The 55,811-nt window shown below is 73.0% G+C and carries 52 protein-coding genes; 20 read left to right on the forward strand and 32 right to left on the reverse strand.

Annotated features, from left to right (window positions below; all coding sequences use genetic code 11):
* Positions 1–239 precede the first annotated feature (239 nt).
* The 3 genes from proC to ACIQUQ_RS08860 all read right to left on the reverse strand — a co-directional run bounded on the left by proC (position 240) and on the right by ACIQUQ_RS08860 (position 2,701).
* The gene (gene proC / locus ACIQUQ_RS08850; protein WP_403972943.1) at positions 240–1,049 is read right to left on the reverse strand and encodes a pyrroline-5-carboxylate reductase; all 810 of its coding nucleotides are present in this window, start codon (positions 1,047–1,049) and stop codon (positions 240–242) included.
* 138 nt (positions 1,050–1,187) lie between these two features.
* Positions 1,188–1,925 (reverse strand): ABC transporter permease, encoded by a 738-nt coding sequence (locus ACIQUQ_RS08855; RefSeq protein ID WP_403972945.1) that lies wholly within the window; start codon positions 1,923–1,925, stop codon positions 1,188–1,190.
* Entirely contained in the window at positions 1,922–2,701 is a 780-nt protein-coding gene (locus tag ACIQUQ_RS08860; RefSeq protein WP_403973814.1) for an ABC transporter ATP-binding protein, read from the reverse strand. Before ACIQUQ_RS08860 ends, ACIQUQ_RS08855 begins: the two co-directional genes overlap by 4 nt.
* A gap of 345 nt (positions 2,702–3,046) precedes the next feature.
* Here ACIQUQ_RS08860 and ACIQUQ_RS08865 point away from each other — a divergent pair, with 345 nt between their 5' ends.
* Complete coding sequence (locus ACIQUQ_RS08865) at positions 3,047–3,442, forward strand: hypothetical protein (protein ID WP_403972947.1); 396 nt, start codon at positions 3,047–3,049, stop codon at positions 3,440–3,442.
* Between the two features lie 30 nt (positions 3,443–3,472).
* On the opposite strand, the gene ACIQUQ_RS08870 is transcribed toward ACIQUQ_RS08865, so the two are convergent.
* The 3 genes from ACIQUQ_RS08870 to ACIQUQ_RS08880 form a co-directional block, all read right to left on the reverse strand.
* Complete coding sequence (locus ACIQUQ_RS08870; protein ID WP_403972950.1) at positions 3,473–4,306, reverse strand: nucleotidyltransferase domain-containing protein; 834 nt, start codon at positions 4,304–4,306, stop codon at positions 3,473–3,475.
* Between the two features lie 234 nt (positions 4,307–4,540).
* On the reverse strand, positions 4,541–5,053 hold the full coding sequence (locus ACIQUQ_RS08875; protein ID WP_403972952.1) for a hypothetical protein: 513 nt from the start codon (positions 5,051–5,053) through the stop codon (positions 4,541–4,543).
* Between the two features lie 54 nt (positions 5,054–5,107).
* Positions 5,108–5,389, reverse strand: coding sequence for an SH3 domain-containing protein (locus tag ACIQUQ_RS08880; protein WP_403972955.1), 282 nt, complete (start codon positions 5,387–5,389; stop codon positions 5,108–5,110).
* Between the two features lie 86 nt (positions 5,390–5,475).
* On the opposite strand from ACIQUQ_RS08880, the gene ACIQUQ_RS08885 reads away from it, so the two are divergent.
* Positions 5,476–7,737, forward strand: coding sequence for a PQQ-binding-like beta-propeller repeat protein (locus tag ACIQUQ_RS08885; RefSeq protein ID WP_403972958.1), 2,262 nt, complete (start codon positions 5,476–5,478; stop codon positions 7,735–7,737).
* A 128-nt stretch (positions 7,738–7,865) separates the two neighbouring features.
* On the opposite strand, the gene ilvD is transcribed toward ACIQUQ_RS08885, so the two are convergent.
* The 4 genes from ilvD to ACIQUQ_RS08905 all read right to left on the reverse strand — a co-directional run bounded on the left by ilvD (position 7,866) and on the right by ACIQUQ_RS08905 (position 12,328).
* A complete protein-coding gene (gene ilvD / locus ACIQUQ_RS08890) occupies positions 7,866–9,716 on the reverse strand; it encodes a dihydroxy-acid dehydratase (RefSeq protein ID WP_403972960.1) in 1,851 nt (616 codons plus the stop codon).
* 133 nt (positions 9,717–9,849) lie between these two features.
* Positions 9,850–10,467, reverse strand: a complete 618-nt coding sequence (locus tag ACIQUQ_RS08895) for a TetR family transcriptional regulator (protein ID WP_403972962.1) — start codon at positions 10,465–10,467, stop codon at positions 9,850–9,852.
* Entirely contained in the window at positions 10,464–11,288 is an 825-nt protein-coding gene (locus tag ACIQUQ_RS08900; RefSeq protein ID WP_399946594.1) for a sugar phosphate isomerase/epimerase family protein, read from the reverse strand. Before ACIQUQ_RS08900 ends, ACIQUQ_RS08895 begins: the two co-directional genes overlap by 4 nt.
* A gap of 77 nt (positions 11,289–11,365) precedes the next feature.
* The gene (locus ACIQUQ_RS08905) at positions 11,366–12,328 is read right to left on the reverse strand and encodes a Ppx/GppA family phosphatase (RefSeq protein WP_403972964.1); all 963 of its coding nucleotides are present in this window, start codon (positions 12,326–12,328) and stop codon (positions 11,366–11,368) included.
* A gap of 58 nt (positions 12,329–12,386) precedes the next feature.
* Between ACIQUQ_RS08905 and ACIQUQ_RS08910 the strand changes: the two genes are divergently transcribed.
* Positions 12,387–13,199 (forward strand): hypothetical protein, encoded by an 813-nt coding sequence (locus ACIQUQ_RS08910; protein ID WP_403972967.1) that lies wholly within the window; start codon positions 12,387–12,389, stop codon positions 13,197–13,199.
* 52 nt (positions 13,200–13,251) lie between these two features.
* Here ACIQUQ_RS08910 and ACIQUQ_RS08915 read toward each other — a convergent pair whose 3' ends face one another.
* Complete coding sequence (locus ACIQUQ_RS08915; RefSeq protein ID WP_403972970.1) at positions 13,252–14,979, reverse strand: hypothetical protein; 1,728 nt, start codon at positions 14,977–14,979, stop codon at positions 13,252–13,254.
* Positions 14,980–15,149: 170 nt separating this feature from the next.
* Here ACIQUQ_RS08915 and radA point away from each other — a divergent pair, with 170 nt between their 5' ends.
* Together radA and disA are read left to right on the forward strand one after the other, a co-directional pair.
* The gene (gene radA, locus ACIQUQ_RS08920; RefSeq protein WP_403972973.1) at positions 15,150–16,556 is read left to right on the forward strand and encodes a DNA repair protein RadA; all 1,407 of its coding nucleotides are present in this window, start codon (positions 15,150–15,152) and stop codon (positions 16,554–16,556) included.
* A gap of 123 nt (positions 16,557–16,679) precedes the next feature.
* The gene (disA, locus tag ACIQUQ_RS08925; protein WP_399946608.1) at positions 16,680–17,804 is read left to right on the forward strand and encodes a DNA integrity scanning diadenylate cyclase DisA; all 1,125 of its coding nucleotides are present in this window, start codon (positions 16,680–16,682) and stop codon (positions 17,802–17,804) included.
* 121 nt (positions 17,805–17,925) lie between these two features.
* Here the strand turns inward: disA and ACIQUQ_RS08930 are convergent, their stop codons facing one another.
* Positions 17,926–18,735: a hypothetical protein gene (locus ACIQUQ_RS08930; protein ID WP_403972976.1), complete on the reverse strand. Its 810-nt coding sequence runs from the start codon at positions 18,733–18,735 to the stop codon at positions 17,926–17,928.
* 160 nt (positions 18,736–18,895) lie between these two features.
* Here ACIQUQ_RS08930 and ACIQUQ_RS08935 point away from each other — a divergent pair, with 160 nt between their 5' ends.
* From ACIQUQ_RS08935 to cseC, 6 genes are all read left to right on the forward strand, one after another.
* Positions 18,896–19,507, forward strand: coding sequence for a phosphatase PAP2 family protein (locus ACIQUQ_RS08935; RefSeq protein ID WP_403972979.1), 612 nt, complete (start codon positions 18,896–18,898; stop codon positions 19,505–19,507).
* A gap of 23 nt (positions 19,508–19,530) precedes the next feature.
* Entirely contained in the window at positions 19,531–20,493 is a 963-nt protein-coding gene (locus ACIQUQ_RS08940) for an A/G-specific adenine glycosylase (protein WP_403972981.1), read from the forward strand.
* Between the two features lie 192 nt (positions 20,494–20,685).
* Positions 20,686–21,246 (forward strand): SigE family RNA polymerase sigma factor, encoded by a 561-nt coding sequence (locus ACIQUQ_RS08945; RefSeq protein ID WP_403664008.1) that lies wholly within the window; start codon positions 20,686–20,688, stop codon positions 21,244–21,246.
* 38 nt (positions 21,247–21,284) lie between these two features.
* Positions 21,285–21,899, forward strand: coding sequence for a hypothetical protein (locus ACIQUQ_RS08950; RefSeq protein ID WP_403972983.1), 615 nt, complete (start codon positions 21,285–21,287; stop codon positions 21,897–21,899).
* A 9-nt stretch (positions 21,900–21,908) separates the two neighbouring features.
* Complete coding sequence (cseB, locus tag ACIQUQ_RS08955; protein ID WP_403972985.1) at positions 21,909–22,610, forward strand: two-component system response regulator CseB; 702 nt, start codon at positions 21,909–21,911, stop codon at positions 22,608–22,610.
* Positions 22,611–22,674: 64 nt separating this feature from the next.
* A complete protein-coding gene (gene cseC, locus ACIQUQ_RS08960; protein WP_403972987.1) occupies positions 22,675–23,991 on the forward strand; it encodes a two-component system sensor histidine kinase CseC in 1,317 nt (438 codons plus the stop codon).
* A 193-nt stretch (positions 23,992–24,184) separates the two neighbouring features.
* Here cseC and ACIQUQ_RS08965 read toward each other — a convergent pair whose 3' ends face one another.
* The gene (locus tag ACIQUQ_RS08965; protein WP_403972989.1) at positions 24,185–25,783 is read right to left on the reverse strand and encodes an MDR family MFS transporter; all 1,599 of its coding nucleotides are present in this window, start codon (positions 25,781–25,783) and stop codon (positions 24,185–24,187) included.
* Between the two features lie 99 nt (positions 25,784–25,882).
* Between ACIQUQ_RS08965 and ACIQUQ_RS08970 the strand changes: the two genes are divergently transcribed.
* Complete coding sequence (locus ACIQUQ_RS08970; protein ID WP_399946634.1) at positions 25,883–26,461, forward strand: TetR/AcrR family transcriptional regulator; 579 nt, start codon at positions 25,883–25,885, stop codon at positions 26,459–26,461.
* A gap of 13 nt (positions 26,462–26,474) precedes the next feature.
* On the opposite strand, the gene ACIQUQ_RS08975 is transcribed toward ACIQUQ_RS08970, so the two are convergent.
* Complete coding sequence (locus tag ACIQUQ_RS08975) at positions 26,475–27,164, reverse strand: M23 family metallopeptidase (protein WP_403972991.1); 690 nt, start codon at positions 27,162–27,164, stop codon at positions 26,475–26,477.
* 343 nt (positions 27,165–27,507) lie between these two features.
* Between ACIQUQ_RS08975 and ACIQUQ_RS08980 the strand changes: the two genes are divergently transcribed.
* Entirely contained in the window at positions 27,508–30,597 is a 3,090-nt protein-coding gene (locus tag ACIQUQ_RS08980) for an NACHT domain-containing protein (protein WP_403972993.1), read from the forward strand.
* A 65-nt stretch (positions 30,598–30,662) separates the two neighbouring features.
* On the opposite strand, the gene ACIQUQ_RS08985 is transcribed toward ACIQUQ_RS08980, so the two are convergent.
* Positions 30,663–33,188 carry an ATP-dependent Clp protease ATP-binding subunit gene (locus ACIQUQ_RS08985; protein WP_403664032.1) on the reverse strand — a complete coding sequence of 842 codons (2,526 nt, stop codon included), beginning with the start codon at positions 33,186–33,188 and terminating at the stop codon, positions 30,663–30,665.
* Between the two features lie 450 nt (positions 33,189–33,638).
* On the opposite strand from ACIQUQ_RS08985, the gene ACIQUQ_RS08990 reads away from it, so the two are divergent.
* Positions 33,639–34,238 (forward strand): SCO3374 family protein, encoded by a 600-nt coding sequence (locus ACIQUQ_RS08990; protein ID WP_403972995.1) that lies wholly within the window; start codon positions 33,639–33,641, stop codon positions 34,236–34,238.
* Here the strand turns inward: ACIQUQ_RS08990 and ACIQUQ_RS08995 are convergent.
* The 10 genes from ACIQUQ_RS08995 to ACIQUQ_RS09040 form a co-directional block, all read right to left on the reverse strand.
* Positions 34,214–34,555: an Lsr2 family protein gene (locus tag ACIQUQ_RS08995; protein ID WP_403664038.1), complete on the reverse strand. Its 342-nt coding sequence runs from the start codon at positions 34,553–34,555 to the stop codon at positions 34,214–34,216. The genes ACIQUQ_RS08990 and ACIQUQ_RS08995 overlap by 25 nt on opposite strands.
* 176 nt (positions 34,556–34,731) lie before the next feature.
* Positions 34,732–35,289 carry an amino-acid N-acetyltransferase gene (locus ACIQUQ_RS09000; RefSeq protein WP_399946648.1) on the reverse strand — a complete coding sequence of 186 codons (558 nt, stop codon included), beginning with the start codon at positions 35,287–35,289 and terminating at the stop codon, positions 34,732–34,734.
* Positions 35,290–35,298: 9 nt separating this feature from the next.
* Positions 35,299–35,736, reverse strand: coding sequence for a BlaI/MecI/CopY family transcriptional regulator (locus tag ACIQUQ_RS09005; protein WP_403972997.1), 438 nt, complete (start codon positions 35,734–35,736; stop codon positions 35,299–35,301).
* A gap of 131 nt (positions 35,737–35,867) precedes the next feature.
* On the reverse strand, positions 35,868–36,035 hold the full coding sequence (locus ACIQUQ_RS09010; protein ID WP_399946654.1) for a hypothetical protein: 168 nt from the start codon (positions 36,033–36,035) through the stop codon (positions 35,868–35,870).
* Between the two features lie 13 nt (positions 36,036–36,048).
* Positions 36,049–36,645: a hypothetical protein gene (locus ACIQUQ_RS09015; RefSeq protein ID WP_403972999.1), complete on the reverse strand. Its 597-nt coding sequence runs from the start codon at positions 36,643–36,645 to the stop codon at positions 36,049–36,051.
* A gap of 147 nt (positions 36,646–36,792) precedes the next feature.
* A complete protein-coding gene (locus ACIQUQ_RS09020; protein WP_403664051.1) occupies positions 36,793–37,602 on the reverse strand; it encodes a type III pantothenate kinase in 810 nt (269 codons plus the stop codon).
* Positions 37,602–38,576 carry a carboxylating nicotinate-nucleotide diphosphorylase gene (gene nadC / locus ACIQUQ_RS09025; RefSeq protein ID WP_403664856.1) on the reverse strand — a complete coding sequence of 325 codons (975 nt, stop codon included), beginning with the start codon at positions 38,574–38,576 and terminating at the stop codon, positions 37,602–37,604. The genes ACIQUQ_RS09020 and nadC overlap by 1 nt, the downstream gene beginning before the upstream one ends.
* Positions 38,577–38,602: 26 nt before the next feature.
* Positions 38,603–40,303, reverse strand: coding sequence for an L-aspartate oxidase (locus tag ACIQUQ_RS09030; protein WP_403973003.1), 1,701 nt, complete (start codon positions 40,301–40,303; stop codon positions 38,603–38,605).
* Positions 40,300–41,301: a pantoate--beta-alanine ligase gene (gene panC, locus ACIQUQ_RS09035; protein WP_403973006.1), complete on the reverse strand. Its 1,002-nt coding sequence runs from the start codon at positions 41,299–41,301 to the stop codon at positions 40,300–40,302. The genes ACIQUQ_RS09030 and panC overlap by 4 nt, the downstream gene beginning before the upstream one ends.
* Positions 41,298–42,272 carry a Rossmann-like and DUF2520 domain-containing protein gene (locus ACIQUQ_RS09040; protein ID WP_403973008.1) on the reverse strand — a complete coding sequence of 325 codons (975 nt, stop codon included), beginning with the start codon at positions 42,270–42,272 and terminating at the stop codon, positions 41,298–41,300. The genes panC and ACIQUQ_RS09040 overlap by 4 nt, the downstream gene beginning before the upstream one ends.
* A 123-nt stretch (positions 42,273–42,395) precedes the next feature.
* Between ACIQUQ_RS09040 and ACIQUQ_RS09045 the strand changes: the two genes are divergently transcribed.
* Positions 42,396–43,589, forward strand: coding sequence for a threonine aldolase family protein (locus ACIQUQ_RS09045; protein ID WP_403973011.1), 1,194 nt, complete (start codon positions 42,396–42,398; stop codon positions 43,587–43,589).
* Between the two features lie 194 nt (positions 43,590–43,783).
* The gene (locus ACIQUQ_RS09050) at positions 43,784–45,346 is read left to right on the forward strand and encodes a M28 family peptidase (protein ID WP_403973013.1); all 1,563 of its coding nucleotides are present in this window, start codon (positions 43,784–43,786) and stop codon (positions 45,344–45,346) included.
* A gap of 46 nt (positions 45,347–45,392) precedes the next feature.
* On the opposite strand, the gene ACIQUQ_RS09055 is transcribed toward ACIQUQ_RS09050, so the two are convergent.
* Positions 45,393–46,340: an SAM-dependent methyltransferase gene (locus ACIQUQ_RS09055; protein ID WP_403973817.1), complete on the reverse strand. Its 948-nt coding sequence runs from the start codon at positions 46,338–46,340 to the stop codon at positions 45,393–45,395.
* Between the two features lie 155 nt (positions 46,341–46,495).
* Here ACIQUQ_RS09055 and ACIQUQ_RS09060 point away from each other — a divergent pair, with 155 nt between their 5' ends.
* Complete coding sequence (locus ACIQUQ_RS09060; protein WP_403973016.1) at positions 46,496–47,701, forward strand: sensor histidine kinase; 1,206 nt, start codon at positions 46,496–46,498, stop codon at positions 47,699–47,701.
* 3 nt (positions 47,702–47,704) lie between these two features.
* Positions 47,705–48,385, forward strand: a complete 681-nt coding sequence (locus ACIQUQ_RS09065; RefSeq protein WP_403973018.1) for a response regulator — start codon at positions 47,705–47,707, stop codon at positions 48,383–48,385.
* Positions 48,386–48,442: 57 nt separating this feature from the next.
* On the opposite strand, the gene ACIQUQ_RS09070 is transcribed toward ACIQUQ_RS09065, so the two are convergent.
* The 3 genes from ACIQUQ_RS09070 to ACIQUQ_RS09080 form a co-directional block, all read right to left on the reverse strand.
* Positions 48,443–49,054 carry a hypothetical protein gene (locus ACIQUQ_RS09070; protein WP_403973020.1) on the reverse strand — a complete coding sequence of 204 codons (612 nt, stop codon included), beginning with the start codon at positions 49,052–49,054 and terminating at the stop codon, positions 48,443–48,445.
* 172 nt (positions 49,055–49,226) lie between these two features.
* On the reverse strand, positions 49,227–50,633 hold the full coding sequence (locus ACIQUQ_RS09075) for a PH domain-containing protein (RefSeq protein ID WP_403973022.1): 1,407 nt from the start codon (positions 50,631–50,633) through the stop codon (positions 49,227–49,229).
* The gene (locus ACIQUQ_RS09080; RefSeq protein ID WP_403973024.1) at positions 50,630–51,142 is read right to left on the reverse strand and encodes a PH domain-containing protein; all 513 of its coding nucleotides are present in this window, start codon (positions 51,140–51,142) and stop codon (positions 50,630–50,632) included. Before ACIQUQ_RS09080 ends, ACIQUQ_RS09075 begins: the two co-directional genes overlap by 4 nt.
* A 55-nt stretch (positions 51,143–51,197) precedes the next feature.
* On the opposite strand from ACIQUQ_RS09080, the gene ACIQUQ_RS09085 reads away from it, so the two are divergent.
* Positions 51,198–52,340 carry an NADH-quinone oxidoreductase subunit D gene (locus ACIQUQ_RS09085; protein ID WP_403973027.1) on the forward strand — a complete coding sequence of 381 codons (1,143 nt, stop codon included), beginning with the start codon at positions 51,198–51,200 and terminating at the stop codon, positions 52,338–52,340.
* 101 nt (positions 52,341–52,441) lie between these two features.
* Here the strand turns inward: ACIQUQ_RS09085 and ACIQUQ_RS09090 are convergent, their stop codons facing one another.
* A complete protein-coding gene (locus tag ACIQUQ_RS09090; RefSeq protein WP_403973029.1) occupies positions 52,442–53,311 on the reverse strand; it encodes an NAD(P)-dependent oxidoreductase in 870 nt (289 codons plus the stop codon).
* A 124-nt stretch (positions 53,312–53,435) separates the two neighbouring features.
* On the opposite strand from ACIQUQ_RS09090, the gene ACIQUQ_RS09095 reads away from it, so the two are divergent.
* Complete coding sequence (locus ACIQUQ_RS09095; protein WP_403973032.1) at positions 53,436–54,008, forward strand: TetR/AcrR family transcriptional regulator; 573 nt, start codon at positions 53,436–53,438, stop codon at positions 54,006–54,008.
* On the opposite strand, the gene ACIQUQ_RS09100 is transcribed toward ACIQUQ_RS09095, so the two are convergent.
* Together ACIQUQ_RS09100 and ACIQUQ_RS09105 are read right to left on the reverse strand one after the other, a co-directional pair.
* Positions 53,996–54,748, reverse strand: coding sequence for a TetR/AcrR family transcriptional regulator (locus tag ACIQUQ_RS09100; protein WP_403973034.1), 753 nt, complete (start codon positions 54,746–54,748; stop codon positions 53,996–53,998). The two genes, ACIQUQ_RS09095 and ACIQUQ_RS09100, sit on opposite strands and share 13 nt — an antisense overlap.
* A gap of 13 nt (positions 54,749–54,761) precedes the next feature.
* Complete coding sequence (locus ACIQUQ_RS09105) at positions 54,762–55,790, reverse strand: hypothetical protein (RefSeq protein ID WP_403973036.1); 1,029 nt, start codon at positions 55,788–55,790, stop codon at positions 54,762–54,764.
* Positions 55,791–55,811: the final 21 nt, after the last annotated feature.

Here is a 55,811-nt window from a genome sequence, read left to right on the forward strand (position 1 = left end):
CGACCTAATCGGCGGCCGCGCCCTTCGGACACGGATTCCTCATTCGCAAATACGCATGAAAACGAGACGACAAAGTGCGTCGTTCGTTCGAATGGATGCTTGCGGAATGGCTGTCCGGGGACCGACCGGAGTCGGCGCTCACGTCGGACAACTCGGAGAACACTACGGATCGGGGAGGGTCGTGTCAACCTTCGACAGCCCTTCACCCGATCCGCGTACGGCGTGGTGAGGCCGGCCCGTCAGCCGTTGCCCGAGGCCAGCTCGCGGCTGCGGTCGCGGGCCGCTTCGAGGGCGGCGATCAGGGCCGCGCGGACGCCGTGGTTCTCCAGCTCCCGGATCGCGTTGATGGTCGTACCGGCCGGGGAGGTCACCGCCTCGCGCAGCTTGACCGGGTGCTCGCCGCTGTCGCGCAGCATCACCGCGGCGCCGATCGCGGCCTGCACGATCAGATCGTGCGCCTGCGCGCGCGGGAGGCCGAGGAGGATGCCGGCGTCGGTCATGGCCTCGACGAGGAAGTAGAAGTACGCCGGGCCGGACCCGGAGAGGGCGGTGGCCGCGTCCTGCTGGGACTCGGGGACGCGGAGGGTCTTGCCGACCCCGCCGAAGATCTCCTCCGTGTGCGCGAGGTGCTCGGCGGTGGCGTGGCTGCCCGCGGAGATGACGGACATGGCCTCGTCGACCAGGGCGGGCGTGTTGGTCATGACGCGGACGACCGGGGTGCCGGGCGCCAGGCGCTCCTCGAAGAAGGAGGTCGGGATACCGGCGGCGCCGCTGATGACCAGACGGTCGGCGGGGATGTGCGGGGCCAGCTCGGTCAGGAGCGTGCCCATGTCCTGCGGCTTGACGGTGAGGATGAGGGTGTCGGCCCGCTTGGCGGCCTCGGCGTTGGAGACCGCCTCCACTCCGTAGCGGGTGCGCAGCTCTTCCGCGCGCTCGGCCCGGCGTGCCGTGACCAGGAGGTGCGAGGCGGGCCAGCCGCCCCGGATCATGCCGCTGAGCAGGGCCTCGCCGATCTTGCCGGTGCCGAGGACTGCGACTGTCTGGGTCATGCGGGCTCACCTCGCCGAACAGGTACTGCACGTGCGCCGTCTGTGCGCTGTGGATGTTGCTCATCCTTGCACCCGGACGCGGGGGTGCGGGGTGGTGTCCGGTGGGTGGGCAGGGCGCGCGGGTCGGTGCCGGGGGCGTCAGGGCGTACGTCGGCGCAGGGTCGCGGCGCCCAGGGCGAGGACGAGGAGTGCGCAGCCGGCGACGACGAGGGCGTCCCGTACGAAGTCGGTGGTGACGTCGGTGTGGTGGAGCACCTGGTTCATGCCGTCGACGGCGTACGACATCGGCAGGACGTCGGAGACGGCTTCCAGTACGGGGTGCATGGTGTCGCGGGCGGCGAAGAGTCCGCAGAGCAGCAGCTGGGGGAAGATCACCGCCGGCATGAACTGCACCGCCTGGAACTCGGAGGAGGCGAAGGCGGAGACGAACAGTCCGAGGGCGGTGCCGAGGAGCGCGTCGAGCAGGGCGACGAGGAGCAGCAGCCAGGGGGAGCCGATGACGTCGAGGCCGAGGGCCCACAGGGCGGTGCCGGTGGCGAGGAGGGACTGGGCGATCGCGACGGCGCCGAAGGCGAGGGCGTAGCCGGCGATGAGGTCGCCCTTGGCCAGGGGCATGGCGAGGAGGCGTTCGAGGGTGCCGGAGGTGCGCTCGCGGAGGGTGGCGATCGAGGTCACGAGGAACATCGTGATCAGCGGGAAGATGCCGAGGAGCGAGGCGCCGATGCCGTTGAAGGTGCCGGTGTTGCCGTCGAAGACGTAGCGCAGCAGGACCAGCATCAGGACGGGCACGAGCAGCATCAGCGCGATGGAGCGCGGGTCGTGGCGCAGCTGGCGCAGGACGCGGGCGGCGGTGGCGGTCGTACGGGCGAGGTTCATCGGTTTTCTCCTGCGGCGGCCGCGGCGGCGTCGACGAGGGTGAGGAAGCCTTCTTCGACGGTGTCGGTCTGGGTGCGGGCGCGGAGGGCGTCCGGGGTGTCCTGGGCGAGGATCCGGCCCTCGCGCATGAGGAGCAGGCTGTGGCAGCGCTCGGCCTCGTCCATGACGTGGGAGGAGACGAGGAGGGTGGCGCCGCGTTCGGCGGCGATGCGGTGGAAGAGGTTCCACAGGTCGCGGCGGAGTACGGGGTCCAGGCCGACGGTGGGCTCGTCGAGGACCAGCAGCTCCGGGGTGCCGAGGAGGGCGACGGCGAGCGAGACGCGGCTGCGCTGGCCGCCGGAGAGGTTGCCGGCGAGGGCGTGGGCGTGGCCGGCGAGATCGACGTCGTGGACGGCGCGGTCGACGGTGGCGGCGCGGCGGGCGGCTGCTGCGCGGCCGGGGTCGAGGACGGCGGCGAAGTAGTCGAGGTTCTGGCGGACGGTGAGGTCGTCGTAGACGGAGGGCGCCTGGGTGACGTAGCCGATGCGGGAGCGGAGCGCGGGGGCGCCGGCATCCTCGCCGAGGACCTTGAGGGAGCCGGTGACCTTGTCCTGGGTGCCGACGATCGCCCGCATGAGGGTGGTCTTGCCGCAGCCGGAGGGGCCGAGGAGTCCGGTGATGCGGGCGCGGGGCACGTCGAAGTCGATGCCGTGGAGGACCTCGCGGGTGCCGCGCGTGCAGCGGAGCTGCCGGGCCTGGATGGCGGGGGCCGGGCCACCCTCGGGAGGATTATTCATCATGCGATGAATAATCCTCCCGAGGGTGGGCGGCGTCAAGGAGTGGAGCAGGGCGGGCCCGTGGGCGGGGAGGAGCGCGGGCGGCCGCGGGCCGTTGCGGCAGGCCGCGAGTGGCCGCGAGCCCGGGGGCGTTGCCGGCGGCGAACTGCGCAGGGCGTAGAGGGAGGTACGCAGCCCGGGTCGCGGGCGCAGCCCCGGTCGCCGGCGCAGCCGTGGGCGGCCCGTCGCGCAGCCCGGGCGGGGCGGCTGCCGGGATCCCCGGCACGGGCGCAGGCGGGGCGCGTGGGAGACCGCGTCGTCGGGGTCGGCTGCGGTCGAGACGGGCGGTGGTGGCAGGGTGGGCCGATGCTTCTGGAACCCGAGAACACCCTGTTCGTCAGGGGTGACACCCCCCTGCTCCTGCTGTCCGGCGCGCCCGTGCACGATGCGCTGCCGCTGCTGACCGCCTCCGGCGGAGCGGTGCCGCGTTGTGAAGGGTGGAGTGTCGTCGCCAAGGTCACGATGTGTGTCGTGGACGGGCCCGGCGAGGCCGGGGTGATCGTGCCCGCCTTCGTGGCGCCGGTGGTCGACACGGCCGGAGGAGGCGCCGCCCCCGGCGGGATGGGTGACTGGTGCGCGGACGTCGAGCGGGCCGGCGGGGCGGTCGTCCTGTCACTCGACGAGCTCCCCGAGGTGCTCGACCAGGCCCGTCTGCTGGGCTCGGGGGCCGCGCGCGGCGGGTTCATGACCGCGCCGGCCTGATGCCCGTCCCCCGCCCCGCCCGGGGTTCGGTCAGCGGCGCGGGGCGGTGGTGGGGGTCGGGGACTCGACGACGCCGTGCCAGGTGCGGGCGTAACCCTCGCGGAGGGGACCGCCGGTCAGGGCGAGGATCCGGTACGCGGCTTCGAGGAGGGCCTCCGGGTCGCCGTGCTCGCAGAGCAGGCGGTGACCGTCCAGGAGGGCTGCGCCCCGCTCCGGGTCCGCCTCCAGCAGCCGTCGGGGCAGCCACTTGCCGCCGCCCGTCCAGGCGCGGTGGTGGTCGGAAAGGAGGTCGGCCGCGGTACCGAGGGCGGTGCCGGCCACGGCCAGGCGCTCCACCGGGTCGGTGGCGTCGGCGAGGTCGTCCAGGGCGTCGGTGAGCACGTACCGCCTGGTCTCGACGGTCGCGGCGTCGAGGGCGGCGGGGCCCTCGTGGAGTTCGGCCTGCGCGAAGGCCTTGGCGCGGGCGGCCGCACCCGTGCGGTCGGAGAGGATCAGACCCTCGGCGTACATGCGCTGCATGACGGCGCGCCGGGAGGCGAGGTCGGCGGCGAAGAGCTCCACGAGGCCGCCGCAGGTGTGGACGAACAGCTCGACGAGCCGTCCCTCGAAGCGGAGGGTCTCCCGGCGGGTCTCGCCGCCGTCCTCGACGAGGACGGCGAGGTCGAGATCGCTGGTGGCGGTGGCGCGGCCGGCCGCGGTGGACCCGGCGAGGACCGCGCCCAGGGCGTCGGGGAACCGCTCGGCGACGAGGCGGCGGGCCTGGTCGACGGCATGGTCGACGGGCTGGTCGACGGCGTGGCCGACGGGCTGGTCGACGGCGTGGTCGACGGGCTGGCCGGTGCTGTCGTCGGCGTGCGGGCTCATGATCGCCAAGCTGCCACGGGTGCCCGTCGCGCCGCGAGTCATTTCCCGCCCGGGCCGGGGCCGCCGGGGAGAGCGGAGGCCCGGAAGTCCGTGCGGGGCGGCCTGCAGGTGTGTGCGCCCCGGGGCGCGGGGAGGGGCGCGGCCGGGCTCGGCGGCGGACGGCGGAGGTCGCCGCGGCCTGGTCCGGCAGGGGCCGGCCGCGCAGGCCGCGGTCCCGGCCCGCGGCAGGGGCCGTTACTTCTTGCGCTTCGGCTTGCGGGCGGCCGGGTTGCCCGTGCGGGTGGCCCGGCGGCGGGTGTATTCCGTCTGGGCGCGGTCGTACTCGGCGCGGGCCAGCTTCTCGCCGGGGGCTTCCGCCAGCGAGCGGAGGAAGTACGCGATCAGCGAGCCGATGAAGCCGATCGCCATGAGGCCCTTGAGGGAGCCGTCCTGCGAGCCCGGGACGAGGCGGCGGGTGAAGGACTCCCAGGTCTTGCCGAAGGCGATCGCGCTGCACACCGCGAACATCACCACGACGGTCCACGACACGAAGGAGCCGACGTTGCCCAGCTCCAGGCCCTCGTAGGCGAAGCGCAGCAGGAACGCGCCCGCGAAGGCGGCCGTCAGCGAGCCGACGGCGGCACCGACGCGGCGCAGCGCGTAACCGCCGTCGTGGTTCACCCAGGTGGTGCCGAAGAAGCGGATCTGCTCCGGCTGCGGGCCGGCGGGGGTCGGCTTCTGGGAGGTGTCGTCTCGTTCGTCGCTCACGCCTGCGATTATCCCCCGGCCCCCGTCGGCCCCGCCTGAGCCGAAGGTCACGAGTCAGCCGCAGCGCGGCGCGACGAAGCCGTCGCTGCCGGTCTTCACGTACGCGTCGGAGATGAACTCGCCGTTGGCGATGTTGTCCCAGATGTTGGTGGTGCCGTACGGGCCGGACACGGTGGTGCCGGTGCACTGGCAGTAGATCGACACGGACGCGCCGTACGCGAGGACGCGGACGATGCTGTAGTTCGTGCCGGGTCCGCTCCGGACGTTGACGCGGTAGCCCGGCGCCACCGGATAGCGCGCCGCAACAGCCTCACCGGACATTCGTGTCTCCCCCATTGCTTCACGGTGCGTGACTCGCGCAGGTTAGCAAGGCTCGACTAGGCTCCACGGCGCGTCGGCGTACGAGCACACGGGGGGTGGGCATGCCGCGCTCGGCTCAACAACCGCAACCAGCTCATCCGGAACCCGAGTTCGCCGGTCAGTACCGGCTCGAGTCGGTCCTGGGCTCGGGCGGCATGGGCGTCGTGCACCTCGCTTCCTCCGCCTCCGGGCTGCGCCTCGCGGTGAAGGTCGTGCACGCGGAGTTCGCGGCGGACCCGGAGTTCAGGGCGCGTTTCCGCCAGGAGGTCACCGCGGCCCGGCGGGTCAGCGGCGCCTTCACCGCCGCCGTGGTGGACGCCGACCCGGAGGCCGAACGGCCCTGGATGGCCACGCTGTTCGTGGACGGCCCCACCCTCGCGGAGCGGGTGAAGCAGAGCCCGCTGGCGGCCGCCGAGCTGTGCCGGCTGGGCGCCGGCCTCGCGGAGGCGCTGCGCGACATCCACCGGGCGGGTCTCGTGCACCGGGACCTCAAGCCCAGCAACGTGCTGATGGCGCCCGACGGCCCGAAGGTGATCGACTTCGGGATCTCGCGCCCCTACGACTACGCGAGCGACCTGCGCACCGAGACCGGGAAGCTGATCGGCACGCCGCCCTTCATGGCTCCGGAGCAGTTCCAGCGGCCGCGCGAGGTGGGACCGGCGGCGGACGTGTTCGCCATGGGGGCGGTTCTGGTCCACGCGGCGACCGGGCGGGGGCCGTTCGACTCCGACAGCCCGTACCTCGTGGCGTACCAGGTGGTGCACCACGAGCCGGACCTCGCGGGGGTGCCGGAGGAGCTGGTCCCGCTGGTCTCCGCCTGCCTGGAGAAGGACCCGGCGGACCGGCCCGCGCTGGACGCGCTGATCGCGCAGCTGCGGTCGGCCGCGTACCCGACCTCCGAGGTGACCCGGGCGTTCATACCGGAGCCGCGGCGGCCGGGTGGTGCGGGGGGCGGGGCGCGCGCCGTGGTGGGTCCCGGTCCTGGTTCCGGTTCGCGAGCCGGCCGGGCGCCGGACTCCGGTTCCGGTTCCGGTTCCGGTGACGACCCCACGCACCGGCGGGAGCAGGCGGCCGGGCCGCGGCGCGGCCGGCTCGGGCTGCCGCGCGGCCGGCGGCGGCGTACCGCGCTCGCCGCGGGGGCGGTGCTGACCGCGGCCGCCGTCGGCCTGGGCGGGTACGCCGGCCTGAACGCCCTGTCCGGGCCCGCGCCCGGCTCCGGCTCGCCCGAGCGGACCGCCGCCGTGGCCGCCGTCCGCGCCTGGACCGTGCCGCCGGCCGGCGGCTCCTCCACCGACACCGGCACGCCGGTCTGCGCGTACGCCGCCCCGCTCGGCGCCCTGCTCTGCAAGGGACCCGGCACGACCGCCACCCGGCTGGACCCCGCGGACGGCCGGACGCGCTGGTCGGTCCCGGCGGCCGGCGGGTTCCTGCGGGCCGAACTCGACCGGGCGCCGGTCCTCGCGGGCGGCATGGTGCACACGGTCGCCCCCGGCGGCGGCCGGCTGCAGGCGCTGGACCCGGCCACGGGCACCGAGCGCTGGTCCGTGCCGCTGGACGGCCGGACGGTGGTGCACACCGGGGCCTCGCCCGGCACCGTGCTGCTGGCCTCCCCCGAAGGCCGGGTGACCGCGCTGGACCCGGCGACCGGGAAGCGGCGCTGGTCGAAGCGGCTGGGCGGGGTGGGCTCGGCCTGGGCCGCGGGCGAGGACGGCGGCCCGGCCTTCGTGGTCACGCCGTCGGGCGACGGTACGTCGACCCAGGTACGGGCGGTGGACCCGGCGACCGGCGCGGTGCTGTGGCAGCAGCGCGCGCAGGGCCAGCTGCGGATCGCCGGCAGCGCGGCCGGGGCGCTGTTCCTGCTCGCCAACGACCTGGCCGACGTCACCGAGGCGGTCGTCCGGATCGACGCGCGCACCCGCGAGGTGCGGCGCGTGGCGCTTGCGGCGCGGGTCGACCAGGGCCAGGCGTCGGTGGGCGCGGACGGCACCGTGTACGTGGTGGGCCTGTCGGGCGCGCTGACCGCCGTACGCGTGGAGGCCGGCCGGCGGGGCGAGCTGTGGCGGTACGAGTCGCTGGCCAGCCGGGTCTCGCGGGCGACCGCGGCCGGGGACCGGGTCTACCTCTCGGCGGCGGACGGCCGGCTGATCGCGCTGGACGCGCGGCGCGGCACGCTGGTGGGCCAGACCGGGCCCCGGCTGGGGAAGGGCGCGAACCCGCTGAAGCCGACGCTGGCCGCGCCGGCCGTCACCGGCGACCGGGTGGTGGGCACGGCCCCGGACGGCTCGGTCTTCGCGGTGCCGGCTGCGGATCCCGCGGGCTGGTAGGACCGGCCCCGCGGGCGGAGGGCCCGGCGGGGCCCGCGTACGGAACGGCGGAGCGGGCGGGACCGGCTGTCCGGTCCCGCCCGCTCACGTCATGCCGTGGTGCCGTGGTGCCGGCCGCGGCAGCCGGCTCAGCCCAGCTTCGACACGTCCCGGACCGCGCCCTTGTCGGCGCTGGTGGCCATGGCGGCGTACGCGCGCAGGGCCGCCGAGACCGTGCGGTCGCGGTTCTTCGGGGCGTACACGCCGCCCAGCGCCTCGCGGCGGGCGGCCAGCGTGGCCTCGTCGACCAGCAGGTCGATGGAGCGGCTGGGGATGTCGATGCGGATCCGGTCCCCGTCCTCGACCAGGGCGATGGTGCCGCCCGAGGCGGCCTCCGGGGAGGCGTGGCCGATGGACAGGCCCGATGTGCCGCCGGAGAACCGGCCGTCCGTCACCAGGGCGCAGACCTTGCCGAGGCCGCGGCCCTTGAGGAAGGAGGTCGGGTAGAGCATCTCCTGCATGCCGGGGCCGCCGCGCGGGCCCTCGTAGCGGATGACGACGACGTCGCCGGCCTTGACCTGCTTGGTGAGGATCTTCTCGACGGCCTCGTCCTGGGACTCGCAGACCACGGCCGGGCCCTCGAACGTCCAGATGGACTCGTCGACGCCGGCGGTCTTCACGACGCAGCCGTCCTCGGCGATGTTGCCCTTGAGGACCGCGAGGCCGCCGTCCTTGGAGTACGCGTGCTCGACGGAGCGGATGCAGCCGCCCTCGGCGTCGAGGTCGAGGGACTCCCACCGCTCGGACTGCGAGAAGGCCGTGGCGGAGCGCTTGCAGCCGGGGGCCGCGTGCCACAGCTCCATCGCCTCGTCGGTCGCGGTGCCGGAGCGGGCGTCCCACTTCGCCAGCCAGTCCTCCAGGCCCTCGGAGTGGACCGTGTTGACGTCCTTGTTGAGCAGGCCGCCGCGGTACAGCTCGCCGAGGATCGCGGGGATGCCGCCGGCGCGGTGCACGTCCTCCATGTAGTACGTGCCGCCGGGGGCGACGTTCGGGGCGACCTTGGCCAGACAGGGGACGCGGCGCGAGACGGCGTCGATGTCCTTGAGGTCGTAGTCCAGGCCCGCCTCCTGGGCGGCGGCCAGCAGGTGGAGGATCGTGTTGGTCGAGCCGCCCATCGCGATGTCGAGCGCCATGGCGTTCTCGAAGGCCTCGCGGGTGGCGATGTTGCGGGGCAGGACCGAGTAGTCGTCCTGCTCGTAGTGGCGCTTGGTGATCTCGACGACCGTGCGGCCGGCCTCCTCGTACAGCGCCCGGCGGGCGGTGTGGGTGGCGAGGACGGAGCCGTTGCCGGGCAGGGCCAGGCCGATGGCCTCGGCCAGGCAGTTCATCGAGTTGGCGGTGAACATGCCCGAACAGGAGCCGCAGGTCGGACAGGCGTTCTCCTCGATGCGGAGGATGTCCTCGTCGGAGACGTTCTCGTTCGAGGCGTCGACCATGGCGTCGATCAGGTCCAGCTTGCGGACGGTGCCGTCGACGAGGGTGGCCTGGCCGGCCTCCATCGGGCCGCCGGAGACGAAGACCACCGGGATGTTGAGGCGCATGGCGGCCATCAGCATGCCGGGGGTGATCTTGTCGCAGTTGGAGATGCAGATCAGGGCGTCGGCGCAGTGGGCCTCGACCATGTACTCGACGCTGTCGGCGATCAGGTCGCGGGACGGCAGCGAGTAGAGCATGCCGGCGTGGCCCATGGCGATGCCGTCGTCGACCGCGATGGTGTTGAACTCGCGGGGGACGGCGCCGGCCGCGCGGATGGCGTCGGAGACGATGCGGCCGACCGGCGCGAGGTGGGTGTGCCCGGGCACGAACTCGGTGAAGGAGTTGGCCACGGCGATGATCGGCTTGCCGATGTCTTCGCTCGCTACGCCCGACGCGCGCATCAGGGCGCGCGCGCCCGCCATGTTGCGGCCGTGGGTGACGGTGCGGGACCTCAGCTCGGGCATCGGGTTCACTCCCCAGTAGCGGCGCAGTCGGAACTGCGGATACGACTGTTACGAGCCTACGCCCCGACTCCAGGATCCGGACAGGGCGTCCGGATGCCGGGATGCCGAGATCACTCCTCGGTCGGCCGCCTCCTCAGGCTTCCGTCAGGTACCGCTGGAGCGTCGGGGCCACCATGGCGACGATCTGCTCCGGGTCGGCGGATGCGAGGGGCTCGACCTGGACCACGTAACGCAGCATCGCGATGCCGATCATGTGGGACGCGGCCAGCTCCGCGCGGAAGGTGGGGTCGGGGACCTTCAGGTCGGCGGCCACCCGCTCCAGCAGCTTGCGCAGCACGAGGTTGCGCAGCACCTTGGCCGCCGCCTCGTGCGTGAGGGCGGAGCGGATCACGGCCAGCATCGGGGCGCGGGTGACGGGGTTCTCCCAGACTCCGAGGAAGTAGCGGGCCAGCCGCTCGCCGACGCCGTCGGGGCCCTGCCCGAGGATGGCGGGGACCAGCAGGGCGGGCTCGATGCTGGTCTCGACGGCCGCCGCGAACAGCTCGTCCTTGGAGCCGAAGTAGTGGTGGACCAGGGCCGGGTCGACGCCCGCGGCCTTGGCGACGCCGCGTACGGAGGTCTTGTCGTACCCGCGCTCGGCGAACTCCTCGCGGGCGGCGAGCCGGATCCGTTCCTGGGTGCCGGGCCCGCTGTCGGCTTCGGCCCGGGAGGGGCGGCCGCGGCGGCGGGGCCTGTCGGGGCCGGTGGTCATGTCCGGGGCACCCGCAGGGCGGAGGCCAGGTGCAGCCGCGTGAAGGCGAGGGCCTCGGCGAGGTCGGCCTCGCGTTCGGCCGCCGACATGGCGCGGCGGGTGTTGACCTCGATGACGACGTGGCCGTCGAAGCCGCCCAGGGCGAGACGTTCCAGCAGCTCGGCGCAGGGCTGGGTGCCGCGGCCGGGGACCAGGTGCTCGTCCTTGGCCGAGCCGTTGCCGTCGGCGAGGTGGACGTGCGCGAGGCGGTCGCCCATCCGGTCGACCATGGCGGTGGCGTCGGAGCGGGCGGTCGCGGTGTGGGAGAGGTCGACCGTGTAGTGGCGGTAGTCGTCCTTGGTGACGTCCCACTCGGGGGCGTACGCGAGCATCTCGCGGTCGCGGTAGCGCCAGGGGTACATGTTCTCGACGGCGAAGCGGACGTCGGTCTCGTCCGCCATCCGCCAGATGCCCTGGACGAAGTCGCGGGCGTACTGCCGCTGCCAGCGGAAGGGCGGGTGGACGACGACCGTCGACGCGCCGAGCTTCTCCGCGGCGGACCGGGCGCGCTGGAGCTTGGTCCACGGGTCGGTGGACCAGACGCGCTGGGTGATGAGGAGGCAGGGCGCGTGGATCGCGAGGACCGGGATCCGGTGGTAGTCGCTCAGCCGGCGCAGGGCCTCGATGTCCTGGCTGACGGGGTCGGTCCACACCATGACCTCGACGCCGTCGTACCCCAGGCGTGCGGCGACCTCGAAGGCGGTCGCCGTCGACTCCGGGTAGACCGAGGCCGTGGACAGCGCGACCTTCGCGTCCGGGATGCGCACGACTGGTTCTGCCACGGGGACAGGGTACGGGGCCCCGCACCGCGCCGTCCGGGCCACCGCCCGCTTCCGGCCGGTCGGTGGCCCGTACGCCGTCACGCCTGCCGGGTCCCGGCGCCCTCCGGCATGCCCTCCGGCATGTGGTCCAGCCGGCGCAGGATGACGCCCTCCCGCAGGGCCCAGGGACAGATCTCCAGCTCGTCCACGCCGAACAGGTCCATGGCGCCCTCGGCGACCAGGGCACCGGCCAGCAGCTGCCCCGCGCGGCCCTCGGAGACGCCCGGGAGCCCGGCGCGCTCGGCGGCGCTCATGGCGGCCAGCCGCGGCACCCACTCCTCCAGGGACTTCCGGGTGAGCTCGCGCTGCACGTAGAGGCCCTCGGCCGAGCGGGCGGCACCGGCGATGCGGGCCAGCTGCTTGAAGGTCTTGGAGGTGGCGACCACGTGGTCCGGGGCGCCGAAGCGGCTGAACTCGCCGACGCTGCGGGCGATCTGCGCCCGTACGTGCCGGCGCAGCGCCCGTACGTCGGCCGGGTCCGGCGGGTCGCCCGGCAGCCAGCCGGCCGTGAGGCGCCCGGCGCCCAGCGGGAGGGAGACGGCGCAGTCGGGCTCCTCGTCGATGCCGTACGCGATCTCCAGCGAGCCGCCGCCGATGTCGAGGACCAGCAGCTTCCCGGCGGACCAGCCGAACCAGCGGCGCACGGCCAGGAAGGTGAGACGGGCCTCGTCGGCGCCGCTGAGCACCTGGAGGTCGATGCCGGTCTCCTCGCGGACCCGGGCCAGCACCTCGTCGGCGTTGGTGGCCTCGCGCACGGCGGAGGTCGCGAAGGGCAGCACGTCCTCGCAGCCCTTGTCCTCGGCGGCCTGGACGGCTCCGGCGATCACGCCGGCCAGCTTGTCGATGCCCTCGGGGCCGATGGCTCCCGCCGGGTCGAGCAGCTCCGCCAGGCGGAGTTCCACCTTGTGCGAGTGCGCGGGCAGCGGGCGCGCGCCGGGGTGTGCGTCCACCACCAGCAGATGGATCGTGTTCGAACCCACATCAAGGACACCGAGTCTCATGGAAGGAACGCTACTGCGATTCGGCCATATGGCCCGCCACCCCGCTTACGCTGGGGTTGTGCCAAATACGAAGAAGGCCAAGAAGCAGACAAAAGCCCCCAAGTCCCAGCAGAAGAAGCAGGACGAGGTCGCTCTGGACTTCCCGCGGGCCTGGGTGGAGTTCCCGGACCCCGCCGACGACGAGCAGGTCTTCCGCTGTGACCTGACCTGGCTGACCTCCCGCTGGACCTGCATCTTCGGCAGCGGCTGCCAGGGCATCCAGGCCGGCCGCGCGGACGACGGCTGCTGCACGCTGGGCGCGCACTTCTCGGACGAGGAGGACGAGCAGCGGGTGGCCGGGCACGTGGCGAGGCTCACTCCCGAACTGTGGCAGTTCCACGAGGAGGGCACCCGTACGGGCTGGACCCAGCTCGACGAGGACGGCGACCGGCAGACCCGCCGCTGGGAGGGCTCCTGCATCTTCCAGAACCGTCCCGGCTTCCCCGGCGGCGCGGGCTGCTCGCTGCACATCCTGGCGCTCAAGGAGGGCCGGGAGCCGCTGGAGACCAAGCCGGACGTGTGCTGGCAGCTGCCGATCCGGCGGACGTACGACTGGATCGACCGGCCCGACGACACCCGCGTGCTCCAGGTGTCCATCGGCGAGTACGACCGCCGCGGCTGGGGGCCGGGCGGCCACGACCTGCACTGGTGGTGCACCTCGGCGACCTCGGCGCACGGCGCGGGGGAGCCGGTGTACGTCACGTACAAGCCCGAGCTGACCGAGCTGATGGGCAAGGAGGGGTACGAGGTGCTGGCCGGGCTGTGCGAGCAGCGGCTGGCCAGCCTCCTGCCGATGGCGCCGCACCCCGCGGACCCCGACCCGGTCGGCTGACGGGGACGGCCCGCACGACGCACCGGCCGGCACCGGCCCGGGCCGGTGCCGCCTAGCTTCCGCTCGGCTCGCCGGTCGGGCCCGGGTCCGAGGGGGAAACCGTTCCTTCTGATGCCGAGGGCGTGGGGGTCGGGGTCGGCGTCGGGGTGTCCGAGGGGGTCGGCGTAGGGCTCGGCGTGGGGGTCTCGGTCGTGGGTGTGGGCGTCGGCGTCGGGGTGGGCGGCTTGGGCGCGCCCCGGCCCTCGATCGTGAGGACCGCGCCCGAGGGGTCGACGCCGAGGCGGGAGATCCACTCCCCGGCCGGCTCCAGCGCGTGGTCCACGGTGATCCGTACGGTGAACGTTTCGCCCGGCTCCAGGACGCCCTGGCTCTGGCTGACGCCGAGCCACGGCGAGTCCCACCAGAGCCGCCAGTGGACGGGCGCCCCGCCCGAGGCGCTGAGGATGACCAGCGTGGTGCCGCCCGAGGAGATCGCGTCGACCGAGAGCCGCCCGGGCCCGCGGGTGCCGGGGGCGGTCGGCGGGGCGGTGTCGCCCGGGGTGATCACTTCGACCGACACGTCCGGGGTGCGTGCCCCGGAGGTGAAGCCGGGTGCGGGCCCGTTCCCGGCGTTCCCCGCGTTCTCGTACGTGGAGTAGGCGCCGCCCGCGGTGCGGGTGTGCCCCTCGGCCTCGGACGCGGAGATGGCGGTGACCCCGGCGGTGCCCTCGCCCGTCAGCGGGGCTCCCCGGTACGCGGCCCAGAGGGCCAGCACCGGCGCGGCGACCACGGTGGCCACCACCGTCGTGGTGACGGCGCGGGCGCGCAGCCGGTCCCGCCGGGCGGCCCGGTCCTTGGGGTCCACCGGATATCCCGCGCGGTCGAACCGCGGGACCGCCGCGCGGCCCCGCGGCACGGTGCGCGCGGCCAGCAGTACGGCCTCCCGGGGCGCGGGCACCAGCGGCAGCGCCGCCGGGGTGAGGGCGGAGCCGGGCCAGGGCCCGCCCGCGCCGACCCGCTCGGCGACGCGGCGGCAGGTGGGGCAGTCGTCGACGTGCCGGACCAGCTCGCTGCGCAGGGCGGTGGAGAGCAGCACCTGGCTGTCGCCGGTGAGCCGGGCGACGCTGGGACAGCTGCCGGTGTCGACCACGGCGAGCGCGGCGCGGGTGCGCTCGACCTCGCAGGCGGCGCCGGCGAGGAGTTCGCGGGCGGCGGCCGGGGCCATGCCGGTCACGGCGGCGACCTCGGAGACGGCGAGGCCGTGGCGGACCGACAGTTCGAGCGCCTCGCGCTGCTCCGGTGTGGTCCCCGCGGCCTCCGGCCAGGCCAGCCGGGCCAGCTCGGCGTGGCGCTCGTCCGCCGCCGGGTCGGGGGCGGGCGGGGGCGTGGGGCCGGGGGCAGGGGGTGCGGAGCCGGGCGCACGGGCGGAGCCTCCGGCGATGCTGTGCGCCTGTGCGTGCTCCGGCGCACGCCGGGCGCTGTGCGCCCCGGGCCGGACCCGCCGCTGCACCGAGAGCCTGCGCAGGCAGGCCCAGCGGGCCAGTGCGTAGAGCCAGGCGCGGCGCGCGGCCTCGCCCTCGGGGCAGCGGTTCGCCTGCCGGGCCGCCACCGCGAGGACGTCGCCCAGCACGCTGGTGGCCGCGTCGTGGTCGCAGAGCACCGAGAGGCAGTAGGTGAACAGGCCGTCGAGGTGAGCCTCGTGGCCGGAGGTGGGCTGCTGCTCCGGCGTGCGGGGCGCGCGCCCGTGCGCCCGGTGTGCGCCGGTGCTCTGGATGGGCTGTGCCTGACTGCTGCTTGTCACCCGGTGACCGTAGAAGCCGCGCCGTGGGCGCTCTGGAAGCCTTCAGCAGTTTTAATCCTTACGGGTGAACAGATCCCTCATAAGGGGACAGCCCCCGTGACGTACGGGCCCCGGGCCCCGTTCGGGGGCTGTGGCCGGGGGTTGTCGGAGGGTGCCGATACCGTTGCCGCATGGCTGCCCGTACATCCCGTTCATCCGCCAAGGACCGGCCGTCCTACCGCTGCACCGAGTGCGGCTGGACCACCGCCAAGTGGCTCGGCCGCTGCCCCGAGTGCCAGGCGTGGGGCACGGTCGAGGAGACCGGCACGCCCGCGGTCCGTACGACGGCGGCGGGCCGGGTGTCGACGGCCGCGGTGCCGATCGGCCAGGTCGACGGCCGGCAGGCGACGGCCCGCACGACGGGCGTGGACGAGCTGGACCGCGTGCTCGGCGGGGGCCTGGTGCCCGGCGCCGTGGTGCTGCTGGCGGGCGAGCCCGGCGTGGGCAAGTCCACGCTGCTGCTGGACGTGGCGGCCAAGGCGGCGAGCGACGCGCACCGGACGCTGTACGTCACGGGTGAGGAGTCGGCGAGCCAGGTGCGGCTGCGGGCCGACCGGATCAACGCCCTGAGCGACCACCTCTACCTGGCGGCGGAGACGGACCTGTCGGCGGTGCTGGGACACCTGGACGCGGTGAAGCCGTCGCTGCTGATCCTGGACTCGGTACAGACGGTGGCGTCCCCCGAGATCGACGGCGCGCCGGGCGGCATGGCCCAGGTCCGGGAAGTGGCCGGGGCGCTCATCAGGGCCTCCAAGGAGCGGGGCATGTCCACGCTGCTGGTGGGCCACGTGACGAAGGACGGCGCGATCGCGGGTCCCCGGCTGCTGGAGCACCTGGTGGACGTGGTGCTGCACTTCGAGGGCGACCGGCACGCCCGCCTCCGGCTCGTGCGGGGCGTGAAGAACCGGTACGGCGCGACGGACGAGGTCGGCTGCTTCGAGCTGCACGACGAGGGGATCACGGGTCTCGCCGACCCGAGCGGCCTGTTCCTGACCCGGCGCGACGAGCCGGTCCCCGGCACCTGTCTGACGGTGACGCTGGAGGGCCGCCGGCCGCTGGTGGCCGAGGTGCAGGCGCTGACCGTCGACTCGCAGATCCCCTCGCCCCGGCGGACCACCTCGGGCCTGGAGACGTCCCGGGTGTCGATGATGCTGGCGGTGCTGGAGCAGCGCGGGCGGATCAGCGCGCTGGGCAAGCGGGACATCTACTCGGCCACGGTGGGCGGCGTGAAGCTGTCGGAGCCGGCCGCCGACCTGGCCATCGCGCTGGCCCTGGCCTCGGCGGCCAGCGACACCCCGCTGCCGAAGAACCTGGTGGCCATCGGCGAGGTGGGCCTGGCCGGCGAGGTGCGGCGGGTGACCGGCGTACAGCGGCGGCTGGCGGAGGCCCACCGGCTGGGCTTCACCCACGCGCTGGTGCCGGGCGATCCGGGCAAGGTCCCGCCCGGCATGCGGGTGACGGAGGTGGCGGACATGGGGGACGCGCTGCGGGTGCTGCCCCACTCGCGGGCGGCCTCCCGGCGGGCGCCCGCCGAGTAGCCGCGGGCTTGAATCGGGCCCCCTCCGGGCAAGGCTCGGGAGGGGCGCGGGACGCGCCGGTAGACTTTGGGCTGGTCCGCCCGGCCATGGCCGGGCGGCGGAACCCGCGACCGGAGGAGTGCAGTGGCAGCCAAGGACGGGGCAGCGGCACCCGGGAAGTCCGGCGCGAGCTCCAAGCACGAAGCGCTCATGCGTGCCTCGCTGAGCGCCGTCGCGCCTGGTCAGCAGCTGCGTGACGGCCTGGAGCGGATCGTCCGCGGCAACACCGGCGGCCTGATCGTCCTCGGTATGGACAAGGCCGTCGAGGCCATGTGCACCGGCGGTTTCGTGCTGGACGTGGAGTTCACGGCGACCCGGCTGCGCGAGCTGTGCAAGCTCGACGGCGCGCTGATCCTCGACAAGGACATCACCAAGATCCTCCGCGCCGGCGTGCAGCTGGTGCCGGACGCGTCGATCCCGACGGAGGAGACCGGCACCCGGCACCGCACCGCCGACCGCGTCTCGAAGCAGTGCGGCTTCCCGGTGGTCTCGGTGTCGCAGTCGATGCGGCTGATCGCCCTGTACGTCGACGGGGAGCGCCGGGTCCTGGAGGAGTCGGGCGCGATCCTGTCCCGGGCGAACCAGGCGCTGGCCACCCTGGAGCGGTACAAGCTCCGGCTCGACGAGGTCGCGGGCACGCTGTCCGCACTGGAGATCGAGGACCTGGTCACGGTCCGCGACGTCACCGCGGTGGCCCAGCGGCTGGAAATGGTCCGCCGGATCGCGACCGAGATCGCCGAGTACGTGGTGGAGCTGGGCACCGACGGCCGCCTCCTCTCGCTCCAGCTGGACGAGCTGACGGTCGGCGTCGAGCCCGAGCGCGAGCTGGTGATCCGCGACTACGTCCCCGAGCCGACGGCGAAGCGTTCCCGCACGGTGGACGAGGCGCTGGCCGAGCTGGACTCGCTCACCCACGCAGAGCTGCTGGAGCTGCCCATCGTGGCCAAGGCCCTCGGGTACAGCGGCTCCCCCGAGACGCTGGACTCCGCCGTCTCGCCGCGCGGTTACCGGCTGCTGGCCAAGGTGCCGCGGCTGCCGGGCGCGATCATCGAGCGGCTGGTCGAGCACTTCGGCGGGCTGCAGAAGCTGCTGGCTGCGTCCGTGGACGACCTCCAGACCGTCGACGGCGTCGGCGAGGCCCGGGCGCGCAGCGTCCGCGAGGGCCTGTCGCGCCTGGCGGAATCCTCGATCCTGGAGCGTTACGTCTAGCTCGCCCCCGGATACGACTGCGCGGCCGGCCCCGGACGGGGCCGGCCGCGCTGCGTTCGCTCCCCCGGCGGTCGCTCCCCCGGCGGTCCGGGGTCCCGCTCGGGTCCGGCTCAGGTCCCGCTCAGTCCTTCTCCAGGACGAACGAGGTCTGGATGACCGGCAGGCCCGGGGCCTTGACCTCGACCAGGTAGGTGCCGGCTTCGGCCGCGCCCTGCGGCGGTGACGCACAGGCGGCGGCGTCGCTGCCCTTGCGGTCCCAGTCCACGGCGTGCGTGATGCCGGTCTTCGCGGGAACCCGGAAGTACGTGTTCCCCGCGCCGCTCGGGCAGTCCGCGGAGGACCAGAGGGCCTTGTCGTCGCCGGCCTTCGTGATGGTGAGGACCGCGTGCTTCGGCCCGAGGTCGACCTTGCAGGTCGTGCCCGAGGTGTTCTCGGCGACCAGCTCGAACCGCGGGCGCTCGGCGGGCTCGTACGCGTTCTTCACGCTGCGCACGCTCCACCGGACCGCGCCGGGCGCGCAGTTGGGGAGCGGGGAGGCGGCCGGAACCTGCACGGCGCCGCCGCCGGAGCCGCCGCCGCCCGGGTCGCCGTTCTTGCCGGCGCCCTCGTCGGTGCCGGTGCCGGTGCCCGTACCCGGGTCCGATCCGGTCTGGTCGCCGCCGGTGTCGCCGGAGCCGCTGCCGCCCGACTCGCCGCGGCCGCCCGGGTACTGACTGATCGCCGAGCCGGACGGGTTGGGTCCGGGGGTGATCGGGTCGTTGGTACGGGTGCCGTTGGGGCCCTTCGCGTCCGTACTCGCCTTGTGGGAACCGGAGGTGACGGCCCATGTGGCGATGATGGCGAGGAGCGCGACGACGGACGCCAGAACGGCCCTCCGTCGCCAGTAGATGGAGGAGGGGAGCGGCCCGACCGGATTGCGCAGTGATCCCACGGAGCGAACTTTACGAGAGATCCGGCCCCGATCCGCGTCCCACCCGCCGCACACACACGGTGTTTTGGCGATCATCATCCTGCGGTCGGAAAGCGGAACGTAAAAAACCGGTCAACAGTCGGATGCGGGCGTACGCCGGTTTTACGTACTGTCGGTGACCATGGACACCTCCGACCTCTATCGCGACGTCACGGACTTCGCGCGTTCAACCCCCGGCTGGGTGCAGTCGGTCGCCGAGCTGTGGACCGAGGCCGGCATCGTCCTCTTCGGGCTGCTCTTCATCGCCCTGTGGTGGCGCGCCCGGCCGCTCGACCACCGTGCACAGGCGCTCGCCGTGCTCGCACCGCTGGCGACGGCCACCGCGTACGTGGTCTCGGAACTGCTCAAGTCGGTGGTCCAGGAGGAACGTCCCTGCCGAGCGGTGGCGGGGGCGGGGAGCCCCCTCATCAGCTGCCCGCCGTACGGCGACTGGTCCTTCCCCAGCAACCACTCCGCGATAGCCGGGGCCGCCGCGATCGCCCTGGCGGTGGTCGTGCCGCGGCTGGCCCTGCTGACCGTTCCGATGGCGCTCCTGATGGCCTTCTCCCGGGTGTTCGTCGGCGTCCACTACCCGCACGACGTGGCGATGGGCCTGCTCTTCGGCGGCTCCGCGGCAGCCCTGCTGATGGCCGTGGCGGCCGTCCCGATGACCCGGGTGGTGGCCTCCGTACGGTCCTCCGGGCGTCCGGCGGCTGTCTGGATCACGGGCGCGGGCCCGGCGGGACGCCCCTGAAACGTGCCAGGATGCGGAATGCCATGACTGCCATCACCGCCTCCTCCCCCGGTTCCGTTCCCGTGCCCCCGGCGGCCGGCGGGTCCGCCGCCCCCGCGGACCTGCCCTTCGCGCCGGACACCCTGCACGTCCCCGTCATCGACTGGTTCGAGGACAACGCCCGCGACCTGCCCTGGCGGCATCCCGAGGCCGGGCCCTGGGGCGTGATGGTCAGCGAGTTCATGCTCCAGCAGACCCCGGTGGTCCGGGTCCTCCCGGTGTACGAGCAGTGGCTGGCCCGCTGGCCCCGCCCGGCCGACCTGGCCGCCGAGGCCCCCGGCGAGGCCGTCCGCGCCTGGGGACGGCTCGGCTACCCGCGCCGGGCGCTGCGCCTGCACGGCGCGGCCGTCGCCATAACGGAGCGGCACGGCGGCGACGTACCGCGCGACCACGCGCAGCTGCTCGCGCTGCCCGGCATCGGCGAGTACACCGCGGCGGCGGTGGCCTCCTTCGCGTACGGACAGCGCCACCCGGTGCTCGACACGAACGTCCGCAGGGTCTTCGCCCGGGCCGTGACCGGCACCGAGTACCCGCCCAACGCCACGACGGCCGCCGAACGCCGGCTCGCGCGGGCCCTGCTGCCCGGGGACGAGCCCACGGCCGCGGCCTGGGCGGCGGCCTCCATGGAGCTGGGCGCGCTGGTGTGCACCGCGAAGAGCCCGGCCTGCGCGCGCTGCCCGATCGCGGCGAGCTGCGCCTGGCGGCTGGCCGGCAAGCCGGAGCACCAGGGGCCGCCGCGGCGCGGCCAGACGTACGCCGGGACCGACCGGCAGGTGCGCGGCAAGCTCCTCGCGGTGCTGCGCGAGGCGGTCGGGCCGGTGCCGCAGGGCGCGCTCGACGCGGTCTGGGACGAACCCGTGCAACGGGCCCGCGCACTCGACGGGCTGGTCGCCGACGGGCTCGTGGAGCCGCTGGACGACGGTACGTACCGGCTGCCGCTGACCTGACCTGCGGGAAGCCGAACCGGAAGGAAATCCTCCGACCATCCGGGGAAAGCCCAGCTCAGAGGGCTGTTACACAACCTATGGCTTTCCGTGCGCCCACCGAGGTCTGGACCGCACAGCCTCGTGACAACCCGTCCGTAACTTCGAATCCGTAAGCACGGGGAGACGGACGGAACGGAACGGAGGCGGTCTGAGATGGCGCACGGCGAGGTACTCGAGTTCGAAGAGTACGTACGTACCCGCCAGGACGCGCTGCTGCGGAGCGCGCGCCGCCTGGTTCCGGACCCGACCGACGCGCAGGACCTGCTGCAGACGGCACTGGTCCGCACGTACGGGCGCTGGGACGGGATCGCGGACAAGTCCCTGGCGGACGCGTACCTGCGCCGCGTCATGATCAACACCCGGACCGAGTGGTGGCGGGCGCGCAAGCTCGAAGAGGTCCCGACCGAGCAGCTGCCCGACGCGAGCGTGGAGGACGGCGCCGAGCAGCGCGCCGACCGCGCCCTGCTGATGGACGTCCTCAAGGTGCTCGCGCCCAAGCAGCGCAGTGTCGTGGTGCTGCGACACTGGGAGCAGATGAGCACCGAGGAGACGGCCGCGGCGCTCGGGATGTCTGCGGGGACCGTGAAGAGCACACTGCACCGGGCGCTGGCGCGGCTCCGCCAGGAGCTGGAGAGCCGCAACCTCGACATGCGCGCCCTGGAACGCGGTGACCACTACGTGCGGAGCGAGGGGCGGGAGCGTTGCGCGGCCTAGGTGGCAGAAGCCTCGAACGACGGGGCTCCTTCGCGCTGATGTCGGCGGGGACCATCGTCCTCGCCGGCTCAGTGCTGTTCGTGGTCGGCTGCACCTCGGGGGGCACCGGGCTGAAGGACGAGGGGCCGGCCAGTACGGAGTCGGTGGCGAAGGCCGCTCCGACGCCGCGCTCCTCCGGCGGGTCGCCGCCCGTGAAGAAGGTGGACGCGGTCGCGCTGCTGAAGGCCGACCCGAAGGTGAGCGCGCAGCTCAAGCAGGACCTGAAGCCGTGCGTGGGCAAGCAGTTCCCGGTGGACGTGACCTACGGCAAGGTCACCGGGAACACCGCGGACGACGTGATCGTCAACGTGCTGTCCTGCGCCGATGCGGTGGGGGTGGGCTCCTTCGTGTACCGCCTGGAGGGCGACAAGTACCAGAACGTCTTCGCGGACGAAGTGCCTCCGGTCTACGCCGAGATCGACCGGGGAGACCTGGTGCTGACCCGTGAGGTCTACGGCAAGGGCGACTCCATCGCCTACCCGTCCGGGCAGGACGTGCTCACGTACCGCTGGATGGGCGACAAGTTCACCGTGCACGACCGGGTGCACACGGATTTCAGCAACACGGCCGACGGCGGCGGACAGCCCGCCCCGGCCGTCACGTCGAAGGGCTGAGTGCAGCGGATGGCCGAGACCCATGTGCTTTTCGTGGAGGACGACGACGTCATCCGCGAGGCCACGACCCTCGCTCTGGAGCGCGACGGCTTCGTCGTGACCGCGCAGCCCGACGGGCTGGCGGGCCTGGAGTCGTTCCGGGAGAAGCGCCCCGACATCGCGCTCCTCGACGTGATGGTCCCCGGCATGGACGGCGTGAGCCTGTGCCGCCGGATCCGCGACGAGTCCACCGTGCCCGTGATCATGCTGTCGGCGCGCGCCGACTCCATCGACGTGGTGCTGGGCCTCGAAGCGGGCGCGGACGACTACGTCACCAAGCCCTTCGACGGCGCGGTGCTGGTCGCGCGCATCCGTGCGGTGCTGCGCCGCTTCGGGCACGCCGGCGGCGTCAACGGCGCGGCCGAGGAGGAGCCGGCCGGCGAGCGCGGCGTCCTGTCCTTCGGCGACCTGGAGGTCGACACCGAGGGCATGGAGGTCCGCCGCGACGGCGCGCCCGTGGCCCTGACCCCCACCGAGATGCGGCTGCTGCTGGAGTTCTCCACCGCGCCCGGCACCGTGCTCTCCCGCGACCGGCTGCTGGAGCGGGTCTGGGACTACGACTGGGGCGGCGACACCCGCGTGGTGGACGTCCACGTCCAGCGGCTGCGCACGAAGATCGGTCAGGACCGGATCGAGACGGTCCGGGGATTCGGATACAAGCTGAAGGCATGAGGGGGCACACAGAGCTCGCGTCCTGCCAGGCGCCCGTTCCCGCGTCCTGCCCGGAGCTCACAGGATGAAGCGGTTCACGCTGCGCACGGGAATCCGCTGGAAGATCAGTTTCGCCATCGCCGCCGTGGGCGCCCTGATCGCGATAGCGCTGAGCCTGGTGGTGCACAACGCCGCCCGCGTCTCGATGCTGCAGAGCGCCCGCGAGGTCCAGATGGAGCGGGTGCAGTTCATCGCGAAGAACGCGGAGGTCGTGAAGAAGCCCCCGCTCGGCGCCAAGATCGACGACCCGGACCTGCCGCGCGAGCTGCGCGACAAGGTGCGCTCGGGGCGGCGCGGCTCGTACGTGCAGGAGCACGGCGCCGGGGCCGCCCCGGAGGTGTGGGCCGCGGTGCCGCTCGGCAACGGGCAGGTGCTGTCGCTGCACAACTCCTTCCAGGAGAACGCCAACCTGCTGCGGGCCCTCGACGAGGCCCTGGTGGTCGGCTCGGTCGCCGTGGTGGTGGCCGGGTCGGCGCTCGGCGTGCTCATCGGCGGGCAGATCTCGCGCCGGCTGCGCAAGGCCGCGGCCGCCGCGGGCAAGGTCGCCCAGGGGCAGCCAGGCGTACGGGTGCGCGACGCGGTGGGCGGTGTCGTACGGGACGAGACCGACGACCTCGCGCGGGCGGTGGACGCCATGGCCGACGCCCTCCAGCAGCGGCTGGAGGCCGAGCGCCGGGTCACCGCCGACATCGCGCACGAGCTGCGCACCCCGGTCACGGGGCTGCTGACGGCGGCCGAGCTGCTGCCGCCCGGCCGTCCGACGGAGCTGGTCCGCGACCGGGCGCAGGCGATGCGGGTGCTGGTCGAGGACGTGCTGGAGGTGGCCCGGCTGGACAGCGCCTCGGAGCGGGCGGAGCTCCAGGACGTGGCGCTGGGCGAGTTCGTGCGGCGCCGGGTCTCGGTGCTCATGCCGGACGCGACGGTGCGGGTCGTGGCCGACGAGATCGTGGCCACCGATCCGCGGCGCCTGGAGCGGATCCTGGGCAACCTGCTGGCCAACGCGACGCGGTACGGCAGGCCTCCGGTGGAGGTCGACGTGGAGGGCCGGGTGATCCGGGTCCGGGACCACGGGCCGGGCTTCCCGGAGGCGCTGCTCAAGGAGGGCCCGAGCCGGTTCCGTACCGGCTCCTCCGACCGTGCGGGCGTGGGGCACGGGCTGGGGCTGACCATCGCCGCGGGGCAGGCGCGGGTGCTGGGCGCCCGGCTGACCTTCCGGAACGTGGCGGCGCCGGGCGGGATCGAGCGGGAGGGCGCGAGCGCCGGCGCGGTGGCGGTGCTGTGGCTCCCGGAGCACGCGCCGACCTCGACGGGCAGCTTCCCTGTCGTCCGGCTGCCGGAGTAGCGGCAGCGGGGCGGTCCCCCTCGCACGTACCGGGGTGGGCCCGGTACGTACGGGGGCGGGCCAGGTGCGCACGGGGGCGGCCGGGTAGGACCGGCCGCCGGCCCGGCGTACGACGTGAACGGCCCCCGGTGCCCGTGTAGGCACCGGGGGCCGTCTCACCAGGGGAGGTGAACCGGGGAGCCGGTCGGTCCGCTCAGTGCGCGACCGGCTGCTTCGCCAGGTCGGCGGCCTCGGCGGGGGCGGCCTTCTCCGGGCCGGCCCCACGGAGCGGGACCTCCTTGACGAACCAGGCGGTGACGAACCCGATCACCGCGATGGCCGCACCGAGCAGGAACGCGGAGTGCGTACCCGCGGCGACCGCGTGCTGGTAGGCCTCGCGGACCGCCTCCGGCAGCTTGGCCAGGCTGGCCGCGTCGAGCTGCGCGGAGCTGCCCGTCGCACCCGCACCGGCGGCGCCCAGGCGCTCGGTCATCGTGTCCTGGACCCGCGTGGTGAAGAGCGAGCCCATCAGCGCGACGCCGAAGGAGCCGCCGAGCGTGCGGAACAGGGTGGCGGACGACGAGGCCACGCCCATGTCCTTCATCTCGACGCTGTTCTGGGCGACGAGCATGGTGATCTGCATCAGGAAGCCGAGGCCGGCGCCGAGCACCGCCATGTAGACGCCCGAGACGAGGCGGGAGGTGCCGGTGTCCATCTGCGCGAGCAGGAACAGGCCCACGACCATCAGCGCGCCGCCGGCGATCGGGAAGACCTTGTACTTGCCGCTGTTGGTGGTGACGCGGCCCGCGATCAGCGAGACCACCATCATCGACAGCAGCATCGGCAGGAGCAGCAGGCCCGAGTTGGTGGCCGAGGCGCCCTGTACGGACTGCTGGAACAGCGGCAGGTAGAGCACGCCGCCGAACATCGCGAAGCCGGTCAGGAAGCCGATCACGGACATCAGCGTGAAGTTGCGGCTGCGGAAGATGTGCAGCGGCATGATCGGCTCCGCCGCGCGGGTCTGCGAGTACAGGAAGGCCGCGGTGGACACGACGCCGGCCGCGATCAGGCCGAGGATCTCGGCGGAGCCCCAGGCGTACTCGGTGCCGCCCCAGGTGGTGACGAGCACGGTCGAGGTGATGGCGACGGTCAGCAGCGCCGCGCCCAGGTAGTCGATCTTGCTCTTGACGGTCTTCTTCGGCAGGTGCAGCACCGCCGTCACCATCGCCAGCGCCACGGCGCCCAGCGGCAGGTTGATGTAGAAGGACCAGCGCCAGCCCATGTGGTCGGTGATGGTGCCGCCGACCAGGGGGCCGCCGATCATCGCGAGCGCCATGACGCCGGCCATCATGCCCTGGTACTTGCCGCGCTCCCGCGGGGGGATGAGGTCGCCGATGATCGCCATGACGCCGACCATCAGACCGCCGGCGCCCAGGCCCTGGATGGCGCGGAAGCCGATGAGCTGGCCCATGTCCTGGGCCATGCCGCTGAGCACCGAGCCCACCAGGAAGATCACGATCGAGGCGAGGAAGGAGCCCTTGCGGCCGTACATGTCGCCGAGCTTGCCCCAGATGGGGGTGGAGGCGGCGGTGGCCAGCGTGTACGCGGTGACGACCCAGGAGAGGTGCTCCAGGCCGCCGAGCTCGCCGACGATGGTCGGCATCGCGGTGCCGATGATCATGTTGTCGAGCATCGCGAGCAGCATCGCGATCATCAGGGCCATCAGGACCACGCGCACGCTGCGTGGCTTGGGAGCGTCTTCCACGGCCGTTGCCGCCGCCCCCGACTCGGTTTTCACTGGAACATCGCTCATGGCCACTCCCCTGGTACTTACTTGCCGACCGGCAAGTTCACTACACTGGGGAACGTAGACCCCTAACTAGCCGGGCGTCAAGTAAGTATCGGGAGAGACATGTCCAGCACTCCGCAGCAGCGCCGCGGCAACACGCGCCAGCGCATCCAGGACGTCGCGCTGGAGCTCTTCGCCGAGCAGGGCTACGAGAAGACGTCGCTCCGGGAGATCGCGGAGCGGCTGGAGGTCACGAAGGCGGCGCTGTACTACCACTTCAAGACCAAGGAAGAGATCCTGATCAGCATCTTCGAGGACTTGACCAGGCCCATCGACGAGCTGATCGCCTGGGCCGGCGAGCAGCCGCGCACCCTGGAGACCAAGCGGGAGCTGCTGCGCCGCTACAGCGACGCGCTCAGCACCGGGTCCCAGCTGTACCGCTTCATGCAGGAGAACCAGGCCTCGCTGCGGGAGCTGAGCATCGGCGAGACCGTGAAGCGCCGGATGTTCGAGATGGTCGAGCTGCTGCGCCAGCCCGACGCCCCGACCGTGGACCAGGTGCGCTGCGTCAGCGCGCTGTTCACGCTGCACGCCGGGATGATGTTCATGCAGCACATCGAAAAGGGCGACCCCGAGGAGACCCGCAGGGCCGCCCTCGAAGTCGCCGTCGATCTGATCACCCAGGCCCACCACCAGGCCTGAGGGAGCAGCTCGGTCAGATCTTCACGCCCGCCTTGGCGAGGAAGGTGACCGGGTTGATCGCGGAACCGTAGTTCGGGGTGGTGCGGATCTCGAAGTGCAGGTGCGGGCCGCTGGAGTTGCCCGTGTTGCCGGAGAGGCCGATCCGCTGGTCGGTGGAGACGGTCTGGCCGACGCGGACCTGGACCTTCGAGAGGTGCGCGTACTGGGAGTACGTGTTGTTCGCGTGCTTGATCACGATCGCGTTGCCGTAGGCGGGGCCGTCACCGGCGCCGTTGGGGCCGGCCTTGACGACGACGCCCTTGTGCACGGCCTTGACCGGGGTGCCGGTCGGGACGGCGAAGTCCTGGCCGGAGTGCTTGCGAGCCCACATCGAGCCGCCCTTGCCGTAGGTGGCGGACACGACGTAGTTCTCGACGGGGTTGGTCCAGCCGGCGGCCTTCTTCGCGGCGGCGGCCTTGGCGGCGGCCTTGGCCTGGGCGGCGGTCTTCGCTGCCTGCTGGGCGGCCTTCGCCTGCGCGGCGGCCTGCTCGGAGACCAGCGTGGCCGGGGCGGAGAGGGCGGTGGAGACGTCCGCGGTACCGGCGGCGAAGGCGGTCTGCCCGGCCCCGAACACCATCAGCGCTCCCAGACCCGAGGCAGCGACGACCGTGCTGCGACGGAAGGCGGACTGACGGACACGGTTGGTGGCGACGCGCTTCGACATACGGGCGGACCTCCGGGGTCTGGACTGCTCGGGCAAGAAGCAACCCGGCGCATCGGCCGGGCTGGCTCATCCTTGGTAACAAGACCCCGACAGTTCACTCAAACCCCCCATTTACTACCGAACCTCGTAGTCGGCCCGCGGGAATTCGGACCCGTTGACGGCCCCTGTCCTGGGCTTAAACCTTTCCGACATGGGCGATTTGATCTACTAGAGCATCTAGTACGCCTTTGATCCCCTGTGCGGCTTGTCACCGTTCAGGGACCATCGGATGTCCGTTTCGGGACCAAAGACCTGCAACGCGCCACTACGCTCTCGCGTCGTGGACCCTCTAGCCCAGGCAGGCATGCGCATCGCATCCGGTGTCATCGGCCCGATCGTCGGCAGGTTCTTCCGCTTCTCCGAGGGACCGGGAGCCGCACTCGCGGACCATCCGGTCCGCGTCTCGGCGTACTTCTCCTTCAAGGAGAAACGCACCCTCACCCGCCAGGACTTCGACAAGATCGCCGACAAGCTGGTCGAGGCGGGCTTACGGGCTCCCGGCGAACGCCCCCTCCCGCCCGGCGACGAGGCCGGCGTGGCCGCGGCCCTCGCCGGCACCCTCTACGGCCTCCCCGGCCTGGACCTCACGGACGCCCAGGCCGTCGAGCTCGGCCACCGCGAACTCGCCCGCCGGCTGCGCGCCCAGGCCCCGCACCTCGGCCTCTCCGAACAGGCCGAGTACTTCTACACCCGGCTGCTGGACCTCACCTGCCTGCACGTCCTGCACTTCTTCACCCAGCGCTCCCACTTCGTCGCCGCCACCCTGGTGCAGCAGAGCCGCCGCCAGAGCGAGCTGATCGCGAAGGTGGACGAGCTGGTGACCCGCATCCCCCGCCAGGACGCGGGCGACGGGGCCTTCGAGCGGCGGTACCTGGAGTACGTCGTCCGCAAGCACAGCACCCTGACGATCTTCGGCATCGACCTCACCCGCACCCCGGGGAAGTGGCCGCTGGACGCGGCGTACATGAGCCTGGAGGCGACGGCGTCCCGTCCGGCGGAGGTGGATCCCGCGGACCAGTGGCGGTTGAACCCCCACACCGGCGAGTACGAGCTGCGCGTCGCACTCTCCGGCCCCCTCCCCGCCGACCAGGCCCTCGCCGCCCGCGAGCGGGTACTGCTGCGCGGCGAGGCCGGCTCCGGAAAGACCACCCTCATCCAGTGGCTGGCCGTCTCCGCCGCCCGGGCCGTGCCGGACGAGCGGATGGCGTACGTGCGGGACCGCATCCCCTTCGTACTCCCCCTGCGCACCCTGGCCCGCCACAGCAGCCTGCCCTCGCCGCGCACGTTCCTGGCGTCGGTCGGCGTACCGCTGGCCGGGGAGCAGCCGGTGGGGTGGGAGGACCGGGTGCTGACGCAGCGGCGCGGGCTGGTCCTGGTCGACGGCATCGACGAGATTCCGGAAGCCGACCGCATCCGGGCCCACGAGTGGCTCGCCGACCTCGTCGGCCAGTACCCGGGCAACCGCTGGCTGGTCACCTCACGGCCGTCGGCCGTCCGGGAGGAGTGGCTCGGCGACCAGTCCTTCAGCGAGCTGACGCTGGCCCCCATGAGCCCGGCCGACGTGGCCGCCTTCGTCCAGCGCTGGCACGCGGCCGCCAAGAGCGACGACCCGGAGGAGGACGCCGAGCTCGCCGGGTACGAGGCGCAGCTGCTGGCCTCCGTACGGGCCAACGCCGACCTCGGCCGGCTGGCCACCAACCCGCTCATGTGCGGGCTGATCTGCGCCCTGCACCGCGACCGGCGGGGCTTCCTGCCCTTCGGGCGCAAGGACCTCTACGCGGCCGCCCTGTCCATGCTGCTCAGCCGCCGGGACCGGGAGCGGCAGCTGAAGGTGCCCGAGATCCGGGAGGAGGCCCAGCTCCAGCTGCTCCAGCGGCTCGCGTACTGGCTGATCCGCAATGGCGCCGCGGAGATGGACCGGGCCCAGGCCGAAAAGCTGATCGAGGACGCCCTGCCCTCCCTGCCGGAGGTGGCGGCTCTCGGTGACGGCCGGAAGGTCTTCCAGCACTTCCTGCTCCGCAGCGGCCTGCTGCGGACCCCGGCCCCGGGCCGGGTGGACTTCATCCACCGCACCTTCCAGGACTTCCTGGGCGCCCGGGCCGCCCTGGACGAAGGCAGCTTCGGCGAACTGGCGCGGCACGCCGACGACGACCAGTGGAACGACGTGATCCGCATGGCCGTGGCGCAGGGCCGCCCGCGCGAGCGCACCGAGATCTTCCAGGCGCTGCTGAAGCACGGCACCCCCACGGCCATCCTGCTCGCCCTGGCGAGCCTCCCTCAGGCGGCGGAACTCGATCCCCGCATCAGGGACACGGTGCAGGAGCGGGCAGCCACCCTCCTGCCCCCTCGGACCGCGGCGATGGCCAAGGAGCTGGGCGCGGTGGGGCCCATCCTGCTGGAGCTGCTGCCCGACCCAGAGGAGGCGGATCCCGAGACCGCACACTTCCTCGTGGACGCGGCGGTCGCCACCGGCCGGGCCGAGGCCGTCGACTACCTGGAACGGTTCACCGGTCACCAGTCGGCCCGGGTCGCCACCCACCTCCTCGAAGCCTGGCCCTGGTTCGATCCCGAGGAGTACGCCCGCCGGGTGATCGCGCGGGTACGGCAGGGCGGGATGACCCTCAAGGTCTCCTCGGACGGGCAGCTCGACGCGCTCGGCCGTTACTCCCCGCAGACCCGGCTCAGCGTGACGGGCCAGGTGTCGTCCGAGGCGCTGACGCGATACGGGGAGCGGGTGCGGCTGGAGATGCTCACCCTGTCGAGCAGCACACTGACCAGCCTCGACTTCTTGGCGGGCCAGCCGGAGCTGCGTCATCTGACCTGTCTCAGCTGCCCCCGCCTGAGCGAACTCGACGCCCTGAAGGCTTCTGCCGTCGAGAGCATCTACGTCAATGCACCCCACGAGTCCTGGAGGCGGGTGCTGGGCGGATTGGCTCAGCTGAAACGCCTGCAGTTCGCCGGGTCCCTCGTGGACTGGAGCCTGGACGACCTGACGCACCCGACGGCGCCCCTCCACGAGCTGTGGCTCTACCTCGGCACGAGGCTGACGCGAGGACTGCGGGGCCTGTCCCGCTACCAGAAGCTCCACAGCCTGAGTCTCTACGAATCGGCGGCGCCCGCCTCTGCGGACGACTGGCGGGAGATCGGCGCCCTGCCCGCCGTCTCCATCCTCAGGATCTCCGTTGCCGCTCTGCAAGCAGCCCCCGTGATGGTCCTCCCCGCTGTCCACAACCTCTCGTTCAACGACAGCGCTTCGATCACCAGGTCTGCGGTCAAGAGGATCCCTGCCCTCTTCCCCAGCCTCACCACCCTGAACCTGTCCACCCCCGTAGCCGCCTTCCCCCACGCCAAGCTGCTGCCCAAGTGGGTCAGGCTCACCCACAACGGCGCCTGACATGAAACGGGGCGGCCCCGGAACCAGTCGGTTCCGGGGCCGCCCCGTTGTCTCACACGCGTGCGTTACGCGCCCTTGCTCAGGTCCGGGCCGCCGCCCGAGCCCGTGGCCTCGATCGGGGGCACGTCCGGCAGGGAGGACTTCTCCTCGCCGCGGAAGGTGAACTTGGCTTCCTCGCCCTCACCCTCGGTGCCGACGACCACGATGTGGCCGGGACGCAGCTCGCCGAAGAGGATCTTCTCCGACAGGATGTCCTCGATCTCGCGCTGGATCGTCCGGCGCAGCGGGCGGGCACCCAGGATCGGGTCGTAGCCGCGCTTGGCCAGGAGGATCTTGGCCTCGCCGCTGAGCTCGATGCCCATGTCGCGGTCCTTGAGGCGCTCGTCCACCTTCGCGATCATCAGGTCGACGATCTGGATGATGTCTTCCTGGCTGAGCTGGTGGAAGACCACCGTGTCGTCGACACGGTTCAGGAACTCGGGGCGGAAGTGCTGCTTCAGCTCCTCGTTGACCTTGGCCTTCATCCGCTCGTATCCCGTCTTGACGTCGCCCTGGGCCGCGAAGCCCAGGTTGAAGCCCTTCGAGATGTCCCGCGTACCCAGGTTCGTCGTCATGATGATGACGGTGTTCTTGAAGTCCACCACCCGGCCCTGGGAGTCGGTCAGACGGCCGTCTTCCAGGATCTGGAGCAGGGAATTGAAGATATCCGGGTGCGCCTTCTCGACCTCGTCGAAGAGGACGACGGAGAACGGCTTCCGGCGCACCTTCTCGGTGAGCTGGCCGCCCTCTTCGTAGCCCACGTAACCGGGGGGCGAACCGAAGAGACGGGAAACCGTGTGCTTCTCGCTGAACTCCGACATGTCGAGGGAGATCAGGGCGTCCTCGTCGCCGAAGAGGAATTCGGCGAGCGTCTTGGAGAGCTCGGTCTTACCCACACCGGACGGGCCGGCGAAGATGAACGAGCCACCCGGGCGCTTGGGGTCCTTCAGACCGGCGCGGGTGCGGCGGATCGCCTGGGAGAGCGCCTTGATGGCGTCCTTCTGGCCGATGACGCGCTTGTGGAGCTCGTCCTCCATGCGGAGCAGACGCGAGGACTCCTCCTCGGTCAGCTTGAAGACCGGAATGCCGGTGGCGGTCGCGAGGACCTCGGCGATCAGCTCGCCGTCGACCTCGGCGACGACGTCCATGTCGCCGGCCTTCCACTCCTTCTCCCGCTTGGCCTTCGCCGCGAGGAGCTGCTTCTCCTTGTCGCGGAGCGAAGCGGCCTTCTCGAAGTCCTGCGAGTCGATCGCGGACTCCTTGTCCCGGCGGACGCCGGCGATCTTCTCGTCGAACTCGCGGAGGTCCGGCGGCGCGGTCATCCGGCGGATGCGCATCCGGGATCCGGCCTCGTCGATCAGGTCGATCGCCTTGTCCGGGAGGAAGCGGTCCGAGATGTACCGGTCGGCCAGCGTCGCCGCCTGGACGAGGGCCTCGTCCGTGATGGAGACGCGGTGGTGGGCCTCGTAGCGGTCCCGAAGGCCCTTGAGGATCTCGATGGTGTGCGGCAGCGACGGCTCCGCGACCTGGATGGGCTGGAAGCGGCGCTCCAGCGCGGCGTCCTTCTCCAGGTGCTTGCGGTACTCGTCGAGCGTGGTCGCACCGATGGTCTGCAGCTCACCGCGGGCCAGCATCGGCTTGAGGATGCTGGCGGCGTCGATCGCGCCCTCGGCGGCACCCGCACCCACGAGGGTGTGGAGCTCGTCGATGAACAGGATGATGTCGCCGCGGGTGCGGATCTCCTTGAGGACCTTCTTCAGGCGCTCCTCGAAGTCACCGCGGTAGCGGGAGCCGGCGACCAGCGCGCCCAGGTCGAGGGTGTAGAGGTGCTTGTCCTTGAGGGTCTCGGGCACCTCGCCCTTGACGATGGCCTGCGCCAGGCCCTCGACGACGGCCGTCTTGCCGACGCCGGGCTCGCCGATGAGCACCGGGTTGTTCTTGGTCCGGCGGGACAGCACCTGCATGACCCGCTCGATCTCCTTCTCGCGCCCGATGACCGGGTCGAGCTTGGACTCGCGGGCCGCCTGGGTGAGGTTGCGGCCGAACTGGTCCAGGACGAGCGAGGTCGAGGGAGTGCCCTCGGCCGGGCCGCCGGCGGTGGCGGTCTCCTTGCCCTGGTAGCCGGAGAGCAGCTGGATGACCTGCTGCCGGACCCGGTTCAGATCGGCGCCCAGCTTCACGAGGACCTGGGCGGCGACGCCCTCGCCCTCGCGGATCAGGCCCAGCAGGATGTGCTCGGTGCCGATGTAGTTGTGGCCGAGCTGGAGGGCCTCGCGGAGCGACAGCTCCAGGACCTTCTTCGCCCGCGGGGTGAAGGGGATGTGACCGGACGGCGCCTGCTGGCCCTGCCCGATGATCTCCTCGACCTGCTGGCGAACAGCCTCGAGCGAAATCCCGAGGCTCTCCAGGGCCTTAGCGGCGACACCCTCACCCTCGTGGATCAGACCCAGGAGGATGTGCTCGGTGCCGATGTAGTTGTGGTTGAGCATCCGGGCTTCTTCCTGAGCCAGGACGACAACCCGCCGCGCGCGGTCGGTGAACCTCTCGAACATCGTTATTCGCTCCTCAGAGCGGTCGGGCAGTTCGGGGTCGGTCCCCGCCCTGTCCTTCCGCATGCTAGTCCCGCGGGGCGGGACAGCTCATTCCAACTGCCGACATCCGTCCACGGCTCACCCCACTCGGTGGGGAAAACCAGCCTCACTCAGCCGACAACTGCTCCAACTCGATGGTGGGAGACGATGTTCCCGCAGGCCAGGCAGATACCCGTCTCTTGAGTACGCCGATGGCGAACGGGAGCCGGGTAAATCAGCGTGTCGCCCCGATCCACTAGGAATGTCTTACCCGCAGGGGCTGACACTCCATGCCCTCCACACCGGTTCCCTCCGCTACGGGCGAACACACTTGCGCACCCTCCCGATGGTTTGCCGCCCGGTGGCGTTTACGGTGTGCACCGGTTCGTGCGCGGTGCGTAACCCGGAGCCGTTTCGGCAGTTGCTCGGTACATGGCCCTCACCGTCCCCTCGCCCAGGGCGCCGCTCGCGCCGGAGTCCGCGGCCGATCCGGTCGTCCACTGGTACGAGCGGGTGCTCGGGTGGCCGGTGGCGGGCGGGAATCCCGCCCAGCTGCTCACCGGGGTGCGGTTCGACGTACTGGAGCTGCCCGCGGACGCGGGGCACGCGCTGCTGGGGCGCGGGGTCCCGACGGGGCCCGTGGCCCTCTTGGGGCGCCGGATGCGGCTGCTGGTGGCCGCGGGGAGCGCCGACGAGCTGGACGGCCTGCTCGACTGGCTGGAGTGGGGCGGGGTCGCCCTGGACCTGACCGCCCTGGGTGAGGGCGGCCGGATCACCGCCCCCCGGCCCCCCGGCCTGGCGGGGGGTGACTCTGCGGGGGCCGCCGTGTGGCTGCGGCCCCCGGAGCCGGGGTGTGAGGCGGCGCTGCCGGTCCTGTCCGCCGTGGGGCGGAGGGCCGGCCGGGGAGCTCCTCAGGGGGCTCCCGACCTCGTACGGCTGGTCGGCGCGGCGGCGACGGAATGCCACCGGGCGCGGCTGGCGCGTACGGGGAACCGGACCCGTTCGGGTCAGGCCTTGGCCTTGTTCTCGTAGGCCTCGCGGATCTCGGCCGGGACGCGGCCGCGGTCGTTCACGTTGTAGCCGTTGGCCTTGGCCCACGCGCGGATCTCGGCGGTGTCGGAGCTGCCGGAGGCGGCGACGGCGCGGCCCTTGGTGCGGCCGGTCGCGGCACGGCCGCCGGTGCGGCGTCCGCTCTTGGTGTAGGGCTCGAGCAGGCTCCGGAGCTTGTCCGCGTTGGCGGTGGTGAGGTCGATCTCGTAGGACTTGCCGTCCAGCGCGAACGTCACGGTCTCGTCCGCCTCGCCACCGTCGAGGTCGTCGACAAGAAGGACCTGAACCTTCTGTGCCACCGGATTTCCTTTCATCGAAAATGCAGTACGCGGAAAGGAAACCGCTTTTGCCTGGAAAACACAAACCCCAGGCAGAGGTTCAGGAGGTCAACACGACGGGAAACGTGCGCGATTCGGACATAGGCCACAGGCGGGCCCTCGGCGGTAATAGGCGGCCTGATCGAGCCCTTGATCGTTCAGAGGTGCAGAAGCATCCGGCTGTTGCCCAAGGTGTTCGGCTTCACTCGTTCGAGACCGAGGAACTCTGCTACACCCTCGTCATAGGAACGGAGGAGCTCACTGTAGACATCGTGGGTGACCGGCGTCTCGCCGATCTCGACGAAGCCGTGCTTCGCGAAGAAGTCGACTTCGAAGGTGAGGCAGAATACCCGGCGGACGCCGAGCCACCGCGCGGTCTGGAGCAACTTGTCGAGCAGCTGATGGCCCACTCCGCCGCCCTTCAGTTCGCGGTCGACGGCGAGTGTGCGGACTTCCGCGAGGTCTTCCCACATCACGTGGAGAGCGCCGCAACCCACCACGAGGCCGTCCTGCTCGCGTTCCGCGACCCAGAACTCCTGGATGTCCTCGTAAAGCGTCACGGGCGCTTTGTCGAGGAGGATGCGCTGGTGCACGTACTGGTCGAGGAGTCGCCGCACGTCGGCGACATCACTGGTACGGGCCCGGCGGATCGTTACGGCTTTTGCATTCGCACCGGGAAAGTCCTGCGGAAGCGAATCGCCTTGCTGAGCGTCCATGGAGGGACGCTATCGCCCCGGCTGCGGGGGGTGTGCGCCGGCTTCCCCTTCCGGGGGACCCCCGGTCTCCTGCGTGTCGGGGTCCGCTCCGGGCTCGACGATGCGCATGGCGTCGCGCAGGGCCTCGCGCTGCTCGGGCGACATCATGCCGAAGAAGGCGACGAGGGCGGCCGCCGGGTTGTCGCTCGTCTGCCACGCCTCGTTCATGAGTGCGGCCGAGTAGGCGGCACGGGTGGAGACCGCGGTATATCGATAGGCGCGCCCTTCGGCCTCCCGGCGCACCCAGCCCTTCTGATGGAGATTGTCCATAACGGTCATCACCGTGGTGTAGGCGATGGACCGTTCCTTCTGGAGATCCTCCAGCACTTCCCGGACGGTGACCGGGCGGTTCCACTGCCACACCCGGGTCATGACAGCGTCTTCGAGTTCTCCCAAGGGGCGAGGCACACCAGCACAATAGTGTGAGATGTCGGAAATCGCCCGGCTATTCGTGCAACGAAATGGGCGTACGCCTCGAAAGGAGTCGTACGCCCTGGTGGACCGGGGTCCGCCGACGGCCGGCGGGCCCGGCCGCCGTTCTACTTGCCGGTCTGCCGGGTGGCCTCGGCGCGGGCGATCACGGCGTCGACCGCCGCGTCCTCCTTGGCCTTGTTGGCGCCACCCTGGCTCTTCACGATCGTCACGATGAGGCCGATGAAGAACGCGGCCATCACGAACGGGGGCACGAGCGCGGAAACGTAGTCCATGCCCTCAGCCTAGCTACCCCGCGGCCCGGCCCTCGGCCGGGGGCGCGGGCTTGCGGCGCGGCGGGAACACCTCGCCCGGGGTCGGGATGGGCCGGTCCGGGCGCGGCGGCTTCGGCGCGGGCGCGGGGCGGGGCTTCTCCTCGCCGCCGCCCGGCAGGGCCATCAGGCGCACCCGGGGGGCCGGGGGCGCGGCGGCCGGCGCGAGGCCGAGCCTGGCCCGTACGGAGCGCTCGGCCAGCACCTGGCAGCGCTCCAGCAGCGCGGCGGCCACCCGGTTGCCGCGCAGCGCCCGCAGCGCCGCGAGGTCGTCCGGCACGGGCCGGTACCCGGCGGCGAGCGCGTCCTGGAGGAGTTCGAGGTACCCGGAGAGGCTGCCGGGCAGGGCGCCTCTGTACCGCCCCAGGTCCGCGAGGAGGAAGGCTCTGAGCCGTTCGGCCTCCGCAAGGGCCTCGTCGACCGAGCGCGCGAGCCGCAGGCAGTCCTGCACCTCGGAGCCGGTCAGGGCCCGGTCGGCACCGGAGTCGAGAGCGTGGGCGAGGGAGCGCCGAAGCACAGCCAGCTCAGCAGCGCTGAAGGCCATGCCGCCGCGGGAACCGTAGGGCGTGGGCATGGGCCGACGATACGCGCTAATCGGACAAAATCCCCTCACCCCAGCCTGCCCGGGCGCGGCGCGGCACCCTCGCGGTCCAGGGCCGAAGAGCCCGTACGGCCTCCCAGCGCGCCGGTACGACTGGGAGCCCGCTTCGGGACGGCCGCGCTACGAGAAGTTCGCGACGTTGCGCTCGTAGACCAGGCGGAGGCCGATCAGGGTGAGCCAGGGCTCGTGGTCGTCGATCACGGTGGCCTCGCCCAGGACCATCGGGGCCAGGCCGCCGGTGGCGATGACGCGGACGTCGGAGGGGTCGCCGTCGGGGCCCACCAGCTCGCGGGTCATGCGGGTGACCACGCCGTCGACCTGGCCCGCGAAGCCGTAGACGATGCCGGACTGCATGCACTCGACGGTGTTCTTGCCGATCACCTTGCGCGGCCGGGCCATCTCGATCTTGCGGAGCTGCGCGCCGCGCACGCCGAGGGCCTCGACCGAGATCTCGATGCCCGGGGCGATCACCCCGCCGATGAACTCGCCCTTCGCGGAGACCGCGTCGAAGGAGGTGGCGGTGCCGAAGTCCACGACGATCGCCGGGCCGCCGTACAGCTCGACGGCGGCCAGCGCGTTGACGATGCGGTCGGCGCCGACCTCCTTCGGCTGGTCGGTCAGGATCGGGACGCCGGTCTTGACGCCCGGCTCGACCAGGACCGCCGGCACGTCGCCGTAGTACCGGCGGGTGACCTCGCGGAGCTCGTGCAGCACGGACGGCACCGTCGAGCAGATCGCGATGCCGTGGATGCCGTCGCCCAGCTCGCTGCCGAGCATCGGGTGCATGCCCATCAGGCCCTGCATGAGCACCGCCAGTTCGTCGGCGGTGCGCCGCGGGTCGGTCGAGACCCGCCAGTGCTCGACGATCTCCTCGCCGTCGAAGAGGCCCATGACCGTCTGGCTGTTGCCGACGTCGATCGTGAGCAGCATCAGCGGGCCTCTCGCAGGTCGAGGCCGATGTCGAGGATCGGGGAGGAGTGGGTCAGGCCGCCCACCGCCAGGTAGTCCACGCCGGTCTCGGCGTACGCGCGGGCGTTGGCCAGCGTGAGGCGGCCGGAGGACTCCAGGACCGCGCGGCCGTGGTTGTGCTCGCGGTTGAGGATCACGGCCTCCTCGGTCTCCATCGGGGTGAAGTTGTCGAGCAGGATCAGGTCCGCGCCGGCGTCCATGACCTCACGGGCCTGGTGCAGCGTGTCGACCTCGACCTCGATCGGCAGCTCGGGGTAGGCCTCGCGGACGGCCTTGAAGGCCTGCGCGACGCCGCCGGCGGCCACCACGTGGTTGTCCTTGACCAGGGCCGCGTCCGAGAGGGACATGCGGTGGTTCACGCCGCCGCCGCAGCGCACCGCGTACTTCTCCAGCGCGCGCAGGCCCGGGGTGGTCTTGCGGGTGTCGCGGACCCGGGCCTTGGTGCCCTCCAGGGTGTCGGCCCAGGCGCGGGTGGCCGTGGCGATGCCCGAGAGGCGGCAGAGGAGGTTCAGCGCGCTGCGCTCGCCCGTGAGCAGGTCGCGGGTACGGGCGGTCACCGACAGCAGGACCTGGCCGGCCTCGACCCGGTCGCCGTCCTCGGCGTGCCGCTCGACCTCGAAGGTCTCCTCACAGACCATCGAGAACACGGCCTCGGCGATCCGCAGGCCCGCGACCGTGCCGGCCTCGCGGGCGGTGAAGTCGGCGGTGGCGACGGCGTCCGCGGGGACGGTCGCGACGGTGGTCACGTCCTCGCCGCCGTCGAGGTCCTCGGCGAGGGCCATGTGGGCGATGTCCTCGACCTCGACGGGGTCCAGGCCGGCCTGGGCCAGCAGCTCCGCCAGCGCCGGGTCGAGGCCGCTCTCGGCGGGACCGCAGGCGCAGTCGTCGCCACAGCCGTCTTCGTTCTGCACGAGGGGGAGTTCGGGGGTGCTCACGGTCACTGCTCCAGGCTCAGAGGGCTTCAGAGGGCTTCGGAAGGCTCGACCGGCGGGAGGTCCGCCGTCTCGGTGGTCGTCACGACGAGCGCGCGGCGCGTCGTCGCGGAAAGGCGTACCACGAGGTGCCGCCGCCAGGCGGCGTCGTCGCGGTCGGGGTGGTCCTCGCGCCAGTGGCAGCCGCGGGTCTCCTCGCGCCGCTGCGCGGCCGCGACCAGCACCCGGGCGACGCACATCAGGTTGGTCGCCTCCCAGGTGTCGGTGCCGGGCTCGGCCGTCTTGCCGTGCGTCTCCAGCTCGTTGAGCGCCCGGCAGTACAGGGACTCCAGCGCGTCCGCGGCGTCCCGCAGGCTCTCGGCGGAGCGCAGCACGCCCGCGCCGTCCGTCATGATCCGCTGGACCTCGAAGCGGGCGTCGCCGGGCAGCAGGGGGCCGGTCGAGGGCACCGGTATGCCGGGGCCGGCCGAGGTGGGGGCGGAGGAGGCGATGTCCTCGGCGATCCGCTCGGCGAACACCAGGCCCTCCAGCAGGGAGTTGGAGGCCAGCCGGTTCGCGCCGTGCACGCCCGTGCAGGCCACCTCGCCGCACGCGTAGAGGCCCGGGACCGTGGTGCGGCCGCGCAGGTCCGTCCGTACGCCGCCGGAGGCGTAGTGCGCCGCGGGGGCCACCGGGATCGGCCGGGTGACCGGGTCGATGCCGTGGGAGCGGCAGGCGGCCAGGATGGTGGGGAAGCGCTGCTCCCACATCTCGGCGCCGAAGTGCCGGGCGTCCAGGTACATGTGCTGGGCGCCCTGCTCCTGCATGCGCCGCATGATGCCCTTGGCGACGATGTCGCGGGGGGCCAGCTCGGCCAGCTCGTGCTGCCCCACCATGAAGCGGACGCCGTCGGCGTCGACCAGGTGGGCGCCCTCGCCGCGGACCGCCTCGGAGACCAGCGGCTGCTGGCCCTCGGCGTCCGGGCCCAGGAACAGCACGGTCGGGTGGAACTGGACGAATTCGAGGTCGGAGACCTCGGCGCCGGCGCGCAGCGCGAGTGCGACGCCGTCCCCGGTGGACACCGAGGGGTTGGTGGTGGCCGAGAAGACCTGGCCCATGCCGCCGGTCGCGAGGATCACGGCGGGGGCGTGGACGGCGCCGACGCCGTCGTGCTGGCCCTCGCCCATCACGTGCAGGGTGACGCCGGCGGTGCGGCCGGCCGCGTCCTGGAGCAGGTCGAGGACGAGGGCGTTCTCGACGGTCTCGATGCCGGAGGCGTGCACGGCCTCCACGAGCGCCCGGGAGATCTCGGCGCCGGTCGCGTCGCCGCCCGCGTGCGCGATGCGCCGGCGGTGGTGGCCGCCCTCGCGGGTCAGCTCGATCTCCCCGGTCTCCTCCGAGGTGTCGAAGACGGCACCGGTGGCGATCAGCCTCCGTACGGCGTCGGGGCCTTCGGTGACCAGGACGCGTACGGCCTCCTCGTCGCACAGCCCGGCGCCGGCGACCAGCGTGTCGTCCAGGTGCTGCTCGGGGGTGTCGCCCTCGCCGAGCGCGGCGGCGATCCCGCCCTGCGCCCAGCGCGTCGAGCCGTCGTCCAGCCGGGCCTTGGTGACCACGACGGTACGGCGGCCGGCGGCCGCGCAGCGCAGCGCGGCCGTCAGGCCCGCCACGCCGGAGCCGACGACCACGACGTCGGCCTCGATCGCCCAGCCGGGGGCGGGGGCGTGCAGTCGTATGCCGGTGGTGGTCACGTGTGTGCTCCGAACTCCACGGGGATGTTGTCGATCAGCCGGGTCGTGCCGACCTTGGCGGCGACGGCCAGCACGGCCGGTCCGCGGTGGTCGTCGCCGACCTCGGTGAAGTCCGCGGGGTCGACCAGGGCGAGGTAGTCGAGGACGAGCGGCGGCTCGGCCGTGGCCGCCTCGTTCAGCACGGCGAGCGCGGCGGACCGCACCGCCGAGGGCAGCCCGGCCGCGGCCACGGACACGGCGTGCGCGTCGGCCGAGGCGCGGGCCTCGCCCATCTTGGCGAGGGCGGCGGCGCGCTCGTCCGTCGCGGGCGCGGAGGAGGCGCGGGCGGCCAGCGCGGCCTGGGCGGCGAGCCGGTCGCGGCCGGCGAACAGGGCGCGGGAGAGCGCGAGCGCGGTCTCGCGCTCGGTGCCGGAGAGGTAGCGGTTGCGGCTGGACAGGGCCAGGCCGTCGGTCTCGCGGACCGTCGGCACGCCGACGACCTCCACGGGGAAGTTCAGGTCCCGGACCATCCGGCGGATCAGCGCGAGCTGCTGGGCGTCCTTCTGCCCGAAGAGCGCGGTGTCCGGCCGGGTGAGGTGGAGGAGCTTGGCGACGACCGTGAGCATGCCGTCGAAGTGGCCGGGGCGGGTGGCGCCTTCGAGGCGCTCGCCCATGGGTCCCGCGGTGATGCGGACCTGGGGCTCGCCGCCGGGGTAGACCTCGTCGACGCCGGGGGCGAAGACCGCGTCGGCGCCGGCCGCAGCGGCGACCTCGACGTCGGCGTCGAGGGTGCGGGGGTAGCGGTCGAGGTCCTCGTTGGCGCCGAACTGGAGCGGGTTGACGAAGACGGTCACCACGACCTGGCCCTCGATGCCGGTGAGTTCGCGCGCGGTGCGGACGAGCGTGGCGTGCCCCTCGTGCAGGGCGCCCATGGTCATGACGACCGTGCGGCGGCCCTTGAGGGGGAGGCCGTGGAGCTCGTCGGCCGTGCGGAGCACCGGCGGGAGCTGGCGGTTCATCGGTCCCCTCCCTGGGATCCGTGGGGGTCTTCCGGGCCCTGGCCGTCGGGGTCCGGTCCGCCGGGTGCGGCCGCGCCGTCGCCGGTCTCCGCGAGCACGCCGAGCAGGTCCTCGGCCAGCTCGGGCTTGAGCAGCCCGTGGGCGAGGGCACGGTCGGCGGTCGTACGGGCCATCGCGAGGTACCCGGCGACCGTGCCCGGCGCGTGCTTGCGCAGCTCGGCGACGTGCGCGGCGACCGTACCGGCGTCGCCACGGGCCACCGGGCCGGTCAGAGCGGCGTCGCCGGAGCGGAGGGCGTTGTCGAGGGCGGCGCCGAGGAGCGGGCCGAGCATCCGGTCGGGGTGCTCGACGCCGGCCTTGCGGAGCAGTTCCATGGCCTGGGCCACCAGGGTGACGAGGTGGTTCGCGCCGAGCGCGAGGGCCGCGTGGTAGAGCGGACGGGCCTCCTCGGCGATCCACTCGGGCTCGCCGCCCATCTCGATGACCAGCGCCTCGGCCGCGAGCCGGAGCTCCTCGGGGGCGGTGACGCCGAAGGAGCAGCCGGCCAGCCGCTGGACGTCCACGGCCGTGCCGGTGAACGTCATGGCGGGGTGCAGGGCGAGCGGCAGGGCGCCGGCGCGCCGCGCGGGGTCGAGCACGGCCGTCCCGTACCGGCCGGAGGTGTGCACGAGCAGCTGTCCCGGGCGTACGGCGCCGGTCGCCGCCAGCCCCTCGACCAGCCCCGGCAGGGCGTCGTCGGGGACGGTGAGCAGCACCAGGTCGGCGAGGGCCAGCACCTGGGCCGGCGGTACGAGGGGCACGTCGGGCAGCAGGGCGGCGGCGCGGCGCCGGGACGCGTCGGAGACGCCGGAGACGGCGACCGGACGGTGGCCGGCGAGCTGGAGCGCGGCGGCGAGTGCGGGGCCGACGCGGCCCGCGCCGACGACTCCGACGGTGAGCCGGGCGGGGCGGGGCTGCTGTGTTGCGTTCACGCGGGGCGGGCCTTCCGTTCCAGTCCGCGGGGGGTACCGGACGATACGTCGCCATGCTATCCGCTGGGCCGGACGCCGGATTTTCCGTGGCCCGGGCCCAACGGCGGGGGGATCATCGCCCCTATGACCGATCGTGTGGACGACGCTTCCGGACCCGTGGCGGCCGAGGACTCCCTTGGGGTCCCCGGGGACGAGGAGTGGTGGCGGCGGCGGATCGCCGCCTGGCGGGCCTCCGAACGGGTGCTGACGCGGGGTGCCGTGCGCCCCAGCGTCGGCGAGGAGCTGGCGGCGCTGGCCGCGCACGCGGGCGAGGTCTACGACCTGGACCTGACCGTCGACACCTACGGCGACGGGGTGGTCGCCGAGCTGGAGCGCCGGGTGGCGGGGCTGCTGGGCAAGGAGGCGGCGGCCTTCTTCCCCTCGGGGACGATGGCGCAGCAGGTGGCGCTGCGCTGCTGGGCGGGCCGTACGGGCAACCCGGTGGTGGCCCTGCACCCGATGGCGCACCCCGAGGTGTGGGAGGGCGAGGCGCTGTCGGTGGTGTCCGGGCTGCGGGTGGCGCACCCGACGACCGAGGCGCGCCAGCCGACCGCGGAGGAGGTGCGCGGCATGGCGGAGCCGTTCGGGACGCTGATGGTGGAGCTGCCGCTGCGCGACCCGGGCTTCCTGCTCCCGTCGTGGGAGGAGCTGACGGAGCTGGTCGGGGCGGCCCGCGAGCGGGAGGCGGTGGTGCACTTCGACGGCGCGCGGCTGTGGGAGTGCACCACGCACTTCGCGCGGCCCCTCGCGGAGATCGCCGACCTGGCGGACAGCGTGTACGTCTCCTTCTACAAGTCGGTGGGCGGTCACTCGGGTGCCGCGCTGGCGGGCCCGGCCGAGCTGGTGGAGGAGGCCCGGGTGTGGCGGCACCGGTACGGCGGCCAGCTCTTCCGGCAGTTCCCGCAGGCCCTGGCGGCGCTGGTGGGCCTGGAGCGGGAGCTGCCGAAGCTGCCGTCGTACGTGGCGCACGCCAAGGTGGTGGCCGAGGCGCTGCGGGAGGGCTTCGCCGAGGCGGGAGTGCCGTGGTTCCGGCTGGTGCCGGAGGTGCCGGCCACGCACCAGTTCCACGTCTGGCTGCCGTACGAAGCGGAGCGGCTGTCGGAGGCCGCGGTGCGGCAGGCGGAGGAGACGCGGACGACCCTGTTCGCCCGGTTCTTCCCGGGTGGTCCGGTGCCGGGGGTTTCGCTCACGGAGGTGACCGTCGCGGAGGAGGCTCTGGCGTGGTCACCGGCCGAGGTGCGGGCCGCCGTGGGGGAGTTCGTACGCCGGATCGGCTGACGTTTGCGCCCGAACTGTCCAGTACCGGGTGCGCTCTTGTCACTCCCGTAACAGTGTCGACGTACCGCTATCTGGAATTCATAAACCGGAATCAGTGAAAACTCTGGCCAGAGTGGCGGGTTGATGTCTAACGTGCGTCCACCACTCCCCCCACACAGTGCGCGCTTCCTCCTGCCTGTCGTGAAAGGACCTCCATGCCCTCACGCCGTATAGCCGCAGCAACCGCCGCCCTGGCAGCCGCGGCACTCGTCTCCCCGCTGCTCCTCGCGGGTCCCGCCGGCGCCACGCCGGGTGCGGACAGCCCGAGCTGGGCCAACAAGGGGGACGCGCTGGCCAGGAAGCTGGTCAAGGACGCCACGGCGAAGGACGCCTTCAAGCACCTGAAGGTCTTCCAGTCGCTCGCCGACTACAACAACGGCACCCGCGTGGCCGGTTCGAAGGGCCACGAGCAGTCCGCCAAATACATCGAGGCCGTGCTGAAGGCCGCCGGTTACAAACTCTCCCGGCACGAGTTCGACTTCGTCTACACGGAGACGCTGGCCGAGACCCTGAAGGTGGTCTCCCCCGCCGAGCGCGACGTGGCCATCAAGCTGATGACGTACACCGCGAGCGGCCCCGAGGGCGGCGTCACCGCCGGCCTCGCCGTGGCCCCCGTGGACGCCGACAACACCAACGGCTGTGAGCCCGGGGACTTCGCCGCCGGCTCCTTCACCGGCAAGATCGCCCTCATCAAGCGCGGCGGCTGCACCTTCGCCGCCAAGCAGGCCAACGCCGCCGCCGCGGGCGCGGTCGGCGCGATCATCTACAACAACACCGCGGGCGGCCTCAACGGCACCATCGGCGACCCGACCCTCGGCAAGATCCCCACCGGCGGCATCACCCAGGCGGACGGCGAGGCGCTGGCCGCCGAGGCCGCCGCGGGCCCGGTGACCGTCACCCTCGACGTCCGCGAGCTGCGCGAGAACCGCAAGACGTTCAACGTCGTCGCGGAGACCCCGGGCGGCGACGCCGACAACACCGTCTTCCTCGGCGCCCACCTCGACTCCGTCGCGGCCGGACCCGGCATCAACGACAACGGCTCGGGCTCGGCGGGCATCCTCCAGGTGGCCCTGCACCTCGCCAAGTCCAAGGAGAAGGTGAAGAACAAGGTCAAGTTCGCCTGGTGGTCCGCGGAGGAGTTCGGCCTCCTGGGCTCCGAGGCGTACGTGGCCTCGCTCTCCGAGGAGCAGAAGAAGCAGATCAAGCTCTACCTGAACTTCGACATGATCGCGTCGCCGAACGCCGCGTACTTCGTGTACGACGGTGACGACTCGGACGCCACCGGCGCGGGCCCCGGCCCCGAGGGCTCGGCGCAGCTGGAGAAGGGGATCACCGACTTCCTCGACTCCAAGAGCATCCCGCACGAGGGCACCGACTTCACCGGCCGCTCCGACTACGGGCCGTTCATCGAGGTCGGCATCCCCTCCGGCGGCACCTTCACCGGCGCCGAGGGCATCAAGACCGAGGCCCAGGCCGCGAAGTTCGGCGGCCAGGCGGGCGTCGCCTACGACGTGAACTACCACGCCCCCGGCGACGACATCAACAACATCGACCTCAAGGCGTTCGACATCAACATCGACGTCATCGCCGACGCGGTCGGCCACTACGCCTACGACCTGGCCCCGCTCAGCAAGCCGGTCGTCTCCGTCCCGACGGACGGCGACGCGGGCAGCGGCGGCGGCCTGCACGACGGGCACGACCACGGCGTGACCGAGTAGGACCCCTGCGAGGGGCCGGTGCCACGCAGTGGCGCCGGCCCCTCCGTCATGCGCCCGGTACGTCCCCGCCCCCGCCCAGCACGTGTCCGATGCCCCGGGCCTCCAGCAGCCACCCGAAGTCCCCCAGGCCCCCGCGCGCCGTCAGCTCCGCCGCCTCGCCGGCCGCCGCGAGCGCCCGTACGTACCCCGCCGGATCGGTGCCGGCCAGCGACAGCGGCGGCCGCGCGCCCGACACGCCCAGCTCCGCCAGCGCCTCACGCTGGGTCAGCAGCAGCGCCCCGGGCCCGGCGCAGGCGTCCAGCGCGACGTGGGCGGTGATGTCGCAGCCGCCGTCCGGCACCGGGCGCACCTCGCGGCCCTCCCGGAAGCCGGTGAGCGTGCCGTACGGCGGGCGGGCCTCCCGTGCGTGGGCGTAGTCCACGGCCACCGCCAGGCCCCGCTCCAGCGTGCCGGCCGCCGCCGCCCAGGCCTCGTCCCGGGACCGGCCGACCTCGGCGCGCTCCCCCTCCGGCCACCACCGCTCCAGCCACTCCAGGTCCGCGCCGGTCACCGGGTCGCCGGGGGCCTCGGTGCCGTCCGGGGCGACCAGCACGTACCGGCCGCCCTCCACCACGTCGAGCGGGACGTTGTCGAGCCACTCGTTGGCGAAGAGGAGTCCGGTGGTGCCGGCCGGCGGCTCGGCCAGCCAGGTCACGCGCGGGTCCAGCCCCGCCGGCCGCGGGGCGCGCTCCACGGCGTACGGGCGTACGCGGGCCGCCAGCTCCGGCTCCAGCACGGCCAGCACGCCGGCCAGCAGCTCGCCCCGCCCGGCGGCCATGTCGACGAGGTCCAGCGCCTCCGGGTGCCCGAGGGCCGCGTCCACCCGGCGCAGCAGGGCGGCGACGGCCCGCGCGTACAGCGGGGAGGCGTGCACCGAGGTGCGGAAGTGGCCCGCGGGGCCCGGGCCGCCGGGACGCACGTAGAAGCCGCCGGGGCCGTACAGCGCCTCGTCCATCGCCCGCCGCCAGCTCCGCACGGGTCCTCCTCGTCGCTCGGTGATCACCCCACCAAGGCTAGGTGTGCTCTCCACCTTCGGGAGTACGCGTCCGCGGGGTGGATCGCTCCTCCGGTTGACTCCGGCACCCATCCCCCTTCCCTACTCTGGGTTACGTGCAGCGCTTCTACGACTTCCTCCGCAGACACCCGACGGGCGTCGACAGCTTCTGGGCTGTGGTGCTCTTCGGGATCTCCACGCTGGAGGTCGCCTCGCTGAGCGGGAGCACGGCCCACCGCCTGCTGGCGATGATCCCCGTGGCCGCCCTGAGCACCGTCGTGGCGCTGCGCCGCAAGCACACCGCGGCGATGCTGTGGCTGACCATCGGCGCCGGCGCCTTCCAACTGGTCCTGGGCGTCGAGCCGCTGCTGGCGAACCTCGCCATGCTGGTCGTCCTCTACACCGTCGCCGCGGCCGCCGACCTGCCGCGCTGGCTGTCGCGCACGGCCCTCGGCTTCGGGGCGCTCGCCTCGCCGCTGGCCGCCGTCCGCTGGGGCTTCAACAAGTCCGATCCGGCGAACGACATCTTCCTGACGGTCATGATGATGGTGCCGTTCGCGCTGGCCTGGGTGCTCGGCGACTCGGTGCGGACCCGGCGCGCGTACTTCGCGCAGCTGGAGGAGCGGAACCGGCGGCTGGAGAAGGAGCGCGAGGCCCAGGCGAAGGTGGCGGTGGCCGCCGAGCGGGCCCGGATCGCGCGGGAGCTGCACGACGTCGTGGCGCACAACGTCTCGGTGATGGTGGTGCAGGCCGACGGGGCGGCGTACGTCATGGACGTGGCGCCCGAGCAGGCCAAGGAGGCCCTCCAGACCATCTCGGGCACCGGCCGCCAGGCTCTCGCCGAGATGCGCCGGCTGCTGGGCGTGCTGCGCACCGGCGAGCCGCAGGAGTCCGAGGACTACGTGCCGCAGCCGGACGTCGAGCAGATCGAGGTGCTGATCGAGCAGGTCCGGCAGGCCGGGCTGACCGTGGACTTCCAGGTGGAGGGCACCCCGCGTCCGCTGCCGAGCGGCGTGGAGCTGACGGCGTACCGGATCGTGCAGGAGGCGCTCACCAACACGCGCAAGCACGGCGGGCCGGAGGCGGAGGCGAGCGTCCGGCTGGTCTACTTCGACGACGGCCTCGGCCTGCTGGTGGAGGACGACGGGCGGGGCGCGGCGCACGAGCTGTACGAGGACGGCGGCGCCGACGGCGCCGGGCACGGCCTGATCGGCATGCGGGAGCGTGTCGGCATGGTGGGCGGGACGCTCGACGCGGGTCCGCGGCCGGGCGGAGGCTTCCGGATCAGCGCGCTGCTGCCGCTGAAGGGGAAAGGAAACTAGGAGATGTCCATCCGCGTGATGCTGGTCGACGACCAGGTCCTGCTGCGTACGGGCTTCCGGATGGTGCTCGCAGCCCAGCCGGACATGGAGGTCGTGGCCGAGGCGGGCGACGGCCTGGAGGCGCTGGAGGTGCTGCGGTCGACCAAGGTCGACGTGGTGCTGATGGACGTCCGCATGCCGCGGCTCGACGGCGTCGAGGCCACCCGGCGGATCTGCGAGCCGGAGATCCACCCGAAGGTCATCATCCTGACCACCTTCGACCTGGACGAGTACGCGTTCTCCGGGCTGAAGGCGGGGGCCAGCGGCTTCATGCTGAAGGACGTCCCGCCGGGTGAGCTGCTGGCGGCGATCCGCTCCGTGCACAGCGGCGACGCGGTCGTGGCGCCCTCGACGACCCGCCGCCTGCTGGACCGGTTCGCGCCGATGCTGCCGACGACCACCGCCGAGCCGCAGCACAAGGAGCTGGAGCGGCTGACCGAGCGCGAGCGCGAGGTCATGCTGCTGGTGGCGCAGGGGCTGTCGAACGGCGAGATCGCGGCGCGGCTGGTGCTGTCGGAGGCCACGGTCAAGACGCACGTGGGGCGCATCCTGACGAAGCTGGGCCTGCGCGACCGGGTGCAGGTCGTCGTCCTCGCGTACGAGACGGGGCTGGTCAAGGCCGGGAGCGGCGGGGCGGGGCACTAGGTCGTGTCTTGGGTGCCCCCGGACCGCGCCGGTCCGGGGGCACCCGTGCGCCGGGGTTCAGAAGCGCTGGACGAACTCGCAGCCCGGGACGACGGTGTCGAGGCTCGCGTTGTCGGCGATGGCGATGTCGAAGCCCGAGCCGCACTCGACGCGGTCGTAACCGAGGTTGCGGGACACCAGGGTGTCGTTGCCGGCCCGGCCGTTGAAGGTGGTCGGGGTGGGGCCGGCGTCCCAGCCGTCGGTGTCGGTGAGCCGGTCGGCGCCGTTGCCGCCGAGCAGGATGTCCTGGCCCGACCCGCCGTCGAGATCACTGGCGATGGCGGTCTGGTTGTCGGCGCGGTCGTCCTCGTCGCCGAGGGTGGCGCGGATCCGGGTCACGGTGGCGGAGGAGCCGCAGCGGGCGCTGTTGGCGTTGATCCGTACGCACCCGGGCCCCGGCGTGAGGGGGCTCGCGGCGTCCGTGACGACCAGTTGGCCGGACACGATGCTGAAGGACACGTCGTTGGCCTCGCCCGGCAGGGCCGAGTACAGGATCTCGCTCCCGCTGCGGGTGACCAGCGAGGGGCTCGCGCTGGCCGGGCCCGCCACGGCGAGGATGAGGGTGAGGGCGGCGGCGGCCGGGGCGGCCACGCGGAGGGCGGTGGTCAGGCGGGAAGAGCGCAGGTTCATGGGTACGGTCCCTTTGGTTGCCGGTGCGGATCGGATCGAGGACCCGCCGGAACTGGCGTTACCCGGAGTGACCTTTCCACCCATCTGATCAACACACGGTTACCACGAGTGCCGCACAGGACCCCTCGTCCGGCCCGCCGCCGACCGGACCAGCCGAGCCCGCCCGGCCCCCTCAGGTCATCCAGCGCTCGGGACCCGCCGTCAGGCGTCCCGTACGGGAGCGGGCGGCCTGCGCGGCCAGCACCTCGGCGGCCTCGGCCGACCCCCGGAGCCGGGCGGTGACCGTGCCGTTCGCACCGTGGTCGACGTGGACGTCCGCCACGTCCCGGGCCCGCTCCCAGGGGCCCCGGGTCAGCCGTACGCTCTGCACCTTCGCGTGCGGCACCAGCTCGGTACGACGGCACAGCCGCCCGTGCCGCACCGCGAACACCTCGGGCGAGACCGCCAGCCCGTACCCCTTCCACCACACCGGCACCACCCAGCGCGCCCGGCGTCCGGGCGGGGCGGTGAAGGCCAGCGCACCCAGGTCCACGCCGGGCAGCACCCGCGCCACCACGGCCTCGGCGGCCTCCCGCGGGGCGACCGGCACCAGCAGGCCGTTCTTCGACCCCGCCACCGCGAGCTCGACCCGCACCCACCCGCGCCGGCGCCACAGCAGCGGCTCGACCAGCCGCACCATCTGCACCCGCCCCGGGGGCGTCGTCTCGTGCGCCCGGTCCAGCAGCCCGTGGTCGAGGCGCAGCCCGTCCGGCGACTCGGCCACCGTCCAGTCGTACTCGGCGAGGAAGCGGCCGGCACTGGCCGCCCACGCACCGCCCAGGATCGGCAGCAGCACCACCAGCGCGGTCCAGACGCTGCTGGTGAACCGCCACACCACGAAGGGCGCGACCAGGCCGGCCACCACCGACCCCACGACCGACAGGCTCAGCACCAGCGAGAGCGCCAGCTGCCCCGGCTGGACGCGCAGCAGCTCGCGCACGGGCGCCTCGCCGACCTGCGCCGCCTCCGCCGGCGCGAACCCGGCGGCCCGGGCCAGCAGTTCGGCACGCAGCTTCCGGGCCTCGCGCTCGCCCAGGAAGGCCAGCTCGTCCTTGTCCTCCGCGCCGACCACGTCGAGCTTCAGTTTCGCCACGCCCGCGATCCGGCCGAGCAGCGGCTGGGTGACGTCCACCGCCTGGAGCCGGTCGAGCCGGATGTGCGCGGTGCGGCGGAACAGCAGCCCGGTCCTGATCCGCAGCTCCGTGTCGGTCACCGCGAAGTGCGTGAACCACCAGCTCAGGAACCCGTACAGGGCCGCGGCCGGCACCGCGGCGGCCACGATCAGCGCGCCCTTGCCGGACGAGAGCCCGGCGCCCCACTCCTGGACCCGCTCCGGGTTCTGCATGGCGACGCCCGCCACCAGCGCCACCGGCGCCCAGGCCCGCCGGAAGGGGGTGACGGGGTGGAGCCGTCGCTCCTCTGCCCCGGCCGGCCGCTCGTCCGCCGTACCCGTCCGGGGCCCTTCCCCGGGACCCGTGGCCGTCCGGGGCTCTTCCCCGGGCCCCGTGCCCGTCCGCGTCTCCTCCTCGGGCCCCGTCACAGCCCCGCCGACCTCGCCTCGCCCAGCTCCGTGAGCCGGTCCCGCAGCCGCTCGGCCTCCGCCGGGTCCAGCCCCGGGATCCGCGCGTCGGACGCCGCGGCGGCCGTGTGCAGCTGCACCGAGGCCAGCCCGAAGCGCCGCTCCAGCGGGCCCGAGGTGACCTCCACCAGCTGCATCCGCCCGTACGGGACCACCGTCTCCTCCCGCCACAGCACGCCCCGGCTGATCAGCAGGTCGTCGGCCCGCTCCGCGTACCGCCAGGACTTCCAGTTCCGCCCCAGCACCACCCAGCCCCACACCAGCAGCCCCAGCGGCAGCAGCGCGAACAGCGCCCAGCCGGCCCCGGCCAGCACCCCCAGCAGCACCCCCACGGCCACCGTCAGCACACCCAGCCACACCACGAGCAGCAGCCTCCGCAGCGCGAGCAGCCCCCCGGGCAGCCCCACCCATTCCGGCCCCGCGTCCCCCGGACGGCCCGCAGGCCCCGACCCCGTCGTCCCCGTGTCCATCCACCCAGCGTAGGGCTGCGGCAACCCGTACCGCGGGTACTGAGACACTGTCCCCATGACGGAGACCACGGTCGGCATCGGCGGCGCGGCGGAGAGCACCGACATGGTGCTCAACATCGGGCCTCAGCACCCTTCCACGCACGGCGTGCTGCGCCTCCGGCTCGTCCTCGACGGCGAGCGGATCAGCAGCGCGGAACCCGTGGTCGGCTACATGCACCGCGGCGCCGAGAAGCTCTTCGAGGCGCGCGACTACCGCCAGATCGTCATGCTGGCCAACCGCCACGACTGGCTGTCCGCCTTCTCCAACGAGCTGGGCGTGGTCATGGCCGTCGAGCGGATGCTCGGCATGGAGGTCCCCGAGCGGGCCGTCTGGATGCGCACGCTGCTCGCCGAGCTGAACCGGGTGCTCAACCACCTGATGTTCCTCGGCTCGTACCCGCTGGAGCTGGGCGGCATCACCCCGATCTTCCACGCGTTCCGCGAGCGCGAGGAGCTCCAGGCGGTCATGGAGGAGATCTCCGGCGGCCGCATGCACTACATGTTCAACCGGGTCGGCGGCCTCAAGGAGGACCTGCCGCTCGGCTGGCTGGGCCGCGCCCGCGCCGCCATCGCCGACGTCCAGAGCCGGATGGACGTGTACGACGACCTGGTCCGCGGCAACGAGATCTTCCGCGGCCGGACCCGCGGGGTCGGCGTCCTGCGGGCCGAGACGGTCCACGCGTACGGCGTGAGCGGGCCGATCGCCCGCGCCTCGGGCGTCGACTTCGACCTGCGCCGCGACGAGCCGTACCTGGCCTACGGCGAGCTCCAGGACACCCTGAAGGTGGTCACCAGGACCGAGGGCGACTGCCTGGCCCGCTTCGAGGTGCTGCTCGACCAGACGCACAACGCGCTCGACCTCGCCGTGGCCTGCCTCGACCGGATGGAGCAGCTGCCGCCGGGCCCGGTCAACCAGCGGCTGCCCAAGGTCCTCAAGGCCCCCGAGGGCCACACGTACGCGTGGACCGAGAACCCGCTCGGCATCAACGGCTACTACCTCGTCTCGAAGGGCGAGAAGACGCCGTACCGCCTGAAGCTGCGCTCCGCGTCCTACAACAACATCCAGGCCCTGGTGGAGCTGCTGCCCGGCACCCTGGTCGCGGACATGGTCGCGATCCTCGGCTCGCTCTTCTTCGTCGTGGGCGACATCGACAAGTAGGCGGCACCGGACCCCGGCGGACAGCTCGGCGGCGCCTCACCCCGGCGCCCGGCCGGCGGCGCCGGGCCCCGACCGCCGGCCGCGCCCGGCCCCGCGGGCCGTCAGGCTGCCGCGGGCGACCGCAGCAGCCGCACCAGGCTGGTGTTGCTGTCGGCGCCGTGCCCGGCGGCGACCCCGCGCCGGAAGAGTTCGGCGTGCGCCGCGAGGAGCGAGGTGTCGTTCCCCGACTCCTCCAGCGTGTGCAGGATGTGCTCCACGCTGGCCAGGCACATCGTGAGCCGGTCGACCTCACCGCCGTGGTCGCCCGCGTCGACGCGGGGCGCGTAGAAGTCCATGAACCCGCGCATGCTGTCGGCGGTGTACGTGGCGTACGGCAGGAAGTCGGCGGCCGTCAGGCCGTTGGCCTCCGCCAGCGCCACCGCCTGGATCCAGCCGGTCATCGAGCTCCAGAACACCACCATGTTGAGCTGGTAGTAGAGCGCCGCCAGCCCCGGCTCCTCGCCCCGGAAGTCGGGGGTGGTCAGCACCTCCAGATCGGCGCGCAGGGCCTCGTACAGCTCGCGCGGACCGCTGTAGAAGGCGGAGGACTCGGGCTTGCCCATGCCCGAGGGCGGGATGTTCATGGCTCCGACCAGGTACGAGGCGCCCCGCCCGGCCGCCCACCGCGCGGCCGCCCGCACCTTCTCCGGGCTGTCGGACGACAGGTTGACCAGCACCCGCCCCGAGAGGTCGGCGTCGCCGAGCGTCGGGTACATCGCGTCGGTGTCGATCAGGCTCAGCAGCACCGGTCCCCCGGCGGCCAGCGCCTCCCCCACCGAGCCGGCCACCGTCGCGCCCCGCGCGGCCAGGGGCTCCGCCTTGGCACGGGTGCGGTTCCAGACGGTCACCTCGTAGCCGGCGGCCAGGTAGGCCTCGGCCATGGCCTGCCCCATCGGGCCCAGACCGATCACGCTCACAGCTCGCTTGCCCATGACTCTCCCCTTGAGACACTCGTGAAGCACCACTAGAACGAACGCTCTATCCAGAACGTGGGACCGACCGTAGCACAGGCTCTAGAGCGAACGCTCTATTTAGTGAGTGGGGTACGCTGCGCCCATGACACTGGGGACAAGGGACCGCCTGGTCAGGACCGCGTCACGGCTGATGCAGCACCAGGGGTACGAGAACGCGCCGATCAAGCAGATCGTGCGCGAGGCGGAGGCCACCCTCGGCTCGCTCTACCACTTCTTCCCCGGCGGCAAGCAGGAACTGGCGGTGGCCGCCGTCCAGTTCGGCAACGAGGAGTTCGCGGCACTGCTCCGCGACGGCCTGGAGTCGGAGACCGACCCGGCCGAGGCGGTACGGGCCGTCGCCGCGCTGCTCGCGAAGGCCCTGCACTCCTCCCAGTGGGCGGACGGCTGCCCCGTGACGGCCACCGCGCTGGAGACCCTCGACCGGCTCCCCGACATCCAGGAGGCCTGCGCCCGCGCCTTCCGCGACTGGCAGGCCATCGTGGCGGAGCGGCTGGTCGCGGGCGGGATCGCCGAGGCCGACGCCCGGCAGCTGGCCGTGACCGTCATCAACACCCTCGAAGGAGCCGAGGTGACCGCCCAGGTCACCCGGGACGAGGCGCCGCTGCACACGGCGGGCGAGCACCTGGCCCGGCTGATCGGGACCTACGCGGGCTGAGCCGGCGGGTCCTGCGCTCCGGAGCGGCGGGCGATCAGGACGCCCAGGCCGTCCAGGAAGGCGCGGAGGCCGAACTCCAGCGCCTGGCCCTGCGCTCCCGGCGGGGTGGTGGCGAGGGCGTCGAGGAAGGCGGGGTAGCGGTCGGCGTGGTCGTGCAGGACGCCGTCCAGCGCGGACAGCAGGCCGGCCTCGGTGTCGGCGCCGGGCGCCGCGGCGCGGGCCTGGTCGGCGATGCCGCGTACGTGGCTCGCCAGCACCGCCACGGCGTCCAGCCGCTCCGCACCGGTGAGGCCGGTGCCGTCGAGGGCGGTCAGGGCGCTCTCCATCCAGGACAGCTCCACCGGACCCAGCAGCCGGGGGCCGACGGTGGCGTCCAGCAGCCAGGGGTGGCGCAGGAAGGCCGCGTACAGGTCCCGGGCCCAGGCGGCGAGGCGCTCGCGCCAGCCGCCCCCACCGGCCGGCGGCGGCCCGCCGATCGCGTTCTCCACCATCACCGCGACCAGTTCGGCCCGCCCCGGCACGTAGCGGTAGAGCGACATCTTGGTCTTGCCCAGCTGCTCCGCCACCCGCTGCATGGACAGGGCCGGCAGCCCCTCGGCGTCGGCGATCCCGATCCCGGCCCGGGCGATCCCGTGCAGGGTCAGCGCCGGCTTGGGGCCGCGGCGGGGACCCGCGGGCGGGCCCCACAGCAGCCGGACCAGCTCGTCGCGGCCGGCCCCGGCGTCGTGCTCCTCGCTCATGGCCCCTCGGGGCCTACGAGATCGCCGTGCGCAGGGCGCCGACGTCGATGGCCTCGGTCTCGTCGTGCGCGGTCAGGTCGATGACCTGGCCGACGGCGCGGTGCCCGGCCTCGCGCGGCTTGAACTCCGGGTCGGCCGACTCCGCCTTGTGGACCGCGAGGGCCTCGGCACCGACCACGTCGGCCAGGTCCTCGTTCTGCACGGCCTCGATGGCGGCCTTGGCCTGGGCCGCGGTCTTGGTGCCGAAGAAGTCGAAGCCGCCCTCCACGCGGGAGGCCGTACGGGAACCCGCGTACGGGGCGACCACGGCCTGCCGGCGGCGCTCGGGCAGCGCGGGGGCGCCGGGCCGGGCGTGCTCGCCTTCGGGTGCGGCCGGGGCGTCGGAGCCGGAAGCGGCCCCGTCCGCCGCGGTGGCCTCCCCGCCGGAACGGTTGCTCTTGCCGTCGCCGCCGCCGTTGCCGCCGCCGGGGCGCGGCGCGGGCAGGGCCGCCGGGGTCCTGCCCGGGCCCACCGCCCGGGTCTGCTTCCTCGTCTCGGCCTTGCGGGCCAGCGCGGCCATCGCCGCGTGCGCGCGGGCGTAGCCCACCGGGGTCGGGGCGCCGGCCGTCGTGCGCTCCTCGGAGGGGGCCGGCAGCTCCTTGGCGCCGGCGGGCGCCGAGACCTCGATGGCGAGCAGGCGGCGCCCCTCCAGGGCGCTGGCGCGCTCGGTCTCCGCGGTGGCGTAGCGGCGCAGCAGGGCCGCGTGCTCCCCGCGCAGGCCCGCCAGTTCGACGCGCTTGGCCCGCAGCTTGGCGTCCAGCCGGGCCCGTACCGCGCGGGACTCCTCCAGCTCGGACTCCAGCTCCGCGATGCGGTCCTCGCTGCGCCACTCCTCTCGCACCCGTTCGCGGGTCAGCTCGGCGACGCGACGGCCCGCGGCCCGGTCCCAGTTGCGCATCACGACGGCGCCGGTCACGCCGGCGGCCGCGGTGAGGGCGACCAGGAGGCGGAGGGCCACCGGTTCCGCCAGCAGCCAGGCGACGGCGGCGCTCGTGAGCGACACACCGGCGACTGTCGTGGGGGT

This window comes from Streptomyces sp. NPDC101118 (assembly GCF_044759445.1).
In the GTDB taxonomy this organism is placed as follows: Bacteria; Actinomycetota; Actinomycetes; order Streptomycetales; family Streptomycetaceae; genus Streptomyces.

Coding starts and splice junctions, on each gene's coding strand:
- proC (WP_403972943.1), bottom strand. CDS start 1,049: ATGACCCAGACAGTCGCAGTCCTCGGCACCGGCAAGATCGGCGAGGCC.
- ACIQUQ_RS08855 (WP_403972945.1), bottom strand. CDS start 1,925: ATGAACCTCGCCCGTACGACCGCCACCGCCGCCCGCGTCCTGCGCCAG.
- ACIQUQ_RS08860 (WP_403973814.1), bottom strand. CDS start 2,701: ATGAATAATCCTCCCGAGGGTGGCCCGGCCCCCGCCATCCAGGCCCGG.
- ACIQUQ_RS08865 (WP_403972947.1), top strand. CDS start 3,047: ATGCTTCTGGAACCCGAGAACACCCTGTTCGTCAGGGGTGACACCCCC.
- ACIQUQ_RS08870 (WP_403972950.1), bottom strand. CDS start 4,306: ATGAGCCCGCACGCCGACGACAGCACCGGCCAGCCCGTCGACCACGCC.
- ACIQUQ_RS08880 (WP_403972955.1), bottom strand. CDS start 5,389: ATGGGGGAGACACGAATGTCCGGTGAGGCTGTTGCGGCGCGCTATCCG.
- ACIQUQ_RS08885 (WP_403972958.1), top strand. CDS start 5,476: ATGCCGCGCTCGGCTCAACAACCGCAACCAGCTCATCCGGAACCCGAG.
- ilvD (WP_403972960.1), bottom strand. CDS start 9,716: ATGCCCGAGCTGAGGTCCCGCACCGTCACCCACGGCCGCAACATGGCG.
- ACIQUQ_RS08895 (WP_403972962.1), bottom strand. CDS start 10,467: ATGACCACCGGCCCCGACAGGCCCCGCCGCCGCGGCCGCCCCTCCCGG.
- ACIQUQ_RS08905 (WP_403972964.1), bottom strand. CDS start 12,328: ATGAGACTCGGTGTCCTTGATGTGGGTTCGAACACGATCCATCTGCTG.
- radA (WP_403972973.1), top strand. CDS start 15,150: ATGGCTGCCCGTACATCCCGTTCATCCGCCAAGGACCGGCCGTCCTAC.
- ACIQUQ_RS08935 (WP_403972979.1), top strand. CDS start 18,896: ATGGACACCTCCGACCTCTATCGCGACGTCACGGACTTCGCGCGTTCA.
- ACIQUQ_RS08940 (WP_403972981.1), top strand. CDS start 19,531: ATGACTGCCATCACCGCCTCCTCCCCCGGTTCCGTTCCCGTGCCCCCG.
- ACIQUQ_RS08945 (WP_403664008.1), top strand. CDS start 20,686: ATGGCGCACGGCGAGGTACTCGAGTTCGAAGAGTACGTACGTACCCGC.
- ACIQUQ_RS08950 (WP_403972983.1), top strand. CDS start 21,285: ATGTCGGCGGGGACCATCGTCCTCGCCGGCTCAGTGCTGTTCGTGGTC.
- cseB (WP_403972985.1), top strand. CDS start 21,909: ATGGCCGAGACCCATGTGCTTTTCGTGGAGGACGACGACGTCATCCGC.
- cseC (WP_403972987.1), top strand. CDS start 22,675: ATGAAGCGGTTCACGCTGCGCACGGGAATCCGCTGGAAGATCAGTTTC.
- ACIQUQ_RS08965 (WP_403972989.1), bottom strand. CDS start 25,783: ATGAGCGATGTTCCAGTGAAAACCGAGTCGGGGGCGGCGGCAACGGCC.
- ACIQUQ_RS08970 (WP_399946634.1), top strand. CDS start 25,883: ATGTCCAGCACTCCGCAGCAGCGCCGCGGCAACACGCGCCAGCGCATC.
- ACIQUQ_RS08975 (WP_403972991.1), bottom strand. CDS start 27,164: ATGTCGAAGCGCGTCGCCACCAACCGTGTCCGTCAGTCCGCCTTCCGT.
- ACIQUQ_RS08980 (WP_403972993.1), top strand. CDS start 27,508: ATGCGCATCGCATCCGGTGTCATCGGCCCGATCGTCGGCAGGTTCTTC.
- ACIQUQ_RS08985 (WP_403664032.1), bottom strand. CDS start 33,188: ATGTTCGAGAGGTTCACCGACCGCGCGCGGCGGGTTGTCGTCCTGGCT.
- ACIQUQ_RS08990 (WP_403972995.1), top strand. CDS start 33,639: ATGGCCCTCACCGTCCCCTCGCCCAGGGCGCCGCTCGCGCCGGAGTCC.
- ACIQUQ_RS09000 (WP_399946648.1), bottom strand. CDS start 35,289: ATGGACGCTCAGCAAGGCGATTCGCTTCCGCAGGACTTTCCCGGTGCG.
- ACIQUQ_RS09010 (WP_399946654.1), bottom strand. CDS start 36,035: ATGGACTACGTTTCCGCGCTCGTGCCCCCGTTCGTGATGGCCGCGTTC.
- ACIQUQ_RS09015 (WP_403972999.1), bottom strand. CDS start 36,645: ATGCCCACGCCCTACGGTTCCCGCGGCGGCATGGCCTTCAGCGCTGCT.
- ACIQUQ_RS09020 (WP_403664051.1), bottom strand. CDS start 37,602: ATGCTGCTCACGATCGACGTCGGCAACAGCCAGACGGTCATGGGCCTC.
- panC (WP_403973006.1), bottom strand. CDS start 41,301: ATGAACCGCCAGCTCCCGCCGGTGCTCCGCACGGCCGACGAGCTCCAC.
- ACIQUQ_RS09045 (WP_403973011.1), top strand. CDS start 42,396: ATGACCGATCGTGTGGACGACGCTTCCGGACCCGTGGCGGCCGAGGAC.
- ACIQUQ_RS09050 (WP_403973013.1), top strand. CDS start 43,784: ATGCCCTCACGCCGTATAGCCGCAGCAACCGCCGCCCTGGCAGCCGCG.
- ACIQUQ_RS09055 (WP_403973817.1), bottom strand. CDS start 46,340: ATGGACGAGGCGCTGTACGGCCCCGGCGGCTTCTACGTGCGTCCCGGC.
- ACIQUQ_RS09065 (WP_403973018.1), top strand. CDS start 47,705: ATGTCCATCCGCGTGATGCTGGTCGACGACCAGGTCCTGCTGCGTACG.
- ACIQUQ_RS09070 (WP_403973020.1), bottom strand. CDS start 49,054: ATGAACCTGCGCTCTTCCCGCCTGACCACCGCCCTCCGCGTGGCCGCC.
- ACIQUQ_RS09080 (WP_403973024.1), bottom strand. CDS start 51,142: ATGGACACGGGGACGACGGGGTCGGGGCCTGCGGGCCGTCCGGGGGAC.
- ACIQUQ_RS09085 (WP_403973027.1), top strand. CDS start 51,198: ATGACGGAGACCACGGTCGGCATCGGCGGCGCGGCGGAGAGCACCGAC.
- ACIQUQ_RS09090 (WP_403973029.1), bottom strand. CDS start 53,311: ATGGGCAAGCGAGCTGTGAGCGTGATCGGTCTGGGCCCGATGGGGCAG.
- ACIQUQ_RS09095 (WP_403973032.1), top strand. CDS start 53,436: ATGACACTGGGGACAAGGGACCGCCTGGTCAGGACCGCGTCACGGCTG.
- ACIQUQ_RS09100 (WP_403973034.1), bottom strand. CDS start 54,748: ATGAGCGAGGAGCACGACGCCGGGGCCGGCCGCGACGAGCTGGTCCGG.